Origin of the sequence: uncultured Kluyvera sp., assembly GCF_902485085.1 — a bacterium.
GTDB lineage: Bacteria > Pseudomonadota > Gammaproteobacteria > Enterobacterales > Enterobacteriaceae > Kluyvera > Kluyvera ascorbata.
In genome coordinates this window covers 1-57,671 of record NZ_CABTJS010000028.1, presented here as the reverse complement: position 1 = coordinate 57,671, position 57,671 = coordinate 1, and the positions used below count along the sequence as shown (strand labels likewise).

The following is a 57,671-nucleotide window of genomic DNA, read 5'->3' as shown; positions in this document are numbered from 1 at the left end:
GCTCCCCGCCTGATGGCGCTGCTGAATCTGAAAACCGGCGATAACCTTGACGTTGGCGACGCCACGCTGCGTATTGCCGGGGAAGTGGTGCAGGAGCCTGACAGCGGCTTTAACCCGTTCCAGATGGCGCCCAGGCTGATGATGAACCTGGCCGACGTGGCGAAAACCGGCGCGGTACAGCCCGGCAGCCGGGTAAGCTGGAGCTATAAGTTTGCCGGCACGCCCGCGCAGCTTGCCAGCTACGAAAGCTGGTTGCTGCCTCAGCTCAAGCCTGAGCATCGCTGGATTGGCCCGGATCAGGACGACGGCGCGTTAGGCAAATCGCTACAGCGCTCCCAGCAGTTCCTGCTGCTCTCGGCACTTCTGACGCTGCTGCTGGCGGTGGCTGCCGTGGCGGTGGCGATGGGCCACTACTGCCGCAGTCGCTACGATCTGGTGGCGGTGCTGAAAACCTTAGGTGCTGGGCGGGCGCAGCTGCGCAAACTGATTATCGGCCAGTGGGTGCTGCTGCTGGCGCTTTCGGCGCTGGCGGGTGGGGCGATGGGTTTGCTGTTTGAGTCGGTCCTGCTAGCGCTGCTCAAGCCGGTGCTGCCAGCGGCATTACCTGCCGCTAGCGCCTGGCCGTGGCTGTGGGCGGTGGGGTCAATGACGGTGATTTCGCTGCTGGTCGGGCTGCGTCCGTACCGGTTACTGCTGGCCACTCAGCCGCTGCGCGTGCTGCGACAGGACATAGTGGCCAACGTCTGGCCGCTGAAAATTTACCTGCCGTTGGTCTGTATCGTCACGGTAGTACTGCTGGCGTGGTTGATGGGCGGTAGCCCGCTGCTGTGGTCGGTGCTGGCGGGCGCAGTGGTGCTGGCGGCGCTGTGCGGGCTGGTGGGCTGGCTGCTGCTCAAGGTGTTGAAGCGCATCACTTTGCGCGCGTTGCCGCTACGTCTGGCGGTGAATCGTCTGCTGCGCCAGCCGTGGTCGACGCTTAGCCAACTGGCGGCGTTCTCGCTCTCATTTATGCTGCTGGCGCTGCTGCTGGTGCTGCGTGGCGATCTGCTGGATCGCTGGCAACAGCAGCTACCGCCGGAAAGCCCGAACTATTTTCTGATCAACATTGCCCCGGAGCAGGTGAGTGAGGTGAAAACCTTCCTGGCGGAGCATCAGGTGATCCCGGCGGCGTTTTACCCGATCGTTCGCGCGCGTCTCACCCAGATCAACGGTCATAGCACCGAAGGTAATAAAGATGAATCGTTGAACCGCGAGCTGAACCTTACCTGGCAAAATCAGCGGCCGCAGCATAACCCGCTGGTGGCCGGCGTCTGGCCGCCAAAAGCCGGGGAGGTTTCTATTGAGGAAGGGCTGGCGCAGCGGCTGAACATTGGCCTTGGCGATAGCGTGACCTTCACCGGTGATACCCAGGACTTTACGGCGAAGGTGAGCAGCATTCGTAAGGTCGATTGGGAAAGCCTGCGGCCGAACTTCTTCTTTATCTTCCCGGACGGTGCGCTAGACGGTCAGCCGCAAAGCTGGCTCACCAGCTTCCGCTGGGACCACGGCACGACGCTGCTGACTCAGCTAAACCGTGAATTCCCGACCGTGAGCCTGCTGGACATTGGCGCTATCTTAAAACAGGTTGGTCAGGTGCTGGCGCAGGTCAGCCGGGCGCTGGAGGTGATGGTGGTTCTGGTGACCGCCTGCGGCGTGCTGTTGCTGCTGGCGCAGGTTCAGGTTGGCATGCGCCAGCGTCATCAGGAGCTGGTGGTTTATCGCACTCTCGGTGCCGGAAAGTCGCTGCTGCGTCTGACGCTGTGGGCTGAGTTTGCCCTGCTAGGGGCGATTTCCGGGCTGGTGGCGGCCATCGGCGCGGAGACCGCGCTGGCGATGCTGCAAACGAAGGTGTTCGACTTCCCGTGGTCACCGGACTGGCGGCTGTGGGTGGCGCTACCGCTGTGCGGGGCGCTGCTGCTGTCGCTGTGCGGCGGGGGATTGGGGCTGCGTCTGCTTAAGGGTAGGGCGCTGTTCCGCCAGTTTTCCAGCTAGCTATTTCCCGGCGGCGCTGTGCTCGCCCGGACTACAGATTATGAGTAGCCCGGCCAAGCGCAGCGCCGCCGGGTCACTTCCCATACCCGCAAAATTGCTCATCCTTTCATCAATTTGCCCGTTTTAGGGCACCATTCGGTAATTCTGCAGCGCTAAGTCGCACGTTTCATTAAAAATCAGTCAGGTGTAATTTATTAATAAACGATAAGATTTGTGTGCCAAATAGATGGCACGTAATCTATCAAGGAAAAATAATGACTATAAAAATGAAAGCGCTGGCGATCTCGATCGGCGCTGCAGTGGCATTGACGTCTTTCGCATCCCAGGCTGAAATTACCCTGCTTAAGCAGGATCCTCAGGCTGGTAACCCGCTGAGCCGTCTGAACTTCACCGTGGGCGGGAGTATTCGTCCGCAGTTCCAGAACATGACCGGCGATGACGGTAAAAATGGCTACAAGCGTAACGGCTTTGACGGCGGCACCCGTTTCCGTTTCGCAGCTGATTACTACCTGTTTGATGACATTAGCTGGGTCAGCTACTACGAGCTGGGCGTAAACTTCCCGGCAATGTTCAACTGGGACAACCACTACGCTGACGGCGCGAACAACACTACTCGCCGTATGCTGTACACCGGTCTGAAGAGCGATACCTGGGGTACGCTGACCTTCGGTCAACAAAACAGCGTGTACTACGATGTGGTCGGCGTGAAAACCGATATCTGGGACTATGATATGATTGGTCAGGCACCAGGTAACGGTATCAACGGTGACTACGACGGTTCTTACCGTACTCGTAAATCTCTGAAATATAAGAAAACCGTAGGTGATGTTGATCTCTACGCGTCTTACCTGTTCAGCGATGATTACAACCCAGAAAATGGCCTGCGCTATGAGCGTAAAGGCGGCGGTTCTTTAGGTGTTGACTACCACATCACCGACGACCTGACCTGGGGTACCGCATGGAACTACACGCGTGCAGATATGCGTGATTCGGACACCAACGACACCAAAACCTACGATCAGAACATCGTCGGTACTGCGCTGAGCTGGACGCCGGATAACTGGACCTTCTCCCTCGGCGGCGGCTGGTACCAGAACTTCATGACCACCAAAAAAGTCTCCGTACACGACTACTTCGCGGGCGACGCGTGGGGTCTGGAATACTTCGCGGGTTACAAAATCCCGGTTGGTCAGTACGCGCTTAAATCCGTTCAGCCATACGTCATGGGTGACCGTATTGAATACGTGAATGGCCGTAACTATCTGCGTACCGATAACGGCGTAGGTATCAGCTTCCAGCTGGATTACGGTTTCCGTGTTGACTACGAACACGTGTTCACCTCCAGCACCGACAACCTGGGTGATATGAACCTGGTTCGTCTGCGTTACGATTTCTAATCGTAATAAAAGGGCGGCATTGCCGCCCTTTGCTTAGTTTATTTTTATCTTTCCTTAGCTAAATAACATCTAACTCTCGCCTCGTTTCCCGCTTTTTTGTTACACATCAGCTGGTTATAATTCCCAATATTCAGTTTCGTGGTTTTATTCGTTTTTTACGGCTATTAGCGAAATTATCTATCTGATAATACACGCTTTATTTTATATGGCCGGAACTGTGAACCTATTAGCAATGTGAAGGGGATTCAATTGCTTAGCGATTGATAATCGCGTTTATATAGCGCGTAAATAATTAAACGGGATAGACATAAAGTCCTGCGCAGTGAAAAGGTTGTGAAATATCTTAATAACACCGCTCCGTTCATTTATTTCTTTGAAAGAATTGAAAATTTAAGGGTAAGGAGTTAATGAAGCATGCGTAATTTATGGGTTCCAGCAGCGTTGATTTCACTGGCGCTGGGTTTAACGGGCTGTGATGATGCCAAAAATAAAGAAACGGTTAACGCTCCTGCCGCCAGCAGCGACAGCGCGCCAAAAGAGGGTGGTTCGCTGATTATCGGCATTACTTCCGGCGACCCGCTGGCGGTGAACCCTATTTATGCCAGCGACCGCACCACGCTGACCATTATGCAGGCGCTTTATGCCCCGCTATACAGCTACAACGAAGGCAAAATCGAATGGGGCCTGGCGGAAAGCCTGGAGCCGTCGGCGGATAACCTGAGCTATATCCTGAAACTCAAACCGAACCTGACGTGGCAGGATGGCCAGCCAATCACCGCCGACGACGTGGTGTTTACGTTTGATAAGCTGTTGGATGAAAAGCAGCACAGCTTCTTCCGCAGCATGTTCATGTACGGCGGTAAGCCGGTGCAGGTCAGCAAGGTCGATGACTTAACGGTGAAATTCACCTTACCGCAGGTTAGCGCGGCGTTCGTCGGCACGCTGGTGCAGATCTACCCGATCCCACAGCACGTGTTTGCTAACGAAAACGATCTGGAAAAGAGCGGCAGAAACGATGCGCCGGTTGGCTCTGGGCCTTTCAAATTTAAAGAGTATCGTGCGGGTCAGTATTACGCGCTGACGCGTTTTGACGGTTACTGGAATGGCAAGCCGAAGCTTGATTCCGTGACCTATCGCTTTGCGAAAGACAGTAACTCGGCCAACCTTGCGCTGCAAAACGGCGAGATCAACCTCAAGATGATTGACCCGCAGGACGTGTCACGCCTGAAAAAGACCGATAAGTTTAATTTCGTGACCTATCCGGAAGGGCGTCTGGCCTACATGGTCTTTAACCAGAATGTCCCGGTTATGCAGAGCAAAGCGCTGCGTCAGGCAATTGCCTATGCGCTGAATAAAAACGATCTGGTCACCACGGCCTTTACCTCGCTCGATTACGCGAAACCGGCCACCTCGTTCCTGACCCCAGACACGCTGTATCACTCTGATGACGTTGAACAGTACGCCTACGACCTGGAAAAAGCCAAAGCATTGCTGAAAGCCTCCGGCGCGCCGAGCGACCTGAAGCTGCGTCTGGCCTACATCAACACCAACAAAACCCAGGAGAGCATGGGGCTGTATATTCAGCAGCAGCTCAAAGCGCTGGGCATCAACGTTGAGCTGTTGCCGCTGGATGCAAATGCCATGTCGCAACGTAGCCTTGATATGAAAAACACCGGCTACGAGCTGAGCCTCGGTGGTTACATCATGGGTTCTGAGCCGGACGGCTATAAATCGCTGTTTATGAGCAATGAAGCCTACAACTACGCACATTATAAAAATCCACAGTTTGATGCGCTGTGGGATAAAGGCGCTACGGAAACCGACAGCGCGAAGCGCGGCGCCATCTATAAGCAGTTGCAGCAGGTGGTGGCGACGGACATGACCTACTACCCAATTGCCTACAGTAACGCGGTCGTTGCGGTAGATAAACGCTTTGGCGGGACTCAGGAAGCGGAACCAAAACCGGTCTATATGTTCCAGGATTTATCCAAAATCTACCAAAAATAAGCGCTATTAGCCCCCGACGTCGGGGGCTTTTTGTGAAGGGAATGTCGTGAACACAATGTTGACTCGTCGGCTGCTGCAACTGCTGCCGATGCTTTTCTTTATCTCGCTGGTGGCGTTTTTGCTGGTAAAGCTCGCCCCGGGTGATCCTGTTCAGGCGTACATTACGCCACGAATGTCGCCGGAAGATATTGAGCATATTCGTCATAGCCTTGGGCTGGATAAACCGCTGGTCACCCAATACCTGCTGTGGCTGAAAAATATCCTGCATGGCGATCTCGGGTATTCGCTGATTTACCATCGTCCGGTGCTGGAGATGATCCTCGAATGGATCCCCGCCACCCTCGGTTTGATGGGCGCGTCTCTGCTGCTGGCCATTGTGCTGGCGGTTCCGCTCGGCCTGCTGGCCGGTGCTTTCAAACATCGTTGGCTCGACTACGTGCTGAACCTGTTTGCGTACGTGGGGATTTCGGTGCCGATTTTCTGGTTCGGCATTCTGCTGATTACCGTCTTTTCCGTGCAGCTCAACTGGTTCCCGAGTATGGGGATGCGCACGATCGGCATGGAGGACAGCTGGCTCGATGTGCTGCGGCGCGGCATTCTGCCCTGTATCGCCCTGACGTTTTACAATCTGTCGACCTACGTACGCTACGTGCGTTCTAACACGATCACCCAACTGTCCGCGGACTACGTACAGACTCAGTTGGCCTATGGTGCAACCTACCGCACGATCCTGTTCCGTCATGTGCTGAAGAACGTGCTGTTGCCGGTGATTACCCTGTTTGGCCTGTCGTTTGGTGAGCTGGTGGTCGGGGCGTATGTGACCGAAAGCGTCTTCTCCTGGCCGGGGATGGGGCTGCTGGGGATCCAGGCGATCACCTCGCTGGATTACCCGCTGATCATGGCCATTATCCTGCTGTCGTCGTTGATGCTGATCGTCGGCAACCTGCTGGCCGATCTGCTGTATCGCTTTGCCGATCCCCGCATTCGTACTTTGAGGTAACTGACGATGAATCGACGTTGGCAAAACGTTCGCCACCAGCTCCGCCGCAATCGTCCGGCGCAGTTTTCCCTGCTGGTACTGTTTATTTTTGTGGTTGCGGCGCTGTCCGCAGGCTTAAGCCCTTACGATCCCGACCAGATGTCGCTCGCCTCGCGCATGTTACCCCCTAATGCGGCTCACTGGTTCGGCACCGATGAATACGGCCGAGACTACTTCACCCGCGCGCTCTCCGGCGGGCGGATTTCGCTGATGGTTGGTTTTCTGGCGATGCTGTTCTCCACCCTGATTGGCACCCTTGTCGGGACGATAAGCGGCTATTTCGGCGGCTGGCTGGATAACCTGATGATGCGCGCTGTCGATATTCTGATGGCGATTCCCGCCTTCTTCCTGCTGTTGGTGCTGAATGCGTACCTGAAGCCGGGCGTCGATAATATTATTATGATTATCAGCCTGTTAACGTGGATGAATATGTCCCGCCTTGTGCGTGCCGAAACGCTGTCTGTCAAGGAGCGTGAATACGTGCTGTACGCCCGCGCGTCGGGGGAAAACCCGCTGCGCATTATTGCCCGCCATATTATTCCCGGCGTACTGCCGACCATTATCGTGGCTGCCACGCTGAATATTGCGTCGGCTATCCTGATGGAATCGACGCTAAGCTTCCTCGGCCTTGGCGTACAGCAGCCCGCTGCCTCGTGGGGCAGTATGCTTAACAACGCACAGTCCTACATCGGTGATGCCTCATGGCTGGCGATGTTCCCGGGGATTCTGATTTTGTTGACCGTCTTTAGTTTTAACGTGCTGGGCGATGTCTTCCGTACCGCCTTCGAGCCGGGAGCCAACCGCGATGCCTGATTTACTTGAGCTTGAGAATCTACAGACCTCATTTTTTACCCGCGATGGCGAGGTTCACGCGGTGCGCGGCGTCAGTTTTTCGCTGAACGCCGGAGAATTGATCGGTATCGTTGGCGAGTCAGGATGCGGGAAAAGCGTTACCTGTAAATCGATCCTGCAACTGCTGGGGAATAACGGCAAAATTACCGGCGGCAGCGTGCGCTTTCGCGGAGACTGTCTGGCGCAAAAAACGCCGCAGCAGATGCGACAGATTCGCGGCAATGAGATAGCCATGATTTTCCAGGACCCGATGACCGCTCTGAATCCGGTGCTGACCATTGGTCGTCAAATGACGGAAATCCTGATGCGCAATAAAGGGCTGAGCCGCAGCGCTGCCAAAGAGAAAGCGTTGGCGATGCTCGATAGCGTTGGAATTGCCGATGCTTCGCGGCGCTTTAACCAATATCCGCATGAGTTTAGCGGCGGTATGCGCCAGCGGGTGATGATTGCCATTGCGCTCTCCTGCGACCCTCAACTGCTGATTGCTGATGAACCGACAACGGCGCTGGACGTGACGATTCAGGCACAGATCCTGCGGTTGTTGAAATCGCTGCAACAGCAAACGCAGACGGCCATTATGCTGATTACTCACGACCTTGGCGTGGTGGCGCAGATGTGTAGTCGCGTAGTCGTCATGTACGGCGGGCTGGTGATGGAGGAGGGGAGCGTTGAGGATATTTTCCTGCGTCCGGCGCACCCGTATACCCGCGGCCTGCTGGCCTCTTTACCGCGCGCTGACGACCCGGAACATCGGCTGTCGCCGATTGAAGGTTCGCCTCCGGGCCTGCTTAACCCGCCGCCGGGCTGCCCGTTTGCGGAACGCTGCTCGCAGCGACTGCCACAGTGCGACAGTTCGCCCGCCATTCGGACCTGCGGTGAAGGACATCGGGTGGCGTGCTGGTTAGGGGTACAACAGGAGGCATCTGCATGAGCGAGTCCCCGTTAATTCGTCTGCACGACGTGCGTAAACACTATGCGCTAAATGGCGGCATATTCAGTCAGAAGCGGGTGGTTAAAGCGGTCGATGGCGTCAGCTTTGATATTCAGCCCGGAGAGACTTTTGGCCTGGTCGGCGAGTCGGGCTGCGGTAAGTCCACCGTGGGGCGTGCAATTCTGCGCCTGTTTGATATTACTTTCGGCGACATCGCCTTTGACGGGCAGGATATCGCGCAGGCCTCAGAGAAAACGCTCAAACCGCTGCGTCGCCGAATGCAGGCGATATTCCAGGACCCCTGGTCGTCGCTTAACCCGGGCATGACGGTGCAGCAGCTGGTGGCGGAGCCGATGAAAATTCATGGCTACGATGCACACACCCAGCGCGAACGCGCCCAGGAGATGCTGTACAAGGTCGGGCTTAAGCCTGAGCATTTGACTCGCTTCCCGCATGAGTTCAGCGGCGGCCAGCGCCAGCGCATCAGTATTGCCCGCGCGCTGTCGGTACGCCCGGAGTTTGTATTGTGCGATGAGCCTTTGTCGGCGCTGGACGTTTCGGTGCAGGCGCAGGTGGTGAATATTTTGCAGGATCTTCAGCAGGAGCTTGGCCTGACCTACCTGTTTATCGCCCATGATTTGTCGATGGTGCGGCATATTTCCAGCCGTATTGGCGTGATGTACCTGGGTAAACTGGTGGAGGTAGCGCCAGCGGGCGAGCTGTATCAGCACCCGGCGCACCCGTATACGCAGGCGCTGCTGGCCTCGGTGCCGGTGCCTGACCCGCGAATACAGCAACTGGAGTTGGGTGGACTGAAAGGTGAGCTTCCGAGCCCGACTGAGGAAATCAGCGGCTGTCGTTTTTGCAGCCGCTGTCCGCAGGCTATGCCACAGTGCCAGCAGCAGGAGCCGCCGATGCAGGAGATTGCCCCTCGCCACTTTGCGGCCTGCTGGCTATTTAAGGTTTAAGCGTGCGTTGACAGCCAGTGCACCACGTCTTCAGACGTACCGCGGAAGACGATTTTGCTGGCTTTCTTTTCCAACTGATAGCGGTACATCGGGTCGTAATACTCGTTGAGCAGCGGCACCAGCCAGGCAAAGTGTGCCTCGGTTGAACCGCTGCGCTGCTGTTCAGCCAGGGCCTCATCAAGCGCGGCGGTCAGTTCGGCAAAACGCTGTAGCCCCAGGCGACGGCGAATGGCGAACAGGCCGTGGTGCAGATAGGCGCTGTACTCTTCCCAGCCTTTCTCTTCACCAAACGCGGCGGTAAAGTCGCGGTGCATATGGGTGAAATACTCTTCACGCAGACGCTCGAGACGCAGTTCGAACGGATCTTCAACCACTGCGATCGGTGCCTGAGCCATGCGATCGCGCAGGCATTCCGGCAGGTGGTTAGCGCCGATCATATGACCTTCATCTTCCAGCACCCAGCGAACCTTGTCCTGCTGATATGCGCCTTTCAGCAGCGCGGTTGCCAGATGGTTCTCAAAGGTAGCCTGAGAAAACTGCGGCGTTAACGTACGACCAAACGACGACCCGCGATGGTGAGCGAGCCCTTCGAGATCGATCCCCTGCGGCTGTTGGCGCACCAATGGCGTTTTGCCATTACCGGTACAGCCGCCGATCAGCACGATCGGATGGCGCACCAGTTCCTCGGTAGCCTTAATGGCAGCCTGGCGTAGCGCCTTATAGCCGCCGACGATCAGCGGGTAATCAAGACCGTTTTCTTTGATCCAACTCTGGGTGATATGCGAACGCTGGCCGCCCCGGGCGCAGCACAGATAACCCTGCGGCGCGCGACGACAGGCATCGAGCCAGGCGTCAATGCGCTGTTGGCGCGTCTGCCCGGAGACCAGTTTATGCCCCAATGCCAGCGCCGCCTCTGGCCCCTGACGTTTATAGCAGGTGCCAACGGCGGCGCGCTCAGCGTCGTTCATTAGCGGCAGGTTAACGGCCGCGGGCATCGCGCCCTGAGCAAACTCGACGGGGGCACGCACGTCAATGATGGGCGTTTCCGCGCGCAGAATAGCGCAGTAATCCGTCCCATTATCCATGGGGAAATCCTTCTTAATTAAATCGGGGGTAACGCGATAATGGCGGGATTTTACGCTTCAGAGAGGGGGCCGGGGAAGGATAAGTTGCTTTCCCCGGCATTTAAGGCTTACTTCAGGCGTGATTGCGCCCAGGCAATACCGCTCGCGTACTCCGGTGGCAGCAGGGGAACCATCGCTTCCAGCGTGGCGCTGAGGCGGCCGGTGTCGCTGTCATTGAGGTTCAGGTGGCCCACTTTGCGGCCCTCGCGTACCTCTTTGTCGTACCAGTGCAGGTGCACCAGCGGCAGCTTCAGCCAGTCGTAGTTCAGGTCGGTACCAATCAGGTTCACCATCACCGACGGGCTGTTAACCACCGGTGGCGGCAGCGGCAGGTCAGTAATGGCGCGCAGATGCAGCTCAAACTGGCTGATGGACGCGCCGTTTTGCGTCCAGTGGCCGCTGTTGTGCACGCGTGGCGCCAGTTCGTTAATCAGCAGCCCACCAGGGGTGATGAAGCACTCCATCGCCATCACGCCGACGTAGCCCAGCTCCTGCATAATGGCGCTGAGCATGGATTCAGCCTGAGCCTGCTGCTGCGCGTCCGCCTGTGGGAAAGCGACGCTCATGCGCAGAATGCCGTCCTGGTGCAGGTTTTGGGTCAGCGGATAGAACACGATGCTGCCATCGTGGGCGCGCGCGCCAACCAGCGACACTTCACCAGAGAAGTTAATGCCTTGCTCAACGATGCACTCGCCGTAGCACTCGGCAGGCAGCTGTGCGGTTTCGTCTTTACTCAGACGCCACTGACCACGGCCATCGTAGCCGCCGGTTCGGCGCTTAACGATAGCCAGCTCACCTAGACGACCAAACACCTCAGGCCACTCGTCGGCGCTTGCCAGCAGCTGCCACGGGGCGGTTGCCAGATTCAGCTTATCGAACAGCTGCTTTTGCGTCAGGCGGTCGGCGATAATCGGGAACACGTCGCGGTTAACAAACGCGGTGTGCTCAGCCAGTTCGCGGGTCAGGGCGGTTTCCGGCCAGCGTTCAATCTCTGCGGTGATGACGCTTTGCTGGAACGGCACGGCTGCCGGGTCCGCTTCTAAGCCCACCGGCCAGACGGCAATACCCAGCGGCTCACCGGCCTGACGCAGCATACGACCTAGCTGACCGTTGCCCAGCACGCAGACCTGCTTCATGCCGCACCTCGTGGGTCTGGGTTATCCAGCACTTCATCGGTCTGCGATTTACGCCAGTCAGCAAGACGTTGATGCAGTTCGGCATCGTGCTGAGCCAGAATCTGTGCGGCAAGCAGGGCGGCGTTAGCGGCACCTGCTTTACCGATAGCCAGCGTCCCCACCGGAATACCGCGCGGCATCTGGACGATAGAGTAGAGGCTGTCTACGCCGCTTAATGCAGCGCTTTGTACCGGTACGCCGAGTACCGGCACCAGAGTTTTGGCGGCAATCATTCCGGGTAAATGGGCTGCACCGCCGGCACCGGCAATAATCACCTGGTAACCGTTCTCTTCTGCCGCTTCGGCAAAGCTGAACAGTTTATCGGGCGTACGGTGGGCGGAAACCACTTCAACATGGTGAGGAACGTTCAGAATATCGAGGATTTCTGTGGCGAACTGCATGGTAGCCCAGTCGCTTTTGGACCCCATCACAATGGCGATACGTGCCGGATTATTGCGGGAAGACATGCGTCTTAAAACTCCTGTGGGTGTGCTGCACACGACGTTAGAGGCCACAGAGAATAACATGGAAAACGGGCAAGGAAAACGGTTGCGTCGCCATGCGACGGGGTAATAAAGGGGAAAAATTAAAATGGGAAGGCGATAAGCGTCACGTCGTCTTTGGTGACGCGGATAAGCGAACCTTCAGTATGCCAGGCACCAAGTACCGCGCGAAACGCCTCGTCGCCGTTAGCCTCAAGCGCGTGGATATCCGGACGATGGGTATGCCCGTGAATCAGCCACTGCACGTGATGTTTCTCCATTACGTCGATGACCGCCTGCGGGTTTACGTCCATGATTTCCATCGACTTACTGCTGTTAGCGGCCTTGCTGTCATTGCGCATCTTCTGGGCAATACGGCGGCGGATAAACAGCGGCAGGGCGAGGAACAGCTTCTGGATCCACGGCGTGTGCACTTTGGCGCGAAAGGCCAGATAGCCTGGGTCATCCGTGCAGAGGGTGTCGCCGTGCATAATCAGAATGCGCCGGCCGTAGAGGTCGAGCATCTTCTCTTCAGGCAACAGCTGCATGCCGCTTTCAGCAGCAAAACGTTTGCCGATCAGAAAATCACGGTTGCCGTGGATGAAGTAGCAGGGGACGCCAGAATCGACCAGCGATTTGATGGCGGAGGCCACTTCGCGGTGTAGCGGGTTAGGATCGTCATCGCCAATCCAGGCTTCAAACAGGTCGCCTAAGATGTACAGCGCGTCGGCCCGGCGGGCTTCGCCGCCTAAAAAACGCAGAAAACCGGCGGTAATCGCCGGTTCTTCTGTTTGCAGATGAAGATCTGCAATAAAGAATGTCGCCACCAATTACTCGCTGACGGTCACGCTTTCAATGATAACGTCTTCTTTAGGAACGTCCTGGTGCATGCCGCTACGACCGGTAGAGACGGCTTTAATTTTGTCGACTACGTCCATACCTTCAACCACTTCGGCGAAGACACAGTAGCCCCAACCCTGCAGGCTTTCGCCTGAGAAGTTCAGGAAGTCGTTGTCTGCTACGTTGATGAAGAACTGTGCGGTAGCGGAGTGTGGAGCCTGAGTACGCGCCATTGCCAGCGTACCACGGGTGTTTTTCAGACCGTTGTTGGCTTCGTTCTTGATAGCTTCTTTGGTGGTTTTCTGGTTCATGCCTGGTTCAAAACCGCCGCCCTGGATCATGAAACCGTTGATAACACGGTGGAAGATGGTGTTGTTGTAGAAACCTTCGCGGCAGTAGTCCAGGAAGTTTTTAACTGTTTCCGGCGCTTTGTCGTCGAAGGTTTTGATGACGATGTCGCCATGATTAGTGTGGAAAGTAACCATTTCTGCATCCTGTTCCGTTTAGAGTGGTGCTTCAGCCCGCCTGTGGGCTGCACATAGGCATCTGTTATAGCATAACCGGGCGGCGCGATCATCTTGCATTGTGTGCTGCTTCCGGGTTGAATTACGGGTAGAATATACCGTTTAAGGCGTACACTCGTCGTCTTTCAAGTTACAGGTGCGTTGGCTGCGTTCGTTCACCCGAATCACTTACTAGAGTAAGCTCATCGGGATTCACTCGCTTGCCGCCTTCCTGCAACTCGAAATCCTTAGAGTGTTTGCCCGGTTCACACACGTAAACATGGAATTCTCGATGCTAAAAATCTTCAACACAATGACTCGCCAGAAAGAGGAATTTAAGCCCATTCATGCCGGAGAAGTTGGCATGTACGTGTGTGGTATCACCGTTTACGATCTCTGTCATATCGGCCACGGCCGTACCTTTGTCTCCTTTGACGTGGTCGCACGCTACCTGCGTTTCCTCGGCTACAAGCTGAAGTACGTGCGCAACATCACCGATATTGACGACAAAATCATCAAGCGCGCTAACGAAAACGGCGAAAGCTTTGTCGCGCTGGTCGATCGCATGATCGTCGAAATGCACAAAGACTTCGACGCGCTGAACATTCTGCGCCCGGACAGCGAACCGCGCGCGACCCACCACATTCACGAAATCATCGAAATCACCGAGCAGCTGATTGCCAAAGGTCACGCCTACGTGGCGGACAATGGCGACGTGATGTTCTCGGTACCGACCGATCCGAACTACGGCAAGCTGTCGCGTCAGGATCTGGATCAGCTGCAGGCTGGCGCTCGCGTTGACGTGGTTGACGTGAAGCGCGATCCAATGGACTTCGTGCTGTGGAAAATGTCCAAAGCGGGCGAGCCAAGCTGGCCATCCCCGTGGGGCGAAGGTCGCCCGGGCTGGCACATCGAATGTTCCGCGATGAACTGCAAACAGCTGGGCAACCATTTCGACATTCACGGCGGCGGTTCTGACCTGATGTTCCCGCACCATGAAAACGAAATCGCGCAGTCTACCTGTGCGCACGACGGCGAGTACGTGAACTACTGGATGCACTCCGGCATGGTGATGGTTGACCGCGAGAAGATGTCTAAATCGCTGGGCAACTTCTTTACCGTGCGCGACGTGCTGAAGTACTACGACGCTGAAACCGTTCGCTACTTCCTGATGTCCGGCCACTACCGTAGCCAGCTGAACTACAGCGAAGAGAACCTCAAGCAGGCACGTTCCGCGCTGGAGCGTCTGTACACCGCGCTGCGCGGTACCGACAAATCCGTTGCGCCGGCGGGCGGCGAAGCGTTCGAAGCGCGCTTTATTGAAGCGATGGACGACGACTTCAACACCCCGGAAGCCTACTCCGCGCTGTTTGATATGGCGCGCGAAGTAAACCGTTTGAAGAGCGAAGATATGCATGCCGCCAACGCGCTGGCGTCGCATATGCGTAAGCTCTCCGCGGTGCTGGGCCTGCTGGAACAGGAACCTGAAGCGTTCCTGCAAAGCGGTGCGCAGGCCGATGACGGTGAAGTTGCTGAAATTGAAGCGTTAATCCAGCAGCGTCTGGACGCGCGTAAAGCTAAAGACTGGGCAGCAGCCGACGCCGCGCGTGACCGTCTCAACGAGATGGGGATCGTGCTGGAAGATGGCCCGCAGGGTACGACCTGGCGCCGTAAATAAGTCAGTCTCCCGGATGAGGCGCGTAAGCGCCGACTCCGGGAATTTCACCCCGCATCAACGCCCCTGTAATCCTGCCACAAACGCGGTCATCAGTTCCGACAGCGGTTCGTCATACCACAGCGCATAGAGATCCGCCGGTACCGTTTCTTCCAGCGGCAGAAAACGCACGCCAGGCCAGTGAATCAGCCCGCAGGTTTCCGGCAGCAGAGACAGCCCCATTCCCGCGCTTACCAGCGCCAGTGCCGTTTGCGGCTCGTTCACCTGATGGGTAATTAAAGGGTAAAACCCGGCCTCTACGCAGCGGTCGTGCAGCTGGCGGGCGAAATCACTTTGATGGAAGGCAAGCGAAATCAAGGGTCGGGTAGCCAACGCCGTCAGAGGCACCGCGGCTAGCTGGCAGAGTGGATCGTTTTCCGGCACGGCCAGCGCCACCGATTCTGGCGCAATAAGCTGATTACGAATATTGGTTTCAGCGTAGGGCAGGACGTTGCGGTTAATGGCGATATCAATTGTGCGGGCCCGTAGTTCGGCAATTTGCTGATGCTGAGAAAGCTCTCGTAGGCTCCAGTCCACGTCCGGATGGTTTGCCTTAAACGCCTTTAGCCTTGTGAGCAACGTCCCCCAGAGCGCGCTGCCCACCACCCCAATGCTGATGTGCCGATGCTCACTGCGGCCAATCTGCCGGACGTAGTTAAGCGACTGCTCGGTGGCACTAAGAATGCGGTCAACCTCGGTTTTTAATACCTGGCCCGCGCGGGTCAGCACCACTTTTCGGCTGGTACGTTCAAACAGCTTCGTTTCCAGCGTCTCTTCCAGCTCTTTAATTTGCGTGCTCAGCGGCGGTTGGGTGATATTCAGCCGCTCTGCTGCGCGGCCAAAATGCAGCTCTTCGGCAAGCGCCTGGAAGTAGCGTAGCGCACGGATATTGATACGGTTATTGGCCAGGGCGTCAGTCATGGTCAGTTCGGGAAAAAGGGGAGGGAGGGCCATCATGCCCCCCTCCTCTTGCCTTGTCAAACGGCCGCCGGTGCGGTGGTGTGCAGGCGTTCTGCGCGGCTGCATACGATGGCGACGACCAATACCAGCAGCAGAATGGCGTAGGAAATCGTGGCGGTGTTTAGCGCGCCGTGCAGACCGTAATGACCGTTGACCAGCGAAGAGACGCTGGCGAACAGCAGCGTGCCTACCGTGCCGCAGGTCAGCAGCGCGGAGATAAGCGTTGGCGAGCTTTGGCTAACCTGCAGCGAACCGTAGCTCATCAGCCCGGAGAACAGGCCTGAGTTGAAGAAACCAAAGACGCCGCAGGCCACCAGAATCAGCGTGGTGCTACTGCTGTTAGCAATCAGTGCAATGGCGATAAGACCAATAACGGTGCAGCCCAGCAGGAAGGTGCGCAGCTTCATCCACTTTACGGTGAACTGGTTGAGGAACAGACCGATAGCTTTCGCTACCCAGTAGACCGTGGTGTACAGCGCGGCGTCCTGTGGCTGGATATGGAAGCGGAACTGCAGGTAGCCCGGCGTCCACATGGTGAAAATGGGTTCCGCCAGCAGGAAGGCGAATAGCGCGAAGCAAATCAGATAAATTGATGGACCCCAGGGTTCACGTGCGGCGGTACTGCTGTGCTGCTGTGCAACAGGCGCTTCTGTGGAAGGGAAACGACAGCGGATGGTCAGCGCCAGCATCAGCGCGCCCAGACCGCCCATAATGCCGTACATCGCGACCCAACTTGCGCCCATGCGGAACAGCCAGGCCAGCAGGAAAGAGAGGGTTGCGCCAGCCAGACTAAAGAAAAAGTCGGTAAAAATCAGGCTTGAAGAGCGACTTTTTTCATCCGGATTAATCCGCACGACCAGATAGCTGCCGATGGTCATGAAAATGCCCCCACAGGCGCCGATACCAGCAACGGCAAAGCTGAACAGCGTGAGCGTTGGCGAGACGAACAGGATAGCGCTGATAAGCATGGTGAGCGCCGCGGCGATAACCAGCGGTTTTTGCAGCCCCCATTTACGCATCAGAATGCCGCCGAGCATGATGGGGATAAACATGCCGATGTTCATCAGCGTAAAGACCTGGCCGATAAAGCTCGGGTCTTTATGAAAAGCCGCGCACAGCGGGCCGAGGACGATACCGAGCGTAGAGACCAGCGCGCCGACGAAATAGTAGCTGAGGTATGAGACAGCGTTTAAATTAGGGCGAGACCAGGACATGTCAGACATAGACGTATCTCCAGGCGGGCAGCAGCGTGCCCGCCGACGAATCAGGGATTAAGCGTATTGTTTAATGAACTGGCCAATCAGACGGATAAAGTCGTCGGTGACCATCGCCGCGCACTTCAGCGTTTGCTCGTGCGATAACTCCACGTCACTTAGTCCTTCCGCCATATTGGTGATGGCGGAAACGGCAAGCACCTTCAACCCGCAATGACGTGCGGCGATCACTTCCGGCACCACCGACATACCGACCACGTCGCCGCCCATGCGTTGCATCATGCGAATCTCCGCGGCGGTTTCGAAGTTGGGCCCTGGGTAGGAGACAAAAACGCCTTCGTGCAGCGGAATGTCCAGCCCTTTAGCCGTGTGATGCAGTTGGGCGCGCAGGTCTTTATCGTAGGCATTGGCCAGGCTAAAGAAACGCGGGCCGAAGCGATCGTCGTTCGGGCCAACCATCGGAGTCGAGGGCATAGTATTGATATGGTCATTCAGCGCAACAAGGCTTCCGGCCGGAATGTCCGTATTAAGAGAGCCCGCCGCGTTGGTACAGAACATAAATTCGCAGCCGAGCAGCTTAAAGGTGCGCACCGCCTGGGTCATGATACCCATGCCTAATCCTTCATAGAAATGACCGCGGCCTTTCATGCAAATCAGCGGCACGCCGTGTAATGTCCCCATGACGATTTCCCCGGCATGGCCGATGACGGTACTTACCGGAAAGCCGGGAAGTTCCTCGTAGGAGAGCGTAGTTTTATTGTCCATCCTGTCGGCCAGCGCGCCGAGGCCAGAGCCGAGGATGAGCGCGATACGAGGGGTGAAACCGGGTTTGGCCGCGCGCAGTACCTCGACGGCTTCGTAAGGGGCATTGTTGAGAATTGACGGTGACATAGGGACTCCAGAATCAGGGATGTTTTTCCCTATTCTGTGGAGCGGTTGATTGCCAATCCAATTCGATAAATGGCGATATTGATATGATTATCGAATTGATTGTAGGGATGGTGTTTTTAAGCTTTTATTATTCAATGTATTACAAATTAGATGAATGTCTGAGCGACCTGAAAAGCCAGGGTTGGGCGCGATGATTTGTGATGCGCTTCACTTTGGCCGTGGCGCGGTTCCCGGCGTCGCTGTGCTCGGCCGGGCTACCTAACTCGCGCTCACTTAACGACGGCGCCACCACAGCCATCCCATCACCACCACGCCCGGCAGCCACACCCACAGTAACTCTGAAATTATCACCTGATGTCCGTACGGCGTGTTGTAGCGCGAGAGCGCAAACGGCGCGACCTTAATCACCTGCCACGGTGCGAAAAACCGTTCATCCGACCACGGCCACAGCCAGCCGACACCTTTGCCACCGGTGGTAATAGAATCCAGTAGACTATGTGACAGCAGCGAGACCGTTAAAAACAGCCAGCAGCGCATTAACCCCGCGCCAAACCATCGTCGACCCACTATCACGCAGAGTAGGGGAACCACGAAGGCAAACAACAGTGAATGGGTAAAGCCGCGGTGGCCGAAAATATTGCCGTAGGCGATACCGAACTTAAAGGCCAGCACATCGGCGTCGGGGAGCATCGCCAGCACGACACCGGTAAACAGTAAACGTGGTGGAATAACGCGGGTTCCGAGGCCTAAACCAAGGCACAGTGGGACTGCGGCGTGGGTGATAATCGTTGGCATCTGTCGTCCGTTTTTGCATGAGGAGTACAGAGTATCGTTGTTGACGCGAATTTTTGCAGCAGGGTGTAATTCTGAAAAATAGGGGGAGGGATGAGACCCGGCGTCGCGAAGCTCTGCCGGGCTACAGTAAGGCTTACGCCGTCACGGTGACGTTCTGACCTTCAAAGCTTACGGTTTGACCGGCTACAATTTTGCAGCGTTTGCGGGTTTCTACCGCGCCGTCAACTTTAACCAGACCGTCGGCGATGGCGATTTTCGCCTGCGCGCCGCTTTCGCTCCAGCCTTCCAGCTTCAGTAAGTCACAGAGTTCCACATGCGGATGCTTACCCAAAGAAAATGTTGCCATCTTATGCCTTCTCCACGTCGTGATACTCTTCACACGCCTGTAAGGTGTTTTCAATCAGGGTAGCGACGGTCATTGGACCTACGCCGCCCGGTACCGGGGTGATGTAAGACGCGCGCGCGGCGGCATCTTCAAACACCACATCACCGACTACTTTACCGTTTTCGAGGCGATTAATCCCGACATCAATGACGATGGCACCTTCTTTAATCCACTCTCCGGGAATAAAACCTGGCTTGCCGACCGCAACGATCAGCAGATCCGCATGCTCAACGTGGTGGCGCAGATTTTTGGTGAAGCGGTGGGTCACGGTGGTGGTGCAGCCGGCCAGCAGCAGCTCCATGCTCATCGGACGGCCAACGATGTTGGACGCGCCAATCACCACGGCGTTCAGGCCGTAGGTGTCGATGTTATAGCGCTCCAGCAGCGTCACGATACCGCGCGGAGTACAAGGGCGCAGGCGCGGCGCACGCTGGCACAGGCGACCGACGTTATACGGATGGAAGCCATCCACGTCTTTGTCTGGATCGATACGCTCCAGAACTTTCACGTTATCAATACCAGCAGGCAGCGGCAGCTGTACCAGAATACCGTCGATGGTGGTGTCGGCATTCAGAGTATCAATCAGCGCTAGCAGTTCGGCTTCTGATGTGGTTTCCGGCAGGTCATAGGAGCGGGAGACGAAACCCACCTCTTCGCAGGCTTTGCGCTTGCTGCCGACATAAATTTGCGATGCAGGGTTGCTGCCCACGAGGACAACGGCTAGCCCAGGGGCGCGTTTTCCGGCCGCAACGCGGGCCTTCACTTTTTCAGCAACCTCAGAGCGCACCTGCTGCGCAATCGTTTTACCGTCAATAATCTTTGCTGCCATCAGGGAAAATTTTCCATCTGTCATTAACGAAGGGGGGATGGACATATTTTGTCAGATGCGAGGCTCGCTGTCAGGTATCGTTTGCGAGTTTTCCGCGGAAAGTGGTTTTGTCGAAGAGTTGAGCGATAGTTGGTTGTACTTTATCCATCGCCGCAGGCCGCGCAGGTTTCGTAAGGAAATGGATTGACTCACCTGCCAGTGACCGTATAATTCCACGCGTTTCACCCCACCATGAAGTTTTGACTTCCCCAGTGCGCCCTTAGCTCAGTTGGATAGAGCAACGACCTTCTAAGTCGTGGGCCGCAGGTTCGAATCCTGCAGGGCGCACCATTTTCCTGAAATTTCCCCCCACATTCTTCCCCTGGCAAGAGTGCGAATCTGCTCACATAATGTTCACTGTTCGTTTGTCTAAACCAGAATACGTCAATTATACTGTATGAAATTACAGTGTTTTAACGGAGGCAGTATGGACTACGAGATAAAGCAGGTTCAGCAACGCAAAATCGCCGGTTTTCATATGGTTGGGCCGTGGGAGCAGACGGTCAAGCAAGGGTTTGAGCAGCTGATGATGTGGGTAGATGGTCAGCAGATCCCCGCGCAGGAATGGCTTGCCGTTTATTACGATAACCCTGATGAGGTCCCGGCGGAAAAGCTACGCTGCGATACGGTCGTATCGGTTGCCGATGATTTCGTTATTCCGCCAAACAGTGAAGGGGTGATGCTGGCGGAAGTGGCGGGCGGGCTGTATGCCGTCGCACAGGCTCGCGTCATTGACCACGACTTTGCTACGCCCTGGTATCAGTTCTTTGATAGCGTTCTGAAGGACGAAACCCACCAGTGGGCACCTAGGCCCTGCTTCGAGATTTACCACAACAACGGGGCGGAAGAGGGTTACTGGGATATCGAGATGTTTATAGCAGTAGAGCCGAAGGGCTGATCTGAAAACGCCAGAGCGTAAAATACGGCTCTGGCGTCGCTGGGCTAACGGTATATATGGCCGATAATTAATGCAATGCGTTCGCAATCGCGCTAAACATCAGCGAGGCTTCCAGCGGCTGGGCGCTGAATGACGGTTCCGCCTGCGGCCAGGTCGACCACTGGACGATCACCAGATTTTCCGCGCGGTTGACCATAATCATCTGACCATAAATCCCCAGCGCCCACATCGATCCTTTCATTGAGTCCTGCGGCGCTGGCACTACGTTTTTAGCATTGACGGGTACTTCGTTATTCCACCACTGGTAGCCATAAAGCCCCTGCGGATGCGCGGCGGAGACTGAGTTTTTCGCCTTGTTCCAGTCGGCGGATTGAGCCACCCAGTTTTCTGGCAGAATCTGCTTACCGTTCGGCAGATGACCGTTGTTCAGCACGAACTCGCCGAAGCGGCCCCAGTCTTCCAGCGTGGCGTTAAAACCATGTGCGCCAACATCATGCTGGTTTTTGCTGTAGGAATGCCATACGCCATCGCTCGCCATGCCATACGGCTGCCAGATGCTTTTCTCAAGGTAGGCGGCAAGCGTCATACCCGTTGCGCGCTCCAGCACGTCGCCCAGCAGCCAGGCTCCGCCGGAGGAGTAGGACCAGACTTCACCCGCCGGGTGGGCGCGTTTCAGGCCGGAAACCAGCGTGCGGACGCAGTCGTAGGTACCCGCGTGAGCTTCACACTGCGTGAGTTTGGCGAAGTCAGACTGTGGATTGGTGTAATCCTCGTTCCACGCCACGCCAGAGGTGTGCTGGATAAGTTGTTTCAGGGTGACGCCATCCCAGGCGGTGCCTTTCAGCGCAGGTTCATACTGTGTGACCAGGTCGTCCAGCGAGTGGATTTTTCCCTCTTTCAGCGCTACGCCCACAAGCGTGGATACCACTGATTTTCCCACCGAGCGGGAAGTCCATAGCGTGGTATCGGTGTTGCCTTCGCCAAGGTATTTCCAGGAAACCTTGCCATCCTTCAGCACCAGCATACCGCTGACGTTCTGGCGCTTAATGTAATCCTGAAGCGTCCACCGTTTGCCGTTGACCTGATAGCTGGCCTGCGTCAGCGGTTTTTCCGCCGCGGCGAGCGGCACGGATTTGCCGTGGTGGAAAACATCGCCCTGATAGTTGCGGTAGTCGTTACGAAAACCGATGACACGATCGGCCTGACTCCAGGTCAGCATTGCTTTTGTATCGGGCAGTTTTGCATCAAAGGGGGCCGGGCAGGCGGTGAGTTCGGTGCCTTCACAGGCCGCCATTACGGGTGAGGAGAGGAATGCCCCAGCCACCAGGCTTGCCAGCAGGCAGTACTTTGCAGGTAAAGATTTATGTTTATTATTCATAGCGTTCTCGATTTTAGTTATACCAATAGACACGTTGTCCCGGCGGGGTGACGGGATGGGTGCAGTATAAAAATCACCGCACTATAATAAAAAACGCGTAATGGGGGAAAAACCCCCATAAGTACTGCAAAAGGAGCCCGGTGTGCCGTCATTGTCCTACTCATTTTCTCAGCTTGAAGCCTTCACCGCCGTTGCGGAGCACGGCAGCCTGATGAAGGCGGCGATGAAGCTGGAGAAAGATCGCACGACGCTGCGCGATCTCATCGATCTGCTGGAAGATGGCCTTGGCTACCCGCTGTTTGTCCGCCAGGGACGAGCGCTACAGCTCACGGCAGAAGGCGAGCAGCTGCATCGTCAGGCGCATCTGCTGATGCGCCAGGCCAGGGCATTCGAGCAGTTTGCCCGCCAGGTGCCGTCAGCCGACATTCAGGAACTGAGCATTGCCTACGATCCTTTTACGCCGCGTCGTTTTTTGCAGGCACTGATCGCCCAGATCGTAAAACGGGGGATTCGCCTGAGCCTGCGCTGCACCTCGCGCGCCGAAGGTGAAAAAGCGCTTACAAGTGGTCAGGCTGACTTAGGCTTCTTTCAGGCGAATAACCACAGCGTGGGCAACGATATGGAGTGGCGCGCGCTTGGCGCTATCGATATGGATTTCTACGCCGCCGAACCGCTGTTTGCTGATGTTGCACGCCCCTGTTCGCTGCTCGACCTCTCTTTAACGCCGCAAGTGGTGATGCACTCAGCAAGCGATCTACCGATGGCGCGACGGCTACAAATCTCGGGGAACGTGATGGTGGCCAACGAGCTTGAAATGCTGCGCGGCCTGATTGAGGCCGGCTGCGGATGGGGATTTTTACCGACCCATTTTGAGGCGGCGCGCTGGCGGAATGTCGCGGCGATTCCCACGGTGGTGGGCAATGAAGGCATCAGCCAGACTATGGTGACTATCTGGTGGCCGGGGAGCGAAAAACGAATGTTGATTGATGACACGCTGGCCCAGCTATCTGCGCTGTGGCGAGCGGAGATGACACGCACAGGGTAAACGGAATTTTTTACCGCCGCCTGTCCGCCACAATCACCAGACCAATACCGGAAAGGGTGATAACGATAGCCAGCAGCATGCGCACATCAATGGCTTCGCCCATAAAGACCAGACCGCCCAACGCCGCAAGGCAGGGAACGCTGAGCTGCAGCGTGCTGGCGGTCGTGGGGCTAAGCTTAGGCAACAATGAGTACCAGAGCAGATAAGCACCGCCGGACATCAGCGCCCCGGAGGTGACGGCCAGCGCGAGCCCGATGGCATCCGCCTGAACATGAAAACCACTGAGCAGAAACACCAGCAGCGCCATGGGAACCGCCAGAATAAAATTCCCGGTTGTTGCCGCCGCCGCATTTTGCACCTTCTTGCCAGTAATACAGTAAACCGCCCACGCCGCGCCGGACAGGATCATCAACAGCGAAGCGCTACCGGAAGGGTGCCCCGCTCCGGGCAACAGCAGCAGCGCCAGCCCACCCATCGCCCCCAGCATACCGACGCTTTTCAGCGCGGTCAGCCGCTCACCGCGCATCAACCCCCAGCTTGTCATTACGCACTGTACGGTACCAAACAGCAGCAGTGCGCCTGCGGCGGTGGTTAACGACAAATAGGCCAGTGAGAACGCAAAAACGTAGGTCGCCAGCAGCGCGGCGTTCAGCCAATTAAATTCTGGTTTCTTACGCAGCCCGGGCATCTGGAGCAGCAAGAACAGCGCGATGGCGCCGCTCAGCAGGCGAACGCTGCTAAATGAAACGGCATCCATATGCAGCCCCTTCAGCGCCAGCCGACAGAGCAGGGAGTTTGCGGCAAATGCCACCATAGCCAGGATGATTTTGAGCAGCACGGGAGCGTCCTCTGGAAGTATTGGAATAATTATGCATCAAGCCACGTAGCGCAGTGCCATTGTTTTGTGCTGTGGCTCCCAGGCAACAACATGAATTTTTTGTGGTTATTTCCGCCCCTCTACTACGGATTGAGACTTGATCACATTTTGATAATGCGTATAGTTCTCGATCTCATTTTTATTCATTGATGCGGTACGGCTGGCCCAGTAATCGGTGAGGATATTTCACAGGGGTATTCTGGGGCGTGAGAAGCGACAAACCCGTTGGTACCCACGATGAATTTTTTATTCAATACCAAGGGATGTTCTCATGAAAACCAAACTCTCCGTGCTGGCACTGGCGATAGGCGCCGTGCTGCCTACCGCCTATGCGGCAACGACCGAAGACACAACAACCAGGAAAAATCAGCCTGAAACGATGGTGGTTCAGGGCGTTGACGGCAGCGATTTCAAAGCCGGTGGCGAAGATCTGGTGCCTGCTTATCTCGACGGGCAAATTGCCCATGGCGGCCGCTTAGGGATGCTGGGCGAGCAAAAGGCGATGGACGTGCCGTTCAACGTCATCGGCTATACCTCAAAGCTGGTGCAGGATCAGCAGGCTAAAACCGTCGCTGACGTCGTTAAAAATGACGCGGGCGTGCAGGCGGTTCAGGGCTACGGCAACTTTGCGGAAACGTACCGTATTCGCGGCTTTAAGCTTGATGGCGATGATATGACGATGGGCGGCCTCTCCGGCGTGGTACCGCGTCAGGTGATGGACACCCAGATGCTGGAGCGCATTGAAGTCTTCAAAGGCGCGAACGCGCTGGTGAACGGCGCAGCCAGTTCCGGCGTAGGCGGAATGATAAACCTTGAACCTAAACGTGCTGAAGATATTCCCACCACCCGCCTTGGCGTGGACTACACCTCTGATTCACAGGTCGGTGGCTCGCTGGATCTGGGGCGTCGCTTCGGTGATGACAACCAGTTTGGCGCGCGCGTAAACGTGCTGCACCGTGAAGGGGAAGGGCGTATTGATAACGACAAGCGCCGCACCACCCTGGCATCGCTGGGTCTTGATTATCGTGGCGACCGTCTGCGTTCATCTCTCGATTTTGGTTATCAGAAAAAAAACTTCCACGGCGGTGAGATGGGCGTTGGTGTGGCAAATATTGCCGCCATTCCAGCGGTACCGGACGCCACCAAAAGCTACGCGCAGAAGTGGGGCTTTAGCGACATCGAAAACGAATTCGGTATGGTTAAAACCGAATATGACCTGACCGATAACTGGACAACCTATGCCGGGCTTGGTGCGCAGCATGCGCATGAAATCGGCACCTATGCTGCACCGAAGCTGACCAACGTGAATGGCAATGCCACCGTCGGTCGTCTGGATACCAACCGTATTATCGACAGCTTCAGCGGCATGGGCGGCATCCGCGGTAGCTTCAATACCGGCGTGGTCTCCCATAAAGTGAACGTGGGCTACTCGGCGCAGATACGTCGCGATGCGACTGCCTGGCGTATGTCCGATAGCACTAAAAACCCGACTATCAATATCTACAACAGTCATGACGTAGACATGCCGGATTATAAGCCGAATCCAAAAGGCGGCCACTATGACGATCCGCTGACCACCGCGCGCAACCGTACCCAAGGCTGGCTGCTCAGCGACACGCTGGGCTTCTTTGACGATAGCCTGCTCTTTACCGCTGCGGCACGCCATCAGAAGGTGGTGATTTGTAACTATGACAACCAGACGGGCCAGGAAACCACTAGCTCAAGCTTTACTGAAAGCCGCTGGATGCCGACGTTTGGTCTGGTGTACAAGCCATGGGAGACACTCTCGCTGTACGCTAACCATACCGAAGCGTTGCAGCCTGCGAACAATGCACCTAATACTGCGAAAAACTACGGCCAAAGTATTGGTATCGCCCATTCGAAACAGGACGAAGTGGGCGTAAAAATTGATTATCAGCGCGTGGGTGGCTCACTGTCGCTATTCCAGATTACTAAGCCGTCTGGGGTGTTAGATAGCGATAAGTACTACCGTATGGACGGCGAGCAGCGTAACCGCGGCGTAGAGCTCAACGTGTTTGGCGAACCAGTGCTGGGCCTGCGTCTGACCGGCAGTGCGCTGTGGATTGACCCTGAATTGACCAAAACCGCGGGCGGTACTTACGACGGTAACGATGCGATTGGCGTCTCCCGCTTCTATGCGGTGCTGGGGGCTGAATACGACATCAAACCGATTGATGGGCTGACGGCGACCGCGCGCGTGAATCATACCGGTTCCCAGTATGCGGATACGGCCAATACCAAAAAACTCGACAGCTACACTACGCTTGATCTGGGTATGCGCTACCGCATGCGTCTGAATCAGGAGCAGAACGATCTGGTGTGGCGTGTGGGCGTGACCAACGTGACCAACCAGAACTACTGGTCGGGTGCTGATGATACCGGTGTCTATATCTACCAGGGTGAGCCGCGTACCTTAAAAGTCTCGGTCAGCTACGACTTCTAAGTCATTGCTAAAATAGGGTTATTGCCCCGAAAACGCGTGCGTTTCGGGGCTTTTTACTACTGGGGACCGGGTGCTGATTGCCTTGCGGCAAGTCGCGCTAAGTGTTAAAAGGTGCCCCTTCATAAAAATGCTAAGGGGTTAGACGTGAAAAACGCGTCATCAGCATCCAGCCAGAATCAACCGGATGCGTCGTCGGAAAATAGCCCGACGCTTCACCGCGGATTACAAAACCGCCATATTCAATTAATCGCCCTCGGGGGTGCAATCGGCACCGGTCTGTTCCTCGGTATCGGCCCCGCCATTCAGATGGCAGGCCCAGCCGTGGTGCTGGGCTACGCGATTGCCGGTGTGATTGCTTTTCTTATCATGCGCCAGCTTGGTGAGATGGTGGTTGAAGAGCCGGTATCCGGTTCATTTGCTCATTTTGCTTATAAATACTGGGGGCCGTTCGCCGGATTTCTCTCTGGCTGGAACTACTGGGTCATGTTCGTGCTGGTGGGCATGGCAGAACTGACCGCCGCCGGGATCTATATGCAATATTGGCTGCCGCACGTCCCAACCTGGATCTGGGCGGCGGGCTTCTTCGTGCTGATAAACGCCGTGAACCTGGTGAACGTGCGTCTGTACGGCGAGACGGAGTTCTGGTTTGCGCTGATTAAAGTGCTGGCGATTATCGGCATGATTGGCTTCGGTATCTGGATGCTGACGACCGGCAATGGCGGCGAGCATGCCAGCATTGATAACCTCTGGCGCGATGGCGGCTTCCTGGCCACCGGCTGGAAAGGGCTGATTCTGTCGCTGGCGGTGATTATGTTCTCCTTCGGCGGGCTGGAGCTCATTGGTATTACGGCGGCGGAAGCGCGCAGCCCGGAGACCACGATTCCGAAAGCGGTGAACCAGGTGGTTTACCGTATTCTGCTGTTTTATATCGGCTCGCTGATTGTGCTGCTGGCGCTCTACCCGTGGCAGGGCATTCAGTCCGATAGCAGCCCGTTTGTGATGATCTTCCACAATCTGGACAGCAATGTTGTCGCCTCTGCGCTGAACTTCGTCATTCTGGTGGCCTCACTGTCGGTCTATAACAGCGGCGTTTACTCCAACAGCCGCATGCTGTTTGGCCTCTCCGTGCAGGGTAACGCCCCGCGTTTCCTGACGAAGGTCAGCAAACGCGGCGTGCCGGTGAACTCACTGCTGCTCTCCGGTGCTATCACTTCGCTGGTGGTATTGGTTAACTATCTGCTGCCGCAAAAAGCCTTTGGCCTGCTGATGGCGCTGGTGGTGGCGACGCTGCTGCTGAACTGGATAATGATCTGCATGGCGCACCTGAAATTCCGCGCCGCGATGCGCCGTAAAGGCCGCGAAGCGAAGTTCAAAGCGTTGTGGGCTCCGGCAAGCAACTACCTTTGCATCGCTTTCCTGCTGATGATCCTTGGTCTGATGTGCACCATGGACGGCATGCGCCTGTCGGCAATCTTACTGCCGGTGTGGGTGTTGTTCCTGTTTGTGGCTTTCAAAACGTTGCGCCGCAAAGCGTAATTTCCCTCGAGTCGCTGTGCTCTTCCAGGCTACCATCAAATGTAGCCTGGACGAGCGCAGCGACCCCGGGAATGCACTATTCCCCCAGCTTCTCCAGCGCCGCCCGCAGATTCTGATGCGACGTGGTAATAATGCTCCACGCATCCTTCGGCTTATCGTGCTCGATAATAAACCACTTCACGCCGCTGGCTTTCGCGGCTGGCAGAATCGTTGACCAATCCAGCAGGCCTTCGCCCAGCGGCGCGAAGTTCATCTCGTCATCGCGAATGCCGATGGACGCATTATCTTTGGCGTGAATGGCATAAACGCGGCCCGGATATGCTTTCAGAATATGCGCCGGATCTTGTCCACCGCGTGAAACCCAGGCGGCATCCATCTCCAGCTTGAGATTTTCCGCTTTAGAATGGTTGAAGATAATCTCCAGCGCGGTCACGCCATCGTATTTTTTCACCTCAAAGTTGTGGTTGTGATAGGCCAACTGCATTCCATCGTGGCGCAGCTTTGCCCCCAGTTTATCGAGACGCTGCGCGAAATCGGCCCAGCCTTTGGCACTGTCAGGGCGATCCTTCGGTTCAATCCACGGCACCACGATAGTGCTGTTGCCAATCGCTTTGTTGAAATCCACCGTTTGCTGATAGCGCGTTTCCAGCGCGCTGAGCTGCTCGTGGGAGGAGGTGACCGTGAGCTTATTTTCCGCCAGCAGCGATTTCATCTGCCCGGCATTAAGGCCATGATTGCCAACCACTTCAACGTGTTCAAACCCGGCTTTATGCGCCATGGCGAACTGTTCGGCGGGCATGCCGACGTTGCGTAAGGTGTACATCTGCAGGGCAATTTCATTCTCGACGTTCGGCGCAGACGCCGCGGAAAATGAAGCGAAAAGGGTGGCTGCCAATAGAAATTTTTTCATCAGGTTATCCGTTTTATTTAAAAAGTAATCGATTACAAAATAGAGCCAATGCGATCGATTACCATCTAAATCGGATAAAAATGTGATCCCGGTAACGTAAACGATCGCCATCGATCCCCGACTGTTTTTTAATCGTGACGCTTCTCCCAAATTGCGAATGGCGAACAGGATCTTATTTTTGTAATCGATTACTTTCTTCGTTGACTGATTTTGTAATCGATTACTTTTTGAGGGTGAAAACATGGTGTCTACAACGGAAAGTCGTGAACACAGCGGCATACAGCACCGGCTGTTAGTCCCGCGCCTGTCGTTAATGATGTTTATGCAGTTTTTTATCTGGGGAAGCTGGTCGGTCACGCTTGGCCTGGTGATGACCCAGTACAACATGTCGCTGCTGATTGGCGATGCCTTCTCGGCGGGGCCGATTGCCTCGATCCTCTCGCCGTTCGTCCTCGGGATGCTGGTTGACCGTTTCTTCCCGTCGCAAAAGGTGATGGCGGTGATGCACCTGCTTGGCGCAGCGATTCTGTGGTTTGTGCCGCAGGCGCTGGTGGCGGAAAACGGCGCGCTGCTGATTGCGCTGCTGTTCGGTTATACGTTGTGCTATATGCCAACGCTGGCGCTGACCAACAACATTGCGTTCCATAGCCTGACCAATATCGACAAAACCTTCCCGGTGGTGCGCGTGTTCGGCACTATCGGTTGGATTGTCGCCGGGATCTTTATCGGCGTGACCGGCATTTCCGACACCACCGGCATCTTCACGCTGGCGGCGCTGTGCTCGGTGGTGCTGGCGGTCTATAGCCTGACGTTGCCGCACACGCCGGCACCGGCGAAAGGGCAGCCGCTTAAGCTGCGCGACCTGTTCTGCGCTGACGCCTTTGCGTTACTGAAAACCCGTCACTTCCTGGTGTTTGCCGTTTGCGCCACGCTGATTTCGGTACCGCTCGGCACCTACTACGCCTATACCGCCTCATTCCTCGCGGACGCGGGCGTGGCGGATGTCAGCACCGCTATGTCCTTCGGCCAGATGTCGGAAATCTTCTTCATGCTGATTATCCCGCTGCTGTTCCGTCGTCTTGGCGTGAAGTACATGCTGCTCATCGGCATGCTGGCGTGGTTTGTGCGCTATATGTTCTTTGCGCTGGGCATCAACGAAGAGACGCGTTTCCTGCTGTATCTCGGCATTCTGTTGCACGGCGTCTGCTATGACTTCTTCTTCGTGGTGGGCTTTATCTACACCGACCGCGTGGCGGGTGAAAAGGTGAAAGGTCAGGCACAGAGCATGGTGGTGATGTTCACCTACGGTATCGGCATGCTGCTGGGCTCACAGATTTCCGGCTCGCTGTACAACCATCTGGTCGCAGGACAAACCGTACCGGCGGCCTGGGTGAACTTCTGGTGGATCCCGGCGGTGGCCGCGGTCGTTATTGCACTGATTTTCCTTGTCTCGTTCAAATATAACGAGAAAGACCACGCGTAATTTTTTTGAAAGGAGGGGGTATGAAAACCATCAAGGGACCGGGCATTTTCCTGGCGCAGTTTATTGGTTCAGCGCCGCCGTTTAATACGCTCGATGGGCTAGCCGAATGGGCGGCGGGGCTGGGATTTAAGGCGCTCCAGCTGCCGTGCAACCACCCGGCGATTTTTGACTTACCGCAGGCGGCGGCAAGCCAGACCTACTGCGATGAGATAACCGGAAGGCTCGCTGAACACGGGCTGGTCATTAGTGAACTCTCTACGCATCTTGAAGGCCAACTGGTCGCCGTGAATTCGGCCTACGACAGTGCTTTTGACGCTTTTGCCCCCGCGGCGCTTCGCGGCAACCCTGCGGCACGCCAGCAGTGGGCGGTAGAGAGCGTGAAAAAGGCGGCGCAGGCGTCGGCACGATTGAGGGTGAAGGCGCACGCCACCTTCTCCGGGGCGTTGGCCTGGCCTTACTTCTACCCGTGGCCTCCGCACAATGCGGCGCTGCTCGACGAGGCGTTTCATGAACTGGCCAGCCGCTGGCGGCCTATTCTGGACTGCTTTGACGAGCATGGCGTGGACCTATGCTACGAAATTCATCCCGGCGAAGACCTGCACGACGGCGTGACCTTCGAGCGCTTCCTGGCAAAGGTCGATAACCATCCACGCTGCCACATGCTCTACGACCCGAGCCATCTGCATCTGCAGAATATCGACTACCTGGCGTATCTCGATATCTACCATTCACGCATTCGGGCATTCCACGTCAAAGACGCGGAGTTCGAGCGTAACGGGCGCAGCGGAGTCTACGGTGGCTATCAGAACTGGCTGGAGCGTGCCGGGCGCTTCCGCTCGCTCGGCGATGGCGATATCGATTTCAAAAAGATTTTCAGCAAGCTCAGTCAGTACGATTTTGACGGCTGGGCGGTGATGGAATGGGAGTGCTGCCTGAAGGACGCGCAGACCGGCGCGCGCGAAGGCAGTGAGTTTATTAAACGGCATATCATTCCCGTATCCGCACGGGCCTTTGATGACTTTGCCGCGGGCAGCGAGGTACGCGGATGATTCAGGTCGGTATTGTTGGCTCAGGTTTCATTGGCCCGGCGCATATTGAAGCGCTGCGTCGGCTGGGTTTTGTTGAGGTAGTAGCGCTGTGCGACGCTTCGCTGGAGCTGGCGCAGGAAAAGGCGCTACAGCTCAATATTCCCCACGCCTATGACGACGTCGACGCGCTACTGGCGCATCCGGGGTTACAGGTGGTGCATAACTGTACTCCGAACTTTTTGCATGCCGAGGTTAACCGCCAGATTCTACGGGCGGGGAAACATGTCTTCTCTGAAAAACCGTTGTGCATGACGTCAGAAGAGGCGCGTGAACTGGTTAAGATGGCGCAAGAAGCGGGCGTAGTGCACGGTGTGAGCTTTGTTTATCGCCAGTTTGCGATGGTGCAGCAGGCGGCGAGCATGATGCGTGACGGCAGCGCCGGGCGGCTTTTCTCCGCCTATGGCGGCTACCACCAGGACTGGATGCTGCTGGAAAACGACTTCAACTGGCGCGTGGACGCGCAGCAGGGCGGCGTTTCCCGGACGGTGGCGGATATCGGCTCGCACTGGTGCGATACGGTGCAGTTTGTGACCGGGCGGCGCATTGTCGAGGTGATGGCCGACCTCGCTATCGTCTGGCCGACGCGCAAAGCCAGCCTCGGGGCGCAGGCGACCTTCAGCGAACAGCCTGATTCCCCCGGTTATCAGGACGTGCCGGTGACTACCGAAGATGCCGGCTCGGTACTGTTCCGTTTTGACGACGGCAGTAAAGGCTGCTTTAGCGTCTCGCAGGTGAGCGCCGGGCGCAAAAACCGCCTTCACTTTGATATCAACGCCAGTGCCTGTTCGCTGGCCTGGGATCAGGAAACGCCGCAGCAGCTGTGGATTGGCCACCGCAGCCAGCCTAATCAGCTTTTAAGCGATGACCCTGGCCTGCTGAACCGCGACGTTGCCGCACAGGCCCACTTCCCCGGTGGGCACAACGAAGGCTGGCCGGATGCGTTTAAAAACATGATGCTTAATTTTTACCAGGCGGTGTGTGCTGGAAAGATGCCGCAGGAGAACGAACGCCGCTTTGCATCGTTCAGTGAGGGCGCGAACGTGATGTATCTTATTGACGCTATTGTGAAAAGCCATCAGCAGCGATGCTGGGTCAGCGTCGAACAATAACCTTGTGCCCGGTACGCCGGGCCTGTTTTTATGGTAGCCTTCACGCAAAGCGTTAATTGCAGGGAACGGCGTAGCATGTCAATTCAGAAAATCGCCCAGCTGGCGGGCGTGTCGGTGGCCACCGTATCGCGGGTGTTGAACAACAGCGATACGGTGAAAGCGAAGAACCGCGAGCGGGTGCTTCAGGCTATCAAAGAGAGTAACTATCAACCGAACCTGCTGGCGCGCCAGCTACGGACGGCGCGTAGCTCGATGATTCTGGTGATGGTATCGAACATTGCTAACCCGTTCTGCGCGGAAGTGGTCAAGGGCATCGAAGCGGAAGCAGAGAAAAATGGCTATCGCATTTTGCTGTGCAACTCTGGTTCTGATATTGAGCGCTCTAAATCAGGCCTGCGCCTGCTGACCGGAAAAATGGTCGACGGCATTATCACCATGGATGCGTTTGCCCGCCTGCCGGAGTTGACCACGGTGATTGGCGATGCGCCGTGGGTGCAGTGTGCGGAATACGCGGATGCCGGTGAAGTTTCCTGTGTCGGGATTAACGACGTTGACGCGGCCCAGCATGCGGTTGGGTACCTGGTGGCGCAGGGGCACCAGCGTATTGCCCTGATTAACCATGATTTAAGCTATAAATACGCCCGTCTGCGCGAGCAGGGCTATCAAGACGTGCTGCAACAGCAGGGGCTCGACTTCGCCGCAGTGGAGTACGCGGATGATCTCAGCGCGGCGGCGGGCAAGGCGGCGATGAAAAACCTGCTGGCGATGAGTCCGCGCCCGGATGCGGTCTTTGCCATCTCGGATTCGCTGGCCGCGGGCGCCATTCGCGCCATCGAACAGGCGGGACTGCGCGTACCGGAAGATATTGCCGTGGTTGGGTTCGACGGCACGGAGCTGGCGGAGATGGTCTCCCCGCAGCTCACCACCGTACAGCAGCCGTCGCGAGAGATTGGCGCTAAAGCGGTCGCGCTGCTGCTGAATAAAATTGATAACCCGGACGTTGCCCCAGAGCGGGTGATGCTGGAGTGGCGTTTTATTCCCCGAGCCAGCGCCTGATTTTAGTATTGCCGGATGGCGCTGCGCTTATCCGAACTACAATCCGATCCCCCGTAGGCCGGATAAGGCGTTTACGCCGCCATCCGGCAATCCTTACCCTAACGCCTGATAACTACCAACAGCCCACACACCACCAGCCCTGTCCCCAGCAGCTGCTCAACCGACAGCGGCTCATCCAGCAGCCACCAGCTAAACAGAATGGTCAGAATCGGGCCGATTAACCCAATCAGCACCGCCTTTGCCGCGCCGATGCGATGAATAGCCGAAGACAGCCAGAATATCGGCATTACCGTAGAAAAGACCGCCATGCCCGCGCTGTAGGCATACACCTGCCACGGCAGATTAAGCGCGGCAACGGGACGGGTGGCAAAAAAGTGCACCTGAGTCGCCGCAATCGACACCAGCAGCGCCAGCATCGAAAACGGGATCGCCCCTATGCGCCCGATAGCCACCTCCGCCCCGGCGTTGTAAATGGCGTAGGTAATCGCACAGCCAAATACCAGCGAACCGCCGATCAGCACCGAATGGCTATCGGCGGTGAGGCCGAGGTCGTGCACAAAGGCAATCAGAATGCCGCCGTAGGAGAGCAGCATCGCCAGCAGCAGTTTCTTCTCAAAGGTTTTGCCGAGAAAAAAGACGCCAATCAAGATGGTCAGCATCGGGTAGGTAAAGAGAATCAGCCGCTCGAGCCCGGCGGTAATATACTGTAACCCCATAAAATCGAGCATCGCCGAGGCGTAATAACCTGCGACACCCAGCACCACCAGCAGCGCGTAATCCTGACGATGCAGGGTGGCCATTTTACGCAGCACCGGCCACGCGGTAAGGGCAATCAGCGGCAGCGACATCGACATACGCAGCATCAACAGCGTGACCGGGTCGACCGGTGCGACCGCATACGCCAGCTTGACGAATATCGCCTTAAACGAAAAGCCGAACGCCGCGAGTATCGCCAGCGAAAACCCGGCTACCCGGGAAGTGAGATGCAACTTCACCGTGCCCGTTCCTGTAGTTCGCTGATGCGTTGCCACATCACAACTGGATTGGAATACATTGGGAAGTGCCCGCAGTGGGGAATTTCTGCAAGCGTCACGCCACGACGTTCAATATTCGCCAGATAGCTCAGCGTGTTGTTTTGCGCGCCGTACATAAACATTTTTGGCAAGGGTAGATTTAGAAACTTCGCCATCAGGTCGCCGTGGTCGGAATAGTCCACCATCGAGGTAAAAATAGGTCTGACCGCGGCTGCCCGCACTTTATGCTTGAGGCTGGCGGCATACAGCGCGCTGGCCCACGCCGGAGACTGATGAGTCCGGGCGATAAAATCAGTAAAAAACTGCTCGTCGTTGCCATCGGGATAATCAACGGCCTGGCGACTCAGGAAGCAATCTTCCGGCGCGATATTCCCCTCGATGTCGACAAAGCTGAGCACCCGCTCGGGATGGGCGTGCGCCAGCATCAGCGCGGTCAGGCCGCCCATGGAATGGCCGACGAGGTGGAAGCGCTGGAAACCCAACTGGTCAATCAGCGCGAGCGCCGTCTCGACTAAAAACGGAATCGAAATTTTCTGCAAATTTGCGCATTCCGTCTCCCCGCAGCCGGGGGCATCGTAGGCGAGAAATGGCCGCCCGTCGAAGGCAGCGTGGCGCACGATATCGGCATATTCTTCTTTGGTTGACCCAAAGCCGTGGAGAAACACAATCGGTTCGCGGGGGCCGGAACGGTGAATGGCGGCCACCTGCATCGGCGTCGCTTGTACCGTTAACGCGAAGTGCGTGCGGTGAAATTCGTGGGGCATGGTCACTCTTCTTATGCATTCGTGGGGTGGCTATCGTCGCCGTCATTCTCTGATATGTAAAATCGTATTAAAGTAATGCTCTGATACATTTTTAATATCGATTGATGTGAGCGGTGACAGGAGCCATGCAGAGATGATCAATTTTCGCATTATTCGCCATATGTGGCTGTTTCTCGCGGTGGCGGAGGAGAAACATTTTGGCCGTGCGGCGAAGCGACTTGGCATGACCCAGCCGCCCCTCACCCAGCAGATTCAGGTGCTGGAGCAGTCGCTGAAGGTGCAGTTGTTTGATCGCTCGAAGCGCAATGTGCAGCTCACGCCCGTGGGACTAGCCATCCTGCCTGCGGTCAAACGCTTTGCCGAGCAGGTTGAACGGCTGGAGCTGGCGGTAAACGAAGCGGTAGCCGGGCATACCGGCATGCTGACCATCGGCGCGATTAGCACCGCTATGCTCGATGTGTTGCCGCCGCTAATTGATAAGATGAAAGCGCGCTACCCGGATATCGTGATTTCCATTAAGGAGATCGACAGCGCCGAAGCGGTACTGGCGCTGCAAAATGGGGAGATCGATCTTGCTTTTGCGCGCCTCACCGGGGAAATGGGCGAGGGGATTACGCTGCTGCCGCTGTCCAGCGCCGAACTGGTGGTGGCATTACCCCGCCAGCACCGGCTGGCCGGCGAGTCGCAGATTGCGCTGCGCGATTTGATGCAGGAGGAGTGGGTGATGTTCTCTCGCCACCTGAGCCCGGTTTATTTCGACAGTATTACCGCCGCTTGCCGCAACGAAGGCTTTTCGCCGCGGATTATTCACCACGTACGCTCGGTCTCTTCACAGATTGCTTTTGTCGGCTGTGGGCAGGGAATTGCGCTGGTGCCGGACTCGCTGGAGCGTCTGTCACCGGCCAACGTGGTGACCGTGCCGCTCGACCAGACGATCGAGGTGATCACCACGGCGGTAGCCTGGTCAGCCAGTCGGAAAAATCCGCTGGCTGACAAGTTTATCGCCCTGATTCAGACGCCTGAGGTGGGGTGATTACTGCCCGATAGCGCCCGCGAGGGCGCGAATATCATTACCGGTCGGCGACTGATGTATTCGCAGACCAAACTCTTCCACTACTGCGAAAATATGGTCGAAGATATCCGCCTGAATGCTTTCGTATTCTGCCCAGACAACGGTGTTGGTGAAGGCATATATTTCAATCGGCAAGCCGTTATTATCCGGTGCCAACTGACGTACCATCAGCGTCATATCCTTGCGAATCTTCGGATGGTTACGCAGATATTCGTTGAGATACGCACGGAAGGTACCAATATTGGTCATTTTACGCAGATTAAGCACCGAATCATCGCTACCGTATTCCTGATTCCACAGACTAATTTCCTGATAACGAGAGTCCATATACGGTTTTAGCAGTCGCGCCTGAATTAAGCGCTGTTGTTCTTGCTCATCGAGGAAATGGACGCTGGTGGTATCAATGTTCAGACTGCGCTTAATTCGACGTCCGCCTGACGCTGACATTCCACTCCAGTTTTTGAAGGAGTCAGAGACCAGCGACCAGGTAGGAATAGTGGTAATGGTGTTATCCCAGTTACGCACTTTGACCGTGGTTAAACCGATATCCGTCACCGCACCATCGGCACCGTATTTTGGCATCTCCAGCCAGTCGCCGAGCTTCAGCATATCGTTCGCCGACAGCTGAATACCGGCCACCAGACCCAGAATTGGGTCTTTGAAGACCAGCATCAATACCGCCGCCATCGCCCCCAGACCACTTATCAGAATCGCCGGTGACTGCCCCAGCAGCAGGGAAATCATCAGGATGCCAATCAGGATAGCGCTGACCAGCTTCACACCCTGAAATATGCCTTTCAGCGGAAGCTGAGAAGAGAAGGAGAGTTTCTGCGACAGATTGAAAATAACGTCCAGCAGCGAGAAGAATGACAGCAGGGCATATAGCATGACCCACAGCTGCGCCACCGTGGTTAATATTTCCGCTGCTTCACTGCCTTTTTGCAGCCACAGCACGGCCTGCACGTTGACAATGATCCCTTGCAGCGTAAACGCCAATCGGTGAAACAGCTTATTCTGCGTGATGATTTGCAGCCATAAATGGCTGCTGGCCTGCGCGCGTTTTTCGAAAGTGCGCAGCACCAGACGGTGTAAAATCAGATGAACAATGATGGCAGTGAGAAAAATAATACCAAAGATGATCACAAGTGAATTGGTATGGTTTATTTCAATGCCCATCTCTTCTATCTGGGAAATGAGTTCCTGCATAACGTCTCCTATATAGCCAGTCTTTAATAATGACCAGGCTAGCTATAATATGCAAACAGCTATACAGGAACTTAATAATCAGGAGGTTACCATCGCCGGGCTACGGTTTAAGTGATGACGTAGGCCAATGGCAATCACCGCCAGCAGCAGCATCATCACCGCCTCCACGCCGAGAAAACCGATCATCGCCTGCGGATAGCTACCGTGATGATTCCGCATCAGCATTAACAGCAGTGAGCCAAATACCGCCGGACCAAGCCCTAACGTCGCCTGCTGCAGCGTACTCAGCAGCGCGCTGCCAGCACCCGCGTCGTTGGCGGTGATATCGCGCATTCCCACGCGATAGAAGCAGTTCACAATCAACGCCTGACCGTAGCCAATCAGCGCCGTGGCGGGCACCAGCGTCAGCGTGGTGGTGGCCTGGCCGTAGTGGTGGAAGGTCTCCATCAGCAGCAGCAGGCCGCTAATTTGTACCACTAACCCGGCGACCAGAATGCGTCCCATGCTGTGGCGCGCAATCAGCTTCGGCGCGTACATTGCCGACAGGAAGTAGGCTACGCCAAGGGCGATAAAGCTGTTTCCGGACTGCCACGGCGCCATGCCAAGGCCGGACTGCATGGTCAGCGCCATGCAGAACATAAACCCGGACCAGGCGCTGAAGAACAGCAGCGCAATTACCATGCCGAAGCGAATGCTGGCAAGCTGCAGCAGGCGTGGCGGTAGCAGCGGGTGCTCGCCGCGCTGCTCTTTACGCAACGCGATGGCGCGCATCCAGAACAGCAGCGGAATAATCGCCAGCAGCATCAGGCGCATCGACCACGGCCAATGCAACTCCGGTCCCAGCGCCATCGGGAACAGCAGGCAGCAGAGGATAAGCCCGAGGCTAAAAGTGCCCTGCCAATCGATGGTTGAGTGTTCATCGCGGCGGGTTTCCGGCACGTAGCGGCGGCTAAAGGCCAGTACCAGCAGGCCAATTGGCACGTTGATAAAGAAGGCGTTACGCCAGCCCATCCCAGCGATATCTGCCGACACCAGCCAGCCGCCGAACATCTGCCCGACGATAAACGAAATGCCGCCAATGCCGCCGTAGAGGCTAATGGCCCTGGCGTGCGCAGTTCCTTTCAGCGTGACGTGCAGGGTGGCGAGGATCTGCGGCACGATAAGCGCCGCACCTGCCCCCTGAAGGGTACGGGCGGCAAGCAGTGCGGTAATCGAATTAGAAATGCCGCACAGCAACGAAGCGAGGCTAAAAATCGCCACGCCCCACATAAACAGGCGGCGGCGACCGTAGTTGTCGCCAAGTTTGCTGCCCATCGCCAGACAGACGGCAAACGCCACGCCGTACAGCGCCACAATCAGCTCAAGCTGGGTGGGGCTGGCGTGCAGTGACTCGGTGATGGAATCCAGGGCGACGTTGGTAATCGAGGTATCGATTTGGGGCAACATCAGGCCGGTAAGCAGCAGGAAAAGCCCCGCGCGACCGGGTGAAACAGCAGACGTTTTCATGGTGACTCCATTGCGTCATTCAGCGATTGGACGTAGCATCCCTGATTAAATAAACGGGTACCAGTTCCTGGTTATACTGGTACTGGCACTACTATGCTGGAGATACCATGAGCCTCATCAGCGACAGTGAAATGGACGTATTGCAGACACGGCAGATGGATAGCCGTAAGCAGCTGGGTGCATTTCTTCGGGCGCGACGGGAAAGTCTCGACCCGCAGCGGTTAGGGCTACCGCGTAGCGGGCGGCGGCGCACGCCTGGCCTGCGTCGCGAAGAGGTGGCGATGCTGGCGGACGTTGGCGTGACCTGGTATACCTGGCTTGAGCAGGGGCGCGAGGTTAATCCGTCGGTGGCGGTAATGCAAGCGGTCGCCGAAGCGCTCCAGTGCAGCGAGCTGGAAACGCGCCATCTGTTTGTGCTGGCGGGATTAACGCCGCTGGAATCTTTAAATGTACCCCAGTGCGAGGGAATCAGCCCCGGCACGCGCCGTATGCTGGACAGTCTGCTGCCTCAACCGGCCAGCATTCAGAAACCGAACTTCGATATCGTGGCGTGGAATGACGCGTTTTGTCGGCTGATGGGCGTTGATTTTTCCCTCATCCCCGAAGATGAACGAAATTGTATCTACCTGTATCTGACCCACCCTGGCTGGCGTAGCCGTCTGGCCAATCCCGACGTGATGGGCAATTTTGTCTCCTATTTCCGCGCCGCGATGGCCGAGCACCGGGGGGAACCGGCGTGGGAGAATAAGCTCGCCCGCTTCTTTGCCGCCTCTGCCGAGTTTGAAGCGCTCTGGCACCAGCGCTACGAAGTCCGCGGCGTCGAAAATCAGATTAAAACGTTCCGCCATCCCGAGTTCGGCGAATTTCAGCTCCAGCAGATGTACTGGTACTCCGCGCCGCGCAACGGCTCGCGTTTGCTGGTCTATTTACCGGTAGATGAAGTCGGGGAAGGGGTGTTAGCGAGGTTGTAGTACGGAGACGATCCCGGCGGCGCTTCGCTTGACCGGGCTACCCGGGGTGTGCGTTTTACGATCCGCAATCCATGTTTGACGCAAGAATCTGAACCTTGATGCTATCAGGAGTAGGGTAGGGCAAAACGGGTAAATTAGCCTTTAATGCAATTTGCCTTATATGCTAATATTCAAGGACGAAAATCGTGTTCAGAATTCTTGTTCATGCAGATGCCAGAGAGGAAATGCTGGCATTGCCTGCATCTGCGCAAGCGAAGATGATCGGCAAAATAGAAAAACTTCGGCTAAATCCTACCGTTCTGCGAGAGCCAGACAGTAAACCTCTCTCTCACGGTCTTTTTGAAATCCGTACGGTAGGGATGATTCATTGTCGCGGCATCTATGCATTTCAGCAGGGGCAGACGATTTTCTTACTGCGTGTATTTATTAAAAAAACGCAAAAAACACCTCCAGCGGACATCCGTCTGGCATTAAAACGGCTACAGGAGATGCGGGATGAGCAAGAAAGTAATTGATTGGGACGATCTGAGAGCCGAAATGCTGGAGCGTGCAGACGTGAAAGCGGCATTTGATGCGCAGGAACGGCAGGAACGTCTGCGAGATATGCTGGCGAAGTGGCGTAGCAATGCGGGCCTGACACGAGCGCAGGTTGCGCAGCGAATGGGCGTGAGTGCCCCAACGGTCTCAAGAATGGAAGCCAACGTGACGCGAGCAAGCCTTGATACGCTGACGCGCTATGCGCTGGCTTGCGGGGTGAAACATCCGCAGATCTTGCTGTATTGAGGTTTCCCGGCGCGGGCTACCCAAGACGAGTAGCCCGGCCAAGCGAAGCCCCGCCGGGAAGACACTAAAGCTAAATCAGATCTCGGTAATCACCGCTTCTTCCGGCAGACGAGATTTTGGCAGCGCTTTGTTGAAGTCTTCCACGCTGTGATACCCAACCGGCACTACCACCAGGCTGGTGAAGCCTTTCTCTTTCAGGCCAAATTCCGCGTCCATAATCTCAGCGTCGAAGCCTTCAATAGGGACTGCGTCCAGGCCCATTGCGCCCATCGCCAGCAGGAAGTTACCCACGTTCAGGTAGGTCTGGTTGGCTGCCCACTGCGCGTCGTCGTGACGTTCTTTACGGTGCAGGTCGGCGAAGAAGGTGCGGCCTTTGTGGTTAGCCGCTTTGGCTTCCGGCGTAGCGAAACGGCCATCGGCGTCTTCTTGATCCACTACTTTTTCCAGCCAGGCATCGTCGATTGCGGTTTTTGCGCAGAACACCACCACGTGGGAAGCATCCAGCATTTTGCGTTCGTTGAACACGTAACCGCCCGCGGCAGATTTGGCGACGCGCGCTTTGCCTTCGTCGGTGCTAGCGACGATAAAGTGCCACGGCTGGGAGTTGGTGCTGGACGGGCTAAAGCGCAGCAGGGTTTTCAGACTGGCAGCCTGCTCAGCGGTCAGCTTTTTGCTGGCGTCAAAGGCCTTGGTGGAATAGCGCGCTTTAGCAACGGAAACGATATCCATAAACACTCCTGAATGATTAAAGGCACCGCGAATCGGTGCGTTGAATCCAGGCAGGTTACCGCGCCATGTCACAAATGAGAAGGGTGTAAAATGCGATAACACTTATCGCATTTCGCAGAAAATCAGACGGGACGGACGCGCTGTTGCACCCGTTTTGGCAGTTTATTAACCACCAGATTCCACGAATCTTCAATCAGGCTATTGAGCAGGTCCACGGTGATTTCATCGCCGGGATAGACCGAAATCCAGTGCTTTTTGTTCATGTGGTAGCCCGGCTTAATGTGCGGGTAGATGGCCTGGTGCAGCAGCGATTGCTCCGGGTCAACCTTCAGGTTGATGATAGGCTCGCCGCGTAGGTAAGCCTTGAGCATAAACATTTTGCCTTCCACGATGAAAACATCGTACTCCGGCCCGAAAGGCCAGTAGATGTCAGAGAAGGGCAGGGTCAGCGCAAACTCGTGCGCCCGTTCATGCAGCGTTTTACCGTCCATTAGTCACCTTCGGCCAGGGCCAGCCACATCGCTTCGAAGCCTAACGCTTTGAGCTTATCGGCGCGCTGCGGTTCGCGGCTGGCAAATTCAATGGTGGTTTCCGCCAGCGACAGGAACAGCGCGTCGCCAAAGGCGCGGAAGTCATCGGACATAAACACCGGGCGCACCGAGCGCTGGCAGAGCTTTTGCAGCTCTGGGAACATCGCTCTCACCTGGGTGATGGTCTCTTCGGTAATTTTTTCGCTTACCGCCATGCGTCGTAGCGCGTGATGCCCGATAGGATTGCGCACGCCCCAATCGATGTAGCTATTCCAGATGCCATGCGTGAACGCTTTTGGCGAGTCGGTTTCCACCAGACCGGCCTTCATTGCTTCGCAGAGGCCGGTTTTCAGATGCAGATAAAGCGCATTAAGCAGGTCGTCTTTGGTGGCGAAATAGCGAAACAGCGTGCCCTCTGCAACCCCCGCGCTGCGCGCAATCAGCGCAGTTGATGCGGCAATGCCGGATTGGGCAATGGCGCTGGTGGCAGCTTCCAGTAACGCTTGTTTTTTATCTTCACTCTTCGGACGAGCCACTACACTTTACCTCTCTGACTGTAAAAAACGTGATTGAAACATGCCGACCCCAGGGACTTCAACGTCGATTGTCAAATTTTGAAAATTGCTTGACGATTTTTTCCCCGTCTTTCTATAATGAGTGCCTACTCACTCATAATCAACCTTTTTAGTGTGGCTTCCTGGATGAAGCTGGTCCAGGGTCAGGATATGAAACCTTTTATCATCAGTGTGGTTGCCATCATGCTTATTGCCAGTGCCGCAAGTTTACCTTTCGTCCTGAACGCCGGTTTTGGCCAGGCACCGCAAGGGGTTGAAAAAAGTCAGATTGAACGCTCACCGAACTACCGTGACGGCGCGTTCCAGAACGCCTTGCCAACGCCTGGCTTTACCGGTGACAAAAATATGGTGATGGCGTGGTGGGAGTTTTTAACCGCCAAACGTGAAAATGCCCGTCCAACCCAGCCGCTGCCGATGGTCCCGACCGATCTCGCCAGCTTGCCGCTGGGGCAGGACACCATGATTTGGCTCGGCCATTCCTCATGGTATTTGCAGCTGTCTGGCAAGCGCATTCTGATTGACCCGGTATTCAGCAACTATGCCGCGCCGTTCTCTTTTCTGAATAAAGCGTTCCCCGGTGACTACCCGTGGCGCGCCGAGAACATGCCGGAGATAGACCTGCTGATTATCTCTCACGATCATTACGATCATCTCGACTACGCCACCATTAAGGGGCTGATGCCGAAGATCAAACGTGCCGTGGTGCCGCTGGGTGTAGGTTCTCACCTGCGTTACTGGGGGATGAAAGACGAGGTGATTAGCGAGGCCGACTGGCAGGAAAGCGTCACCATCAGCGATGCGCTGAGCGTGCACGTGCTGCCTGCGCGTCACTTCTCTGGCCGCGGTCTGAAGCGTAACCAGACGCTGTGGGCGAGCTTTATGTTTGTGACGCCTACACAGAACATTTATTACAGCGGCGACACCGGCTACGGCCCGCACTTTAAAGCGATTGGTGAGCAGTTTGGCCGCGTTGACGTTGCCATTATGGAAGACGGTCAGTACGACCAGGACTGGCGCTACATCCACATGATGCCGGAACAAACGGCGCAAGCGGCGGCAGACCTTAACGCCCAGCGCGTGCTGCCGGGACATGCCGGGCGCTTCGTGTTGGCAAAACATACCTGGGACGACCCGTACAAACGTCTGGTACAGGCCAGCAAAGATAAAGCGTATCGGCTGTTAACGCCGATGCAGGGCGAGCCGGTATGGCTTGCTGACTCAACACAAACATTCCGTGCCTGGTGGGAATAACCACCGGCTGTAGTTAAACGAGGGGGAAGGGGTGTATGACCGAATTAGCCACTCAGGTTGTCGACACACTGGTCGAATGGATTGACGATAATCTGCATCAGCCACTGCGCATTGATGAAATTGCCCGTCGGGCAGGGTACTCGAAATGGCATTTACAGCGCATTTTTCTGCAACATAAAGGGGAAAGTCTGGGGCGTTACATTCGCCACCGGAAGCTTCATCTGGCGGCAGATGAGCTATGTACGACCAATCAAAAGGTTTATGACATTTGTCTGAAGTATGGGTTTGATTCCCAGCAAACCTTTACCCGCATTTTTACCCGCACGTTTCATCAGTCGCCGGGTGCCTACCGCAAAGAGAATCATCGTCCGCAGACGCATTGATTCCGCCCCGGGGTCAGCGTAAACGCCTCGGCCGGGCTACAAAACAATCTCATGCCCCGTAGCCCGGCCGAGCGCAGCGACGCCGGGGAATCGCCGCATTCAATCCGCCAGCGAAAACCAGCGCCGCCACACATAGCGAATCACCAGATACTCAATCGTCCCCAGCGCCAGAAACCACACGCAAAACAGCACGGTGTAAAACTGACTTAGATCCATAAAATGGAAGGTCTCAACCATCTTCTGCGCCAGCGTCAGCCCTAGCGACGGTGCGGGCAGCAGCAGGCAGGAGAGGAACGCCAGCAATAAAATACCGGCGGCGGTCATCAGGGATTCGAGCGGATGCTTCATATCATGTTAATCTTTAGTTAAAGATATTATTGTCCGGTAATTTTTAATGGAACGCAATGTTTCTAATTAAACAGACCTTTTATCGAATAATTAAAATAAATAACCAGACCTACGATAATAATCGCATGCCGAGAAGTGAAATAATGTTCTGGTTTAAATTAAATATAGCTTTCGTAAATTAACGTCATGCTCATGATAATAATTTTACAAAAGTATAAGTACTATATCCAACCAGCGTGGCAATCACGATAGCCAGCGCGATGTACAGCGCCAGGCGGCGTCCTCTGTAGATTCCAAACATAATGACCTCGTTTAGATGGGGTTTAGGAACATTCTGTAATATTAATATTAGTAAATCAACTTAATGTCATTTTGAAATTTAAAAAGCAAAAAATATTTTGGCTTAATAAATATTTTTTTGCTCGTCGATATTATTCAATGACGTCGCCTTGGCCAGAAAGTGAATTCAGGCTTTCCGTTAGCAGGAATTTAAAAGGAAACCTATCATGTCGAAAATGATGAACAATAAAAACGTGCCGCACGCGGGCTATGACCCACATGAGCACGCCTACCAGCAGACCACCGAGCAGGTGCTGTCGCAGCTGAATAGCCAGCCTGACGGCCTGAGCATGGATGATGCGGCCGAGCGTCTGAACACCTATGGCCCGAACGCGCTGCCGGAGAAAAAGGGCAAGCCCGCGTGGCTGCGCTTTCTGGCACACTTCAACGACGTACTGATTTATGTCCTGTTGGCCGCGGCGGCGCTGACCGCCGTGATGGGGCACTGGGTCGATACCTTTGTCATTCTTGGCGTGACGGTGATTAACGCCCTGATTGGTCACATTCAGGAGAGCAATGCGGAGAAATCGCTGAAAAGCATCCGCAATATGCTGTCCAGCGACGCGCGAGCGATTCGCGGCGGTAGCCATAAGACGGTGGCAACCACCGAACTGGTGCCGGGCGATATCGTGGTACTGCGCGCGGGTGACCGAATTCCTGCGGACATGCGTCTGATTGAAGCGCACAACCTGCGCGTGGAAGAAGCGATTCTGACCGGTGAGTCCACCGTGGTGGATAAGCACACCGATGCGCTGCACGGTGAACTGCCGCTCGGTGACCGTACCAATATGGTGTTCTCCGGCACTACCGTCAGCGCCGGTGGCGGCGTAGGCGTGGTCGTGGCGACCGGACAGGAGACTGAACTGGGTCACATCAACCAGATGATGGCCGGTATCGAAAAGCACCGTACGCCGCTGCTGGTGCAGATGGACAAGCTCGGCAAAGCGATTTTCGCCATTATCCTGGCGATGATGGGCGCGCTGTTTGTCTTCAGCATGGCGCTGCGCGACATTCCTTTGGGTGAACTGCTGCTGTCGCTGATTAGCCTCGCGGTTGCCGCGGTACCTGAGGGTCTGCCAGCCATTATCTCGATTATCCTGTCGCTGGGTGTACAGGCGATGGCGCGCAAGCGTGCGATCATCCGCAAGCTGCCAACCGTCGAGACCCTGGGCGCGATGACCGTGGTCTGCTCGGATAAAACCGGCACTCTGACCATGAACGAAATGACCGTGAAGGCGATTATCACCGCCGACAGCTGCTACCGTGTGGACGGCAACAGCTACGAGCCGCACGGCAGCATTTACCTGGAAGGCAGCAACGAGCCGGTCAACGTACAGCCGTACACCGTGCTGGAGAAGTATCTACGTACCATCGACCTGTGTAATGACAGCCAGTTGATTCAGGACGCGCAGGGCCACTGGGGCATTACCGGCGGTCCAACCGAAGGCGCACTGAAGGTGCTGGCGGCCAAAGCCAACCTTGAGCCGCTGCGTACCCAGCTGATTGCCAAGATCCCGTTCGACTCGCAGTACAAGTACATGTCTACCCACTTCCAGTTGGATGACGAAGAAGTGGTGATGGTCACCGGTGCACCGGATGTGCTCTTTGCACTGTGCCAGCAGCAGCAGACCGCCCGTGGCGTTACGCCGTTCGAGCGTAGCTACTGGGAAGCAGAAATGGCGCGCTTTGCCAGCCAGGGGCTGCGCATGGTGGCAGCGGCCACTAAGCCAGCCGCGCCGGGGGCGAAAACCCTCGACCACAGCGACCTGCAGGAAGGTCTTATCTTCCTCGGCATTGCCGGGATGATGGACCCGCCGCGTCCGGAAGCGGTTGATGCGATTCATACCTGCCAGAATGCAGGGATCCGCGTGAAGATGATCACCGGCGATCACCCGCAGACCGCCATGAGCATTGGCCAGATGCTGGGGATCCGAAACAGCAGCGAAGCAATGACCGGCTACCAGCTGGAGCACATGGATGACGCCGAGCTGGCAAAAGCGGCGCTGGAGTACGACATTTTCGCGCGTACCAGCCCGGAGCATAAGCTGCGCCTGGTGAAAGCGTTGCAGGAGAACGGCGAAATCGTCGGCATGACCGGCGACGGCGTGAACGATGCGCCAGCGCTGCGTCAGGCAGATGTCGGTATCGCCATGGGTATTAAAGGCACCGAGGTGACCAAAGAGGCCGCCGACATGGTTCTGACCGATGACAACTTTGCGACCATCGCCAGTTCGGTGAAAGAAGGGCGTCGCGTATACGACAACCTGAAGAAGACGATTCTGTTCATTATGCCAACCAACCTGGCGCAGGGGCTGCTGATTATCATCGCCCTGCTGGCGGGCAATATCATCCCGCTCACCCCGGTGTTGATTCTGTGGATGAACATGGCGACCTCTGCCACGCTCTCCTTTGGCCTGGCGTTTGAAGCTGCTGAGCGTAACGTGATGAACCGTCCGCCGCGTAAAACCGGCCAGCACGTGATGGATGCCTTTGCCGTCTGGCGCGTCGCCTTCGTCGGTTCGATGATTGCCATTGCCGCCTTTATCCTTGAGGCCTGGCTGGCACCGCGCGGCCACAGCGCCGAGTTCGTGCGCACCGTGCTGTTACAGATGCTGGTAACCGCGCAGTGGGTCTACATGATTAACTGCCGCAGCAGCGACCGCTTCTCCCTGAACAGCGGTCTGCTGAAGAACAAAGGCATCTGGCTGGTAACCGGCGTGCTGCTTCTGCTCCAGATGGCGATTATCTACCTGCCGCTGATGCAGACGCTGTTCGGCACTGAAGCGCTGCCTCTGCGCTACTGGGGTATCACGCTGGTGATTGGCGTGGCGATGTTCCTGGTGGTTGAAGTGGAAAAACGTCTGACCCGCCGTTTCCGTAAAACCACATCGTAATTGATAAGCCCCTCTCCAGTCGGAGGGGGGCCTTGCCCTGCAAGGACTTCCCCATGAGAAAAACCTTCCGCCTCGCCCTGTTGGCCTGTGGCCTGGCCGCCTGCGCACCGGCCCTGGCTTCGGTACCGGTTCGTGTGATTACCGTTGAGCAGGCTCCACACGCCGCTGAGCGTCAGGTGCCGGGGCGCGTAGAGGCTATTCACGCCGTTGAAATTCGCGCCCGTACCGAAGGTGCCATCGTGAAGCGCCATTTCCAGGATGGACAGGAGGTCAATAAAGGTGACCTCTTGTTTACCCTCGATGACGCTCAACCCCGCGCGGCGTTAGCGCTGGCGCAGGCGGAGCTCAAAAGTGCGCAAGCCTCACTGCGTCAGGCACAGCAGTTGCTCTCGCGCTATCAGAGTCTGAACACCAGCCAGGCCATCAGCCGCAACGATGTTGATAACGCGCAGATGCAGCGCGACGTGGCGGCCGCTGCCGTTGAGCAGGCAAAAGCCCGGATTTCTGCACAGCAAATTACCCTCGATTACACCCGTATCACCGCGCCGGTTAGCGGGCGCATGGGCCATAGCGCGTTTCACGTCGGTACGCTGGTTAACCCAGCCAGCGGCGTGCTGGCAGACGTGGTGCAGTTGGATCCTATCCGCGTGAGCTTCGCGCTGGATGAGTCGGCGTTCTACACCAAAGCCGGGCAGCATGCGGATATCCGTGCGCTGAAGGCGGCGTGGCTGGCGCAAATTACCCTCGATGGCCAGCGTGAAGATGGTGTCCTGACCTCGGTCGACAATCGTATTGATGCCCGCACCGCCAGCGTGACGATACGCGCGGAGTTTGCTAACCCGCAGCATCGATTGCTGCCGGGCGGTAACGTTTCGGTCACCCTGCGCCAGCAGGAAGCCGCCGAACGGGTGATGATCCCAGCGGCAGCGGTACAGCAGGACGCGCAGGGCTACTTTAGCTGGGTCGTGACGCCAGAGAACAAGGCCGGGCAGCGTCGTTTGTCGCTGGATGGCCAACAAGGACAAACCTTTGCGGTCGCGCAGGGGTTAACAGCGGGTGAGCGTGTTGTCACCGAAGGCGCCCAGCGTCTGACCGACGGTGCCACCGTCACGCTGCTGAATTAAGTAAGGAGAGAGCATGCTGACGTTCTTTATTCGTCGCCCGCGTTTCGCGATGGTGATTGCGCTGCTGATGACCTTTGTTGGCGCGGTGGCGCTAAAGCTCATTCCGGTGGAGCAGTACCCGCAAATCACTCCGCCGGTGGTTAACGTCAGCGCCAGTTGGCCGGGCGCCAGCGCGCAGGATGTGGCGGAAGCCATTGCCGCGCCGCTGGAAACGCAGCTGAACGGCGTTGACCATATGCTCTATATGGAGTCGACCAGCTCAGACGACGGTGGCTACAGCCTGAACCTGACCTTCGCCGCCGGAACCGACCCGGACATGGCGGCGATTGATGTGCAAAACCGCGTCTCCCAGGCGGTCGCGCAGCTACCAACCGAAGCGCAGCAAAACGGTGTGCAGGTGCGTAAACGCGCCAGCAACCTGCTCATGGGGGTTAGCCTCTATTCCCCAAAAGGCTCGCTCTCCTCCTTACAGATAAGCAATTACGCCAGTACTCAGGTGCGTGAAGCGCTGGCGCGTCTGCCGGGCGTCGGTCAGGTGCAGATGTTTGGCGCGCGCGATTACAGCATGCGCATCTGGCTGCGTCCGGATCGCATGAACGCGATGAATATCACCAGTGAAGATATCGCCCAGGCGCTCAATGAGCAGCACGTGCAGGGGGCATCCGGGCAAATCGGTACACCGCCGGTATTTAATGGCCAGCAGCAGACGCTGACCATTAATGGGTTGGGGCGTTTGACCGACGCCGACGAGTTCCGCCGCATCGTGGTGCGTAGCGGTGAGCAGGGCCAACTGGTGCGATTGTCTGACGTGGCAACCATTGAGCTTGGCGCGCGCAGCTATAGCTCCAGCGCTCAGCTTAACGGCGTGGAGTCGGCGTATATGGGGATTTACCCCACGCCAACCGCCAATGCGTTACAGGTAGCAAAGGTGGTGCAGGATGAACTGACCCGTTTGCAAAGCCGCTTCCCGGCGGATCTGATGTGGGAAGTGAAGTTTGACACCACCCGCTTTGTGGCGGCGACGATTAAAGAGATTGGTACCTCGCTGGCGCTGACGCTGCTGGCGGTTGTGGCGGTGGTTTCCCTGTTCCTGCAAAGCCTGCGCGCCACGCTGATTGTGGCGCTGGCGATCCCGGTGTCGCTGGTGGGGACGTTTGCCGTGCTCTACCTGCTGGGTTACAGCGCCAACACGCTCAGCCTGTTCGCGATTATTCTGGCGCTGACCATGGTGGTGGATGACGCCATTGTGGTGGTGGAAAGCGTCGAAGGGCACATGGCGGAAGGGATGAACCGCCTGGAAGCTACCGGGCTGGCGCTGCGCCAGATTGCCGGGCCGGTGATTGCCACCACGCTGGTGCTGCTGGCGGTGTTTGTGCCGGTGGCAATGCTGCCGGGTATTGTCGGTGAGCTGTATCGCCAGTTTGCGGTGACGCTCTCCACGGCGGTCACGCTCTCCAGCATTGTGGCGCTGACGCTGACCCCAGCGCTGTGCGCGCTGCTGCTGCGTCCTCGTCTCAAGCAGCCCGCCCGTTTCTTTCAGTGGTTTAACCTCGGGCTGAACGCCACCCGCGACGGCTACGGCAAGCTGGTGGCGTGGATGAACCGTCGTCCACTGGTGGCGGTAGCGGGCACCTTGCTTGCTGCGCTGCTGGTGGCGTTCAGCTTTACCAGCATGCCGAAAGGCTTCCTGCCGCAGGAAGATCAGGGATACGTGTTTGCCAACGTTCAACTGCCAGAGTCTGCTTCGCTTGAGCGAACCGAAGCGGTGATGGCGAAGGCGCGCGAGTTGTTGGGCGCGCATCCGGCGGTAGAGGATGTGATTCAGGTGTCTGGCTTTAGCATTCTGAGCGGCACCAGCGCCTCAAACGGCGGCTTTATCTCGCTGATGTTGAAAGACTGGTCGCAGCGTGCACCTTTGGAGACGGTGATGGGCGAGCTTCAGCATCAGTTGATGGCGATGCCGGAAGCCAACATTATGCTGTTTGCGCCGCCAACGCTTCCGGGCCTTGGCAGCGCTGCGGGCTTCGACCTGCGTATTCTGGCGCAGGCCGGGCAAACGCCAGCCGAACTGGAGCAGGTGACGCGCGCCATTCTGATGAAGGCCAACCAGCATCCGCAGCTTAGCCGTGTGTTCACCACCTGGAGCAGTAACGTTCCGCAGTTGACCTTAACCGTTGACCGCGACCAGGCCGCCAGGCTGGACGTGCCGGTTTCTCGCATCTTTAACAGCCTGCAAACGGCCTTTGGCGGCGCGCGCGCTGGCGACTTTAGTATCAACAACCGCGTCTACCACGTGGTGATGCAAAACGAGATGCAGTGGCGTGAGCGCGCCGAGCAAATCAGCGAACTGTTTGTGCGCAGTAACCAGGGCGAGCGGGTTCGCCTGAGCAACCTGGTCACCGTAACGCCAACCGTCGGTGCGCCGTTTATTCAGCAGTTCAATCAGTTCCCGTCGGTATCGGTCAGCGGTTCGGCAGCGGAAGGGGTCAGCAGCCGTACGGCGATGACCGAGATGGAGAACCTGCTCAAGGCGAACCTGCCGGAGGGCTACGACTACGCCTGGAGCGGGCTCTCCTGGCAGGAGCAGCAGACCGGCAACCAGGCGGTGTGGATTGTGCTGGCGGCGGTAGCGATGGCGTGGCTGTTCCTCGTGGCACAGTATGAAAGCTGGACGCTACCGGCGAGCGTCATGCTGTCGGTGCTGTTCGCCATCGGTGGTGCGCTGCTGTGGCTATGGACGGCGGGCTATGCCAACGACGTGTACGTGCAGATTGGCCTGGTGCTACTTATCGCGCTGGCGGCGAAAAACGCGATATTGATTGTCGAATTCGCTCGCGAGCGCAGGCAGTCCGGGCTCTCTATCGTCGAGGCCGCGCGCGAGGGGGCGACCCGTCGCTTCCGCGCGGTGATGATGACCGCGGTGTCGTTTATTATCGGTATCATGCCGATGATGTTCTCCACCGGGGCCGGGGCGCAGAGCCGCCGGATAATTGGCACCACGGTGTTCAGCGGCATGCTGGTGGCGACGGTGATTGGCATCCTGTTTATCCCGTCGCTCTACGTGCTGTTCCAGCGCCTGCGCGAGTGGGCGCACCGCAAGGCGGGCTAACCCATCTGCGCCAGTTGGCTTCGCAGCACGTCCACCCCCGGCGCAATGGCGTCGGGGTTAATGGCGTGAAAGCCCATACGGAAGAAATTGTCCGGCGGCGCCGCATCAAGAAAATGCCGTGCGCCGGGCTCAATCAACACCCCGGTATGGGCGGCGCGCCAGGTGAGCTGCTGAGTGCTGATGTTTGCGGGCGTGCGTAGCCAGAAGGCGTTGGCGTGTTCGCAGCCTGGCAGCGGCTGGCACTCCGGCAGCAGCGTCGTCAGCGCGGTATGCAGCCTGTCCCAGCGCCGGGCGGAGTCATCGCGGTAGCGCCGCAGGTGCGTCTCGTAATGACCCTGAGCGAGAAAATGCGCCATCTGGTACTGAATGTTGGTCGGCGGATGGCGGTAAACCAGCCGACGCAGGGCGCGGGCTTCATCAATCAGATCCGGGTCGGCGACCATAAATCCTAAACGCAGCCCCGGCGACAGCGCTTTTGACAGGCTGCTGACGTAAATCACCCTCCCGCTGCGGTCGCTGGCCTTCAACGCGGGCAGCGGATTGGCCTGGAAGTTACTCTCCGAATCGTAATCATCCTCAATAATCACCGCGTCATGCTGCGCGGCGTGCGCCAGTAGCTGGCTACGTCTGGTCTTGCTCATGGTGACGCCGGTCGGCACCTGGTGGCCTGGCGTCACGTAGTAGTAGTCGCAGGGTGTGTCGCTGAGCACAATCCCTTCTTCATCCACCGGGTGCGGCACGATGTCGCTGTCACCGAGCAGAAAGGTATTTATCGCCTCGCGAAAACCGGGGTTCTCCACGCCCACTCGGGTCTGGCGCGACATCAGCAGTCGGGTGAGCAGGTAGAGCGCATTCTGCGAGCCGAGGGTAATCAGAATTTCATCCGGCGCGGCAACGATGCCGCGTTTGGGCAACACGCGGGTGCGGATTTGCTCAATCAGCATCGGTACATCCTGGTCGATATGGTCGACAACCCACGCCGGGTCGCGCATGCCGCCGTGCAGCCAGTTTGCCGCCGACCGCCAGCTGGCCAGCGGAAACTGACGGGTATCGGGCTGGCCATAGATAAACGGATAGCGGTAGTTCATCCAGCCGGCAGGCTTGAGGATAGACTCCTGCTGGCTGGGAGTGATGTTGAGTCGTTTGCCCCACGATGGTGCAGAATCGCCGCTGGCGGGTGCAGGCGCGGCGGCAGAAAGGCGCGGCGCGTGGTAGTCCGGATGCAGGTAATACCCGCTGCGCGGACGGCTGACCAGATAGCCTTCGTTGACCAGGCTTTCAAACACCAGCGCGGTGGTATTGCGCGAAACCTGAAGCTGCTGCGCCAGCTGTCGACACGACGGCAGCGGCGTATCGACGGCGAAAATGCCGCCGAGAATGGCGTTGACCAGCGATTCGCGAACCTGCTCCTGCAACCCGCGCTGGTGGTCAAAATCCACGTGCAATAAGTGCCGAATCATACGCTGCTCCTTCGAATATCCGCTTTCCCTGAGTGCAGCAATTTCTGTACCAGGCTGAAATCGTCTGACACAAGCGCGTGCGAAAACTGGCTCTATTCAGAATGCAAAAAGTCTCCCTACAGTAAAAACGTCGCCAGCCATCGTTAAAAAATGCGTCTGTCGGCACACATCTTGCAACGGTTCCAGAGCGTCTGGAATAAACGTGTTCGGCATATTTGAGTAGGGGTCAAACGATGAAAAAAACGATGGGTTCGTATTATCTGGCCGCCGTGATGGCAATGACCTTTTCATTACAGGTCGCCGCCGCTGATTTGCCAGAAATTGAAAAGTCCGGGACCTTAAAAGTGGCAACCGAGGATGACTACGCGCCGTTTAACTTTATGAATAACGGCAATGCCGATGGGTTTAACAAAGATATGCTGGCAGCGCTGCGCGAGTACGCCAAATTCAACGTCACGCAAAGTATTCTGCCGTGGACCGGGTTATTAGCAGCGGTCTCCACCGGACAGTACGATATGGCATTAACCGGTGCCGTTGTCACCGATGAACGCCTCAACGTGTTTAATTTCACCCCGCCGTGGGCTTCTGCGCAGCATTATTTTGTGAAGCGTGCGGGCGATAACTCATTAAATACCATTGCCGATCTCAGCGGTAAAAAAGTCGGCCTCCAGGCAGGCAGCGCGCTATTAGCCCGCCTGCCGGAGCTGAAAGCGATGATTGAAAAAACCGGCGGCAAGCTCGGCCCGGTTGTGGAATACCCTTCTTACCCGGAAGCCTACGCCGATTTAGCCAATAAACGTCTCGACTACGTGATTAACGTGGTGATTTCCGTGAACGACCTGGTAAAAGCCAAGCCGAAGGTCTTCGCCAAGGGGTTGCCGGTCTCCGGCCCGGGCTATATGGCCTGGCCAATTCCGAAAAACTCGCCGGAGCTGCTGGCGTACATGACCAAATTTATCAACCACATGCGTGAAACCGGCAAGCTCGCTGAGCTGCAGAAAAAATGGTTTGGCGAAACCTATGATGACCTGCCAACCGAACCTATCACCAGCGCCGCGCAGTTCCACAAGCTCGCCGGCCAGTAAAGCGTTGCCCGGCCGAGCCACGCGACGCCGGGAGCTATACCCCGATTAACCTCAGGAGGGCACCATGGACGCAATAGCATGGCAGTTACTGATCGAAGGCGCATGGACGACCCTCTGGATTTCGGCCATCGCCATCGCCTTTGGGGTGGTGATAGGACTGATTATCGCCTTTGTGCGCATGATGAAAATCCCGGTCATCGACCAGATTCTGGTTATCTATATCAGCCTTGCCCGCGCCACGCCGCTGGTGACGCTGGTGCTGTTTCTCTTTTTATCGCTGCCGACGGTGGGCATTAACCTCGACAAAACGGTGGCAGCTATTGTCGCGCTGACCCTCAATACCTCGGCGTTTAATGCCGAAATCTGGCGCAACGCCTTTCGCACCTTCCCGCGTGAACAGCGCGAAGCGGCAGAGTCGGTAGGGATGCGCCGCTGGCCCTATTTCCGCTACATCATGCTGCCGCAAATGTGGCTGGAGAGCCTGCCTGCGCTGGTGAACGAAATGTCCTTTTTGATTAAGGGCAGCCCGGCGATTGCGGTGATAGGCGTGGTGGATCTCACCCGCGTCACCAACCGCATCGCCTCCGTCACCTATGAACCGCTGTCACCCATCCTGGCCGCCGGTCTGCTGTACGTGGTGATTATTGGTCTGCTGCTCAAGCTTCAGAGCCTGGCGGAACGCAAAGCAAAACGACTGGCGCGATAAGCCTCGGGAGGACACATGAACCAATGGGCCATTATCTGGGCCGAGCACGACAATTTTATTGCCGGCCTGCTGGCGACGCTTGAACTGTTTATTACTGCCGCCGTATGTGGGTTGTTGATTGGCACGCTGCTGTGCTATTTCACCGAATACCAGAAGCGGGTGCTGAATAACGTTATTGTTGGGTTTGTGAACCTGATGCGGGCGATTCCGTTTTTGATTCTGGCTTATTTACTGTATTACGGATTGCCGGAGCTGGGCATTAGCCTGGACGCATGGACGGCGGGGCTGGTGGCGTTAATTATCTACCACGGTGCCTATTTCTTTGAGATTCTCCGCAGCCAGCGTCGGGTATTCTCCAACGGCTATATTGAAGCCGCTGTGGTGCAGGGTTTCTCCCGCTACACCATTTTTCGCCGCATCGTTCTGCCGAATATTTTCTCCTCTGCGCTGCCGCTTTTGGGCAATCAGCTGATTATCTGCCTGAAGGACACCGCGTTTCTCAGCATTATTACCGTACAGGAAATTACCGCCGCCGCGAACAGCGTGCAGGCAACCTATTTTATTCCGTTTAACGCCTTTATTGTCGCCATTGCGCTGTATTGGGCTATCAGCATCGTGCTCGAACTGCTGGTGAAACGGTTGAGTGTTTATAGCGCTAAAAGAGGAATGAGCCATGTCTGATACCACGGCGGTAAGCGTCAAAAATGTCTCCAAGCAGTTTGATAACGTCGAGGTGCTGCGCGATATCAATCTGACGGTGGAAAAGGGGACGGTGGTTAGCATTCTCGGTTCGTCCGGTTCGGGAAAATCGACGCTGCTGCGCTGCATGAACTGGCTGGAGCAGCCCGACCGCGGCGAAATCCGTATCGGTGGGCAGCGCATTGGCGTTGATGACCACTCCGGAAAAAGTATGTCGCACCGCGAGCTGTCGAAGATTCGCGAGCGGGTAGGGATGGTGTTCCAGAGCTTCAACCTGTGGCCGCACCTGACGGTGCTGCAAAACGTGATGGAAGCATTGCTGCATGTAAAAGGCATGAAGCGCGATGAGGCGCGGCAGATTGCGCATCAGCAGTTGGAGAAGGTGGGGATGGAGCACAAAGCAGAGGCTTACCCGATAACTCTCTCCGGTGGGCAAAAGCAGCGGGTGGCGATTGCCCGTTCGCTGGCGATGTCGCCGGAGGTGCTGCTGTTTGACGAGCCGACTTCGGCGCTCGACCCGGAGCGCGTGAACGAGGTGCTAAGCGTGATGAAGTCGCTGGCTGCGGAGGGCTACACCATGGTGGTGGTGACGCACGAGATGGAGTTTGCCCGCCAGGTGTCGAACGAAGTGGTGTTTCTGGAGAAGGGAATTTTGATTGAGAAAGCGCCGCCGGAGGTTTTCTTTACGGCGCCGAAGTCGGAGCGGGTGAGGCAGTTTTTGCAAAGTAGTCGTTAGTTCAAACAACGTGGGCGGCTCTCCTGGTTTTCTCCCTAGAAGCAGTCTCTTTTACATAAACTCCAGGGGAAAGCTGAATATATGCCAGTGTGGTGAAGGGTTCCGTTCACTTTACGCTGGGTAGAATATGAGGACTTTTCACCGGTGAACGTGTTAAGGGGGATAACCGCATCCCCCTTAACAATCCCCGCGGCCCCGCAGGGAAATCGGTGCTTCGCACTACGCTCGCCTACGAATTCCAGCCTGCGGCACGGCGAAACTCGACATCCCTGTCTCGGTTCGCCTCAGTCCGCCATCCATGGCGTCCTGACCTTGTCTTCCATTCTTCGGCTCGCCGATTTCCAGCG

General features: G+C 56.6%; 52 protein-coding genes and 1 tRNA gene (1 of these 53 running past the window's edge). 30 read left to right on the top strand and 23 right to left on the bottom strand.

The window, feature by feature from the left end; all coding sequences use genetic code 11:
- The 7 genes from ybbP to RDN66_RS04605 form a co-directional block, all read left to right on the top strand.
- A protein-coding gene (gene ybbP / locus RDN66_RS04635; RefSeq protein ID WP_202216293.1) for a putative ABC transporter permease subunit YbbP crosses the window boundary here: on the top strand, positions 1-2,031 show its 3' portion. 384 nt of this gene lie to the left of the window's left edge; 2,031 of the gene's 2,415 nt are visible here — the last part of the coding sequence; its start codon lies beyond the left edge, outside the window; its stop codon occupies positions 2,029-2,031.
- Between the two features lie 254 nt (positions 2,032-2,285).
- Positions 2,286-3,428: a porin gene (locus RDN66_RS04630; protein ID WP_202216292.1), complete on the top strand. Its 1,143-nt coding sequence runs from the start codon at positions 2,286-2,288 to the stop codon at positions 3,426-3,428.
- 414 nt (positions 3,429-3,842) lie between these two features.
- Positions 3,843-5,435, top strand: a complete 1,593-nt coding sequence (locus tag RDN66_RS04625; RefSeq protein WP_202216291.1) for an ABC transporter substrate-binding protein — start codon at positions 3,843-3,845, stop codon at positions 5,433-5,435.
- Positions 5,436-5,490: 55 nt separating this feature from the next.
- Positions 5,491-6,435, top strand: coding sequence for an ABC transporter permease (locus RDN66_RS04620; RefSeq protein ID WP_308537592.1), 945 nt, complete (start codon positions 5,491-5,493; stop codon positions 6,433-6,435).
- Positions 6,436-6,441: 6 nt separating this feature from the next.
- Positions 6,442-7,287, top strand: coding sequence for an ABC transporter permease (locus RDN66_RS04615; protein WP_202216289.1), 846 nt, complete (start codon positions 6,442-6,444; stop codon positions 7,285-7,287).
- Positions 7,280-8,257, top strand: coding sequence for an ABC transporter ATP-binding protein (locus RDN66_RS04610; protein WP_202216288.1), 978 nt, complete (start codon positions 7,280-7,282; stop codon positions 8,255-8,257). The genes RDN66_RS04615 and RDN66_RS04610 overlap by 8 nt, the downstream gene beginning before the upstream one ends.
- The gene (locus RDN66_RS04605; protein ID WP_202216287.1) at positions 8,254-9,225 is read left to right on the top strand and encodes an ABC transporter ATP-binding protein; all 972 of its coding nucleotides are present in this window, start codon (positions 8,254-8,256) and stop codon (positions 9,223-9,225) included. The genes RDN66_RS04610 and RDN66_RS04605 overlap by 4 nt, the downstream gene beginning before the upstream one ends.
- On the opposite strand, the gene mnmH is transcribed toward RDN66_RS04605, so the two are convergent.
- The 5 genes from mnmH to ppiB all read right to left on the bottom strand — a co-directional run bounded on the left by mnmH (position 9,222) and on the right by ppiB (position 13,331).
- Entirely contained in the window at positions 9,222-10,310 is a 1,089-nt protein-coding gene (mnmH, locus tag RDN66_RS04600; RefSeq protein WP_308537588.1) for a tRNA 2-selenouridine(34) synthase MnmH, read from the bottom strand. The genes RDN66_RS04605 and mnmH overlap by 4 nt on opposite strands.
- Before the next feature lie 107 nt (positions 10,311-10,417).
- Positions 10,418-11,485: a 5-(carboxyamino)imidazole ribonucleotide synthase gene (gene purK, locus RDN66_RS04595; protein ID WP_308537587.1), complete on the bottom strand. Its 1,068-nt coding sequence runs from the start codon at positions 11,483-11,485 to the stop codon at positions 10,418-10,420.
- Positions 11,482-11,991 carry a 5-(carboxyamino)imidazole ribonucleotide mutase gene (gene purE, locus RDN66_RS04590; protein ID WP_035891792.1) on the bottom strand — a complete coding sequence of 170 codons (510 nt, stop codon included), beginning with the start codon at positions 11,989-11,991 and terminating at the stop codon, positions 11,482-11,484. The genes purK and purE overlap by 4 nt, the downstream gene beginning before the upstream one ends.
- A 119-nt stretch (positions 11,992-12,110) precedes the next feature.
- Positions 12,111-12,833, bottom strand: a complete 723-nt coding sequence (lpxH, locus tag RDN66_RS04585) for a UDP-2,3-diacylglucosamine diphosphatase (RefSeq protein WP_035891878.1) — start codon at positions 12,831-12,833, stop codon at positions 12,111-12,113.
- Between the two features lie 3 nt (positions 12,834-12,836).
- Positions 12,837-13,331, bottom strand: a complete 495-nt coding sequence (gene ppiB / locus RDN66_RS04580) for a peptidylprolyl isomerase B (RefSeq protein ID WP_035891791.1) — start codon at positions 13,329-13,331, stop codon at positions 12,837-12,839.
- A 310-nt stretch (positions 13,332-13,641) separates the two neighbouring features.
- Here ppiB and cysS point away from each other — a divergent pair, with 310 nt between their 5' ends.
- On the top strand, positions 13,642-15,027 hold the full coding sequence (cysS, locus tag RDN66_RS04575; RefSeq protein WP_202216284.1) for a cysteine--tRNA ligase: 1,386 nt from the start codon (positions 13,642-13,644) through the stop codon (positions 15,025-15,027).
- Positions 15,028-15,081: 54 nt separating this feature from the next.
- On the opposite strand, the gene RDN66_RS04570 is transcribed toward cysS, so the two are convergent.
- The 6 genes from RDN66_RS04570 to folD form a co-directional block, all read right to left on the bottom strand.
- The gene (locus RDN66_RS04570; RefSeq protein WP_227675192.1) at positions 15,082-16,017 is read right to left on the bottom strand and encodes a LysR family transcriptional regulator; all 936 of its coding nucleotides are present in this window, start codon (positions 16,015-16,017) and stop codon (positions 15,082-15,084) included.
- Positions 16,018-16,040: 23 nt separating this feature from the next.
- Entirely contained in the window at positions 16,041-17,246 is a 1,206-nt protein-coding gene (gene tsgA / locus RDN66_RS04565; RefSeq protein WP_202216283.1) for an MFS transporter TsgA, read from the bottom strand.
- Between the two features lie 48 nt (positions 17,247-17,294).
- Positions 17,295-18,128 (bottom strand): xanthosine phosphorylase, encoded by an 834-nt coding sequence (xapA, locus tag RDN66_RS04560; protein WP_123650057.1) that lies wholly within the window; start codon positions 18,126-18,128, stop codon positions 17,295-17,297.
- A 273-nt stretch (positions 18,129-18,401) separates the two neighbouring features.
- Positions 18,402-18,923, bottom strand: a complete 522-nt coding sequence (locus RDN66_RS04555; protein ID WP_202216281.1) for a metal-dependent hydrolase — start codon at positions 18,921-18,923, stop codon at positions 18,402-18,404.
- A gap of 133 nt (positions 18,924-19,056) precedes the next feature.
- Positions 19,057-19,269, bottom strand: coding sequence for a ribosome-associated protein YbcJ (ybcJ, locus tag RDN66_RS04550; protein ID WP_035891785.1), 213 nt, complete (start codon positions 19,267-19,269; stop codon positions 19,057-19,059).
- 1 nt (position 19,270) lies between these two features.
- A complete protein-coding gene (folD, locus tag RDN66_RS04545) occupies positions 19,271-20,137 on the bottom strand; it encodes a bifunctional methylenetetrahydrofolate dehydrogenase/methenyltetrahydrofolate cyclohydrolase FolD (RefSeq protein ID WP_202216280.1) in 867 nt (288 codons plus the stop codon).
- Between the two features lie 253 nt (positions 20,138-20,390).
- Between folD and RDN66_RS04540 the strand changes: the two genes are divergently transcribed.
- Positions 20,391-20,467: transfer RNA gene (locus RDN66_RS04540), tRNA-Arg, on the top strand.
- 136 nt (positions 20,468-20,603) lie between these two features.
- Complete coding sequence (gene sbmC / locus RDN66_RS04535; RefSeq protein WP_035891783.1) at positions 20,604-21,074, top strand: DNA gyrase inhibitor SbmC; 471 nt, start codon at positions 20,604-20,606, stop codon at positions 21,072-21,074.
- A 67-nt stretch (positions 21,075-21,141) separates the two neighbouring features.
- On the opposite strand, the gene RDN66_RS04530 is transcribed toward sbmC, so the two are convergent.
- Positions 21,142-22,452 carry a serine hydrolase gene (locus tag RDN66_RS04530; RefSeq protein ID WP_202216279.1) on the bottom strand — a complete coding sequence of 437 codons (1,311 nt, stop codon included), beginning with the start codon at positions 22,450-22,452 and terminating at the stop codon, positions 21,142-21,144.
- 142 nt (positions 22,453-22,594) lie between these two features.
- Here RDN66_RS04530 and RDN66_RS04525 point away from each other — a divergent pair, with 142 nt between their 5' ends.
- On the top strand, positions 22,595-23,497 hold the full coding sequence (locus tag RDN66_RS04525; protein WP_202216278.1) for a LysR family transcriptional regulator: 903 nt from the start codon (positions 22,595-22,597) through the stop codon (positions 23,495-23,497).
- Between the two features lie 10 nt (positions 23,498-23,507).
- On the opposite strand, the gene RDN66_RS04520 is transcribed toward RDN66_RS04525, so the two are convergent.
- Positions 23,508-24,335, bottom strand: a complete 828-nt coding sequence (locus RDN66_RS04520; protein WP_035891779.1) for a DMT family transporter — start codon at positions 24,333-24,335, stop codon at positions 23,508-23,510.
- A gap of 310 nt (positions 24,336-24,645) precedes the next feature.
- Here RDN66_RS04520 and RDN66_RS04515 point away from each other — a divergent pair, with 310 nt between their 5' ends.
- Both RDN66_RS04515 and pheP read left to right on the top strand, forming a co-directional pair.
- A complete protein-coding gene (locus tag RDN66_RS04515) occupies positions 24,646-26,838 on the top strand; it encodes a TonB-dependent siderophore receptor (RefSeq protein ID WP_308537586.1) in 2,193 nt (730 codons plus the stop codon).
- 144 nt (positions 26,839-26,982) lie between these two features.
- Positions 26,983-28,374, top strand: a complete 1,392-nt coding sequence (gene pheP / locus RDN66_RS04510; protein WP_123650064.1) for a phenylalanine transporter — start codon at positions 26,983-26,985, stop codon at positions 28,372-28,374.
- Positions 28,375-28,450: 76 nt separating this feature from the next.
- Here the strand turns inward: pheP and RDN66_RS04505 are convergent, their stop codons facing one another.
- The gene (locus RDN66_RS04505) at positions 28,451-29,284 is read right to left on the bottom strand and encodes a sugar phosphate isomerase/epimerase (RefSeq protein WP_202216276.1); all 834 of its coding nucleotides are present in this window, start codon (positions 29,282-29,284) and stop codon (positions 28,451-28,453) included.
- 277 nt (positions 29,285-29,561) lie between these two features.
- On the opposite strand from RDN66_RS04505, the gene RDN66_RS04500 reads away from it, so the two are divergent.
- The 4 genes from RDN66_RS04500 to RDN66_RS04485 all read left to right on the top strand — a co-directional run bounded on the left by RDN66_RS04500 (position 29,562) and on the right by RDN66_RS04485 (position 34,020).
- The gene (locus tag RDN66_RS04500) at positions 29,562-30,767 is read left to right on the top strand and encodes an MFS transporter (RefSeq protein WP_202218153.1); all 1,206 of its coding nucleotides are present in this window, start codon (positions 29,562-29,564) and stop codon (positions 30,765-30,767) included.
- Between the two features lie 20 nt (positions 30,768-30,787).
- Positions 30,788-31,816, top strand: a complete 1,029-nt coding sequence (locus RDN66_RS04495) for a sugar phosphate isomerase/epimerase (RefSeq protein WP_202216275.1) — start codon at positions 30,788-30,790, stop codon at positions 31,814-31,816.
- Positions 31,813-32,964 carry a Gfo/Idh/MocA family oxidoreductase gene (locus RDN66_RS04490; RefSeq protein WP_308537585.1) on the top strand — a complete coding sequence of 384 codons (1,152 nt, stop codon included), beginning with the start codon at positions 31,813-31,815 and terminating at the stop codon, positions 32,962-32,964. Before RDN66_RS04495 ends, RDN66_RS04490 begins: the two co-directional genes overlap by 4 nt.
- 75 nt (positions 32,965-33,039) lie before the next feature.
- On the top strand, positions 33,040-34,020 hold the full coding sequence (locus RDN66_RS04485) for a LacI family DNA-binding transcriptional regulator (protein WP_202216273.1): 981 nt from the start codon (positions 33,040-33,042) through the stop codon (positions 34,018-34,020).
- Positions 34,021-34,118: 98 nt separating this feature from the next.
- On the opposite strand, the gene RDN66_RS04480 is transcribed toward RDN66_RS04485, so the two are convergent.
- Together RDN66_RS04480 and RDN66_RS04475 are read right to left on the bottom strand one after the other, a co-directional pair.
- Entirely contained in the window at positions 34,119-35,015 is an 897-nt protein-coding gene (locus RDN66_RS04480) for a DMT family transporter (RefSeq protein ID WP_202216272.1), read from the bottom strand.
- Entirely contained in the window at positions 35,012-35,818 is an 807-nt protein-coding gene (locus tag RDN66_RS04475; protein ID WP_202216271.1) for an alpha/beta fold hydrolase, read from the bottom strand. Before RDN66_RS04475 ends, RDN66_RS04480 begins: the two co-directional genes overlap by 4 nt.
- 133 nt (positions 35,819-35,951) lie before the next feature.
- Between RDN66_RS04475 and RDN66_RS04470 the strand changes: the two genes are divergently transcribed.
- Positions 35,952-36,851 (top strand): LysR family transcriptional regulator, encoded by a 900-nt coding sequence (locus RDN66_RS04470; protein ID WP_308537584.1) that lies wholly within the window; start codon positions 35,952-35,954, stop codon positions 36,849-36,851.
- Here the strand turns inward: RDN66_RS04470 and RDN66_RS04465 are convergent, their stop codons facing one another.
- Both RDN66_RS04465 and RDN66_RS04460 read right to left on the bottom strand, forming a co-directional pair.
- Positions 36,852-38,096, bottom strand: coding sequence for a mechanosensitive ion channel family protein (locus tag RDN66_RS04465; protein WP_115074574.1), 1,245 nt, complete (start codon positions 38,094-38,096; stop codon positions 36,852-36,854). It lies immediately after the preceding gene.
- A gap of 78 nt (positions 38,097-38,174) precedes the next feature.
- Entirely contained in the window at positions 38,175-39,602 is a 1,428-nt protein-coding gene (locus RDN66_RS04460) for an MFS transporter (RefSeq protein WP_202216269.1), read from the bottom strand.
- A gap of 131 nt (positions 39,603-39,733) precedes the next feature.
- On the opposite strand from RDN66_RS04460, the gene RDN66_RS04455 reads away from it, so the two are divergent.
- The 3 genes from RDN66_RS04455 (at position 39,734) to RDN66_RS04445 (ending at position 41,356) form a co-directional block, all read left to right on the top strand.
- On the top strand, positions 39,734-40,573 hold the full coding sequence (locus RDN66_RS04455) for a helix-turn-helix transcriptional regulator (RefSeq protein WP_035891876.1): 840 nt from the start codon (positions 39,734-39,736) through the stop codon (positions 40,571-40,573).
- 185 nt (positions 40,574-40,758) lie between these two features.
- The gene (locus RDN66_RS04450) at positions 40,759-41,088 is read left to right on the top strand and encodes a type II toxin-antitoxin system RelE/ParE family toxin (protein ID WP_202216268.1); all 330 of its coding nucleotides are present in this window, start codon (positions 40,759-40,761) and stop codon (positions 41,086-41,088) included.
- The gene (locus RDN66_RS04445; protein WP_202216267.1) at positions 41,069-41,356 is read left to right on the top strand and encodes a helix-turn-helix transcriptional regulator; all 288 of its coding nucleotides are present in this window, start codon (positions 41,069-41,071) and stop codon (positions 41,354-41,356) included. The genes RDN66_RS04450 and RDN66_RS04445 overlap by 20 nt, the downstream gene beginning before the upstream one ends.
- A 75-nt stretch (positions 41,357-41,431) precedes the next feature.
- Here the strand turns inward: RDN66_RS04445 and nfsB are convergent, their stop codons facing one another.
- From nfsB to RDN66_RS04430, 3 genes are all read right to left on the bottom strand, one after another.
- The gene (gene nfsB / locus RDN66_RS04440) at positions 41,432-42,085 is read right to left on the bottom strand and encodes an oxygen-insensitive NAD(P)H nitroreductase (protein ID WP_202216266.1); all 654 of its coding nucleotides are present in this window, start codon (positions 42,083-42,085) and stop codon (positions 41,432-41,434) included.
- A 122-nt stretch (positions 42,086-42,207) separates the two neighbouring features.
- On the bottom strand, positions 42,208-42,576 hold the full coding sequence (locus tag RDN66_RS04435) for an MmcQ/YjbR family DNA-binding protein (RefSeq protein ID WP_035891762.1): 369 nt from the start codon (positions 42,574-42,576) through the stop codon (positions 42,208-42,210).
- Positions 42,576-43,151 carry a TetR/AcrR family transcriptional regulator gene (locus RDN66_RS04430; protein ID WP_123650074.1) on the bottom strand — a complete coding sequence of 192 codons (576 nt, stop codon included), beginning with the start codon at positions 43,149-43,151 and terminating at the stop codon, positions 42,576-42,578. The genes RDN66_RS04435 and RDN66_RS04430 overlap by 1 nt, the downstream gene beginning before the upstream one ends.
- A gap of 165 nt (positions 43,152-43,316) precedes the next feature.
- On the opposite strand from RDN66_RS04430, the gene RDN66_RS04425 reads away from it, so the two are divergent.
- A complete protein-coding gene (locus RDN66_RS04425) occupies positions 43,317-44,441 on the top strand; it encodes an MBL fold metallo-hydrolase (protein ID WP_374043979.1) in 1,125 nt (374 codons plus the stop codon).
- A 35-nt stretch (positions 44,442-44,476) separates the two neighbouring features.
- The gene (locus RDN66_RS04420; RefSeq protein ID WP_035891756.1) at positions 44,477-44,824 is read left to right on the top strand and encodes a RamA family antibiotic efflux transcriptional regulator; all 348 of its coding nucleotides are present in this window, start codon (positions 44,477-44,479) and stop codon (positions 44,822-44,824) included.
- A gap of 99 nt (positions 44,825-44,923) precedes the next feature.
- Here the strand turns inward: RDN66_RS04420 and RDN66_RS04415 are convergent, their stop codons facing one another.
- Positions 44,924-45,172, bottom strand: a complete 249-nt coding sequence (locus RDN66_RS04415) for a DUF1158 domain-containing protein (protein ID WP_035891755.1) — start codon at positions 45,170-45,172, stop codon at positions 44,924-44,926.
- A 506-nt stretch (positions 45,173-45,678) separates the two neighbouring features.
- Between RDN66_RS04415 and RDN66_RS04410 the strand changes: the two genes are divergently transcribed.
- Genes RDN66_RS04410 through RDN66_RS04400 form a run of 3 tightly spaced genes read left to right on the top strand, consistent with a single transcriptional unit; the run spans position 45,679 to position 52,638 of the window.
- The gene (locus tag RDN66_RS04410) at positions 45,679-48,405 is read left to right on the top strand and encodes a cation-transporting P-type ATPase (RefSeq protein WP_202216264.1); all 2,727 of its coding nucleotides are present in this window, start codon (positions 45,679-45,681) and stop codon (positions 48,403-48,405) included.
- 53 nt (positions 48,406-48,458) lie between these two features.
- Entirely contained in the window at positions 48,459-49,529 is a 1,071-nt protein-coding gene (locus RDN66_RS04405; RefSeq protein ID WP_202216263.1) for an efflux RND transporter periplasmic adaptor subunit, read from the top strand.
- 13 nt (positions 49,530-49,542) lie between these two features.
- Entirely contained in the window at positions 49,543-52,638 is a 3,096-nt protein-coding gene (locus RDN66_RS04400; RefSeq protein ID WP_115074575.1) for an efflux RND transporter permease subunit, read from the top strand.
- Here RDN66_RS04400 and RDN66_RS04395 read toward each other — a convergent pair.
- Complete coding sequence (locus RDN66_RS04395; RefSeq protein WP_308537583.1) at positions 52,635-54,098, bottom strand: PLP-dependent aminotransferase family protein; 1,464 nt, start codon at positions 54,096-54,098, stop codon at positions 52,635-52,637. The genes RDN66_RS04400 and RDN66_RS04395 overlap by 4 nt on opposite strands.
- A 233-nt stretch (positions 54,099-54,331) precedes the next feature.
- On the opposite strand from RDN66_RS04395, the gene RDN66_RS04390 reads away from it, so the two are divergent.
- The 4 genes from RDN66_RS04390 (at position 54,332) to RDN66_RS04375 (ending at position 57,324) form a co-directional block, all read left to right on the top strand.
- Positions 54,332-55,183 carry a transporter substrate-binding domain-containing protein gene (locus tag RDN66_RS04390; protein ID WP_035897617.1) on the top strand — a complete coding sequence of 284 codons (852 nt, stop codon included), beginning with the start codon at positions 54,332-54,334 and terminating at the stop codon, positions 55,181-55,183.
- A 64-nt stretch (positions 55,184-55,247) separates the two neighbouring features.
- Complete coding sequence (locus RDN66_RS04385; RefSeq protein WP_035897619.1) at positions 55,248-55,889, top strand: amino acid ABC transporter permease; 642 nt, start codon at positions 55,248-55,250, stop codon at positions 55,887-55,889.
- 15 nt (positions 55,890-55,904) lie between these two features.
- Positions 55,905-56,570 carry an amino acid ABC transporter permease gene (locus RDN66_RS04380; protein ID WP_035897621.1) on the top strand — a complete coding sequence of 222 codons (666 nt, stop codon included), beginning with the start codon at positions 55,905-55,907 and terminating at the stop codon, positions 56,568-56,570.
- Entirely contained in the window at positions 56,563-57,324 is a 762-nt protein-coding gene (locus RDN66_RS04375) for an amino acid ABC transporter ATP-binding protein (protein WP_035897623.1), read from the top strand. Before RDN66_RS04380 ends, RDN66_RS04375 begins: the two co-directional genes overlap by 8 nt.
- Positions 57,325-57,671: the final 347 nt, after the last annotated feature.

Coding starts and splice junctions, on each gene's coding strand:
- RDN66_RS04630 (WP_202216292.1), top strand. CDS start 2,286: ATGACTATAAAAATGAAAGCGCTGGCGATCTCGATCGGCGCTGCAGTG.
- RDN66_RS04625 (WP_202216291.1), top strand. CDS start 3,843: ATGCGTAATTTATGGGTTCCAGCAGCGTTGATTTCACTGGCGCTGGGT.
- RDN66_RS04620 (WP_308537592.1), top strand. CDS start 5,491: ATGTTGACTCGTCGGCTGCTGCAACTGCTGCCGATGCTTTTCTTTATC.
- RDN66_RS04615 (WP_202216289.1), top strand. CDS start 6,442: ATGAATCGACGTTGGCAAAACGTTCGCCACCAGCTCCGCCGCAATCGT.
- RDN66_RS04610 (WP_202216288.1), top strand. CDS start 7,280: ATGCCTGATTTACTTGAGCTTGAGAATCTACAGACCTCATTTTTTACC.
- RDN66_RS04605 (WP_202216287.1), top strand. CDS start 8,254: ATGAGCGAGTCCCCGTTAATTCGTCTGCACGACGTGCGTAAACACTAT.
- mnmH (WP_308537588.1), bottom strand. CDS start 10,310: ATGGATAATGGGACGGATTACTGCGCTATTCTGCGCGCGGAAACGCCC.
- purK (WP_308537587.1), bottom strand. CDS start 11,485: ATGAAGCAGGTCTGCGTGCTGGGCAACGGTCAGCTAGGTCGTATGCTG.
- purE (WP_035891792.1), bottom strand. CDS start 11,991: ATGTCTTCCCGCAATAATCCGGCACGTATCGCCATTGTGATGGGGTCC.
- ppiB (WP_035891791.1), bottom strand. CDS start 13,331: ATGGTTACTTTCCACACTAATCATGGCGACATCGTCATCAAAACCTTC.
- cysS (WP_202216284.1), top strand. CDS start 13,642: ATGCTAAAAATCTTCAACACAATGACTCGCCAGAAAGAGGAATTTAAG.
- RDN66_RS04570 (WP_227675192.1), bottom strand. CDS start 16,017: ATGGCCCTCCCTCCCCTTTTTCCCGAACTGACCATGACTGACGCCCTG.
- tsgA (WP_202216283.1), bottom strand. CDS start 17,246: ATGTCTGACATGTCCTGGTCTCGCCCTAATTTAAACGCTGTCTCATAC.
- xapA (WP_123650057.1), bottom strand. CDS start 18,128: ATGTCACCGTCAATTCTCAACAATGCCCCTTACGAAGCCGTCGAGGTA.
- RDN66_RS04555 (WP_202216281.1), bottom strand. CDS start 18,923: ATGCCAACGATTATCACCCACGCCGCAGTCCCACTGTGCCTTGGTTTA.
- ybcJ (WP_035891785.1), bottom strand. CDS start 19,269: ATGGCAACATTTTCTTTGGGTAAGCATCCGCATGTGGAACTCTGTGAC.
- folD (WP_202216280.1), bottom strand. CDS start 20,137: ATGGCAGCAAAGATTATTGACGGTAAAACGATTGCGCAGCAGGTGCGC.
- sbmC (WP_035891783.1), top strand. CDS start 20,604: ATGGACTACGAGATAAAGCAGGTTCAGCAACGCAAAATCGCCGGTTTT.
- RDN66_RS04530 (WP_202216279.1), bottom strand. CDS start 22,452: ATGAATAATAAACATAAATCTTTACCTGCAAAGTACTGCCTGCTGGCA.
- RDN66_RS04515 (WP_308537586.1), top strand. CDS start 24,646: ATGAAAACCAAACTCTCCGTGCTGGCACTGGCGATAGGCGCCGTGCTG.
- RDN66_RS04505 (WP_202216276.1), bottom strand. CDS start 29,284: ATGAAAAAATTTCTATTGGCAGCCACCCTTTTCGCTTCATTTTCCGCG.
- RDN66_RS04495 (WP_202216275.1), top strand. CDS start 30,788: ATGAAAACCATCAAGGGACCGGGCATTTTCCTGGCGCAGTTTATTGGT.
- RDN66_RS04490 (WP_308537585.1), top strand. CDS start 31,813: ATGATTCAGGTCGGTATTGTTGGCTCAGGTTTCATTGGCCCGGCGCAT.
- RDN66_RS04485 (WP_202216273.1), top strand. CDS start 33,040: ATGTCAATTCAGAAAATCGCCCAGCTGGCGGGCGTGTCGGTGGCCACC.
- RDN66_RS04475 (WP_202216271.1), bottom strand. CDS start 35,818: ATGCCCCACGAATTTCACCGCACGCACTTCGCGTTAACGGTACAAGCG.
- RDN66_RS04470 (WP_308537584.1), top strand. CDS start 35,952: ATGATCAATTTTCGCATTATTCGCCATATGTGGCTGTTTCTCGCGGTG.
- RDN66_RS04465 (WP_115074574.1), bottom strand. CDS start 38,096: ATGCAGGAACTCATTTCCCAGATAGAAGAGATGGGCATTGAAATAAAC.
- RDN66_RS04460 (WP_202216269.1), bottom strand. CDS start 39,602: ATGAAAACGTCTGCTGTTTCACCCGGTCGCGCGGGGCTTTTCCTGCTG.
- RDN66_RS04455 (WP_035891876.1), top strand. CDS start 39,734: ATGGACGTATTGCAGACACGGCAGATGGATAGCCGTAAGCAGCTGGGT.
- RDN66_RS04445 (WP_202216267.1), top strand. CDS start 41,069: ATGAGCAAGAAAGTAATTGATTGGGACGATCTGAGAGCCGAAATGCTG.
- nfsB (WP_202216266.1), bottom strand. CDS start 42,085: ATGGATATCGTTTCCGTTGCTAAAGCGCGCTATTCCACCAAGGCCTTT.
- RDN66_RS04435 (WP_035891762.1), bottom strand. CDS start 42,576: ATGGACGGTAAAACGCTGCATGAACGGGCGCACGAGTTTGCGCTGACC.
- RDN66_RS04425 (WP_374043979.1), top strand. CDS start 43,317: ATGAAGCTGGTCCAGGGTCAGGATATGAAACCTTTTATCATCAGTGTG.
- RDN66_RS04420 (WP_035891756.1), top strand. CDS start 44,477: ATGACCGAATTAGCCACTCAGGTTGTCGACACACTGGTCGAATGGATT.
- RDN66_RS04415 (WP_035891755.1), bottom strand. CDS start 45,172: ATGAAGCATCCGCTCGAATCCCTGATGACCGCCGCCGGTATTTTATTG.
- RDN66_RS04410 (WP_202216264.1), top strand. CDS start 45,679: ATGTCGAAAATGATGAACAATAAAAACGTGCCGCACGCGGGCTATGAC.
- RDN66_RS04405 (WP_202216263.1), top strand. CDS start 48,459: ATGAGAAAAACCTTCCGCCTCGCCCTGTTGGCCTGTGGCCTGGCCGCC.
- RDN66_RS04400 (WP_115074575.1), top strand. CDS start 49,543: ATGCTGACGTTCTTTATTCGTCGCCCGCGTTTCGCGATGGTGATTGCG.
- RDN66_RS04395 (WP_308537583.1), bottom strand. CDS start 54,098: ATGATTCGGCACTTATTGCACGTGGATTTTGACCACCAGCGCGGGTTG.
- RDN66_RS04390 (WP_035897617.1), top strand. CDS start 54,332: ATGAAAAAAACGATGGGTTCGTATTATCTGGCCGCCGTGATGGCAATG.
- RDN66_RS04385 (WP_035897619.1), top strand. CDS start 55,248: ATGGACGCAATAGCATGGCAGTTACTGATCGAAGGCGCATGGACGACC.
- RDN66_RS04380 (WP_035897621.1), top strand. CDS start 55,905: ATGAACCAATGGGCCATTATCTGGGCCGAGCACGACAATTTTATTGCC.
- RDN66_RS04375 (WP_035897623.1), top strand. CDS start 56,563: ATGTCTGATACCACGGCGGTAAGCGTCAAAAATGTCTCCAAGCAGTTT.